This window comes from Phytopseudomonas flavescens (assembly GCF_900100535.1).
In the GTDB taxonomy this organism is placed as follows: Bacteria; Pseudomonadota; Gammaproteobacteria; order Pseudomonadales; family Pseudomonadaceae; genus Aquipseudomonas; species Aquipseudomonas flavescens.
Genome location: NZ_FNDG01000008.1, coordinates 115344 through 173014 on the forward strand (window position 1 = coordinate 115344; position 57671 = coordinate 173014).

51 protein-coding genes (2 of these 51 cut by a window edge) are annotated in these 57671 nt (G+C 63.9%); 13 read left to right on the forward strand and 38 right to left on the reverse strand.

Annotation, left to right across the window (positions count from 1 at the left end; translation table 11 throughout):
* Positions 1–331: the 3' portion of a YkvA family protein gene (locus BLR94_RS12530; RefSeq protein ID WP_084305153.1), read on the forward strand. 59 nt of this gene lie to the left of the window's left edge; the window shows 331 of its 390 coding nt (coding positions 60–390); the start codon falls outside the window, past its left edge; it ends in the stop codon at positions 329–331.
* 356 nt (positions 332–687) lie between these two features.
* Here the strand turns inward: BLR94_RS12530 and BLR94_RS12535 are convergent, their stop codons facing one another.
* From BLR94_RS12535 to bioB, 10 genes are all read right to left on the reverse strand, one after another.
* Positions 688–2466 carry an acyl-CoA dehydrogenase C-terminal domain-containing protein gene (locus tag BLR94_RS12535; protein ID WP_084305155.1) on the reverse strand — a complete coding sequence of 593 codons (1779 nt, stop codon included), beginning with the start codon at positions 2464–2466 and terminating at the stop codon, positions 688–690.
* 106 nt (positions 2467–2572) lie between these two features.
* Complete coding sequence (locus tag BLR94_RS12540; RefSeq protein WP_084305156.1) at positions 2573–3862, reverse strand: GGDEF domain-containing protein; 1290 nt, start codon at positions 3860–3862, stop codon at positions 2573–2575.
* Positions 3863–4043: 181 nt separating this feature from the next.
* Positions 4044–5849 (reverse strand): phenylacyl-CoA dehydrogenase, encoded by a 1806-nt coding sequence (locus BLR94_RS12545; protein WP_084305157.1) that lies wholly within the window; start codon positions 5847–5849, stop codon positions 4044–4046.
* Positions 5850–6010: 161 nt separating this feature from the next.
* Positions 6011–6757: a putative metalloprotease CJM1_0395 family protein gene (locus tag BLR94_RS12550; RefSeq protein ID WP_084305158.1), complete on the reverse strand. Its 747-nt coding sequence runs from the start codon at positions 6755–6757 to the stop codon at positions 6011–6013.
* A gap of 45 nt (positions 6758–6802) precedes the next feature.
* Positions 6803–7069 (reverse strand): hypothetical protein, encoded by a 267-nt coding sequence (locus BLR94_RS12555; RefSeq protein WP_084305160.1) that lies wholly within the window; start codon positions 7067–7069, stop codon positions 6803–6805.
* Positions 7070–7160: 91 nt separating this feature from the next.
* The gene (gene bioD, locus BLR94_RS12560) at positions 7161–7844 is read right to left on the reverse strand and encodes a dethiobiotin synthase (protein WP_084305162.1); all 684 of its coding nucleotides are present in this window, start codon (positions 7842–7844) and stop codon (positions 7161–7163) included.
* Positions 7841–8632: a malonyl-ACP O-methyltransferase BioC gene (gene bioC / locus BLR94_RS12565; protein ID WP_084305164.1), complete on the reverse strand. Its 792-nt coding sequence runs from the start codon at positions 8630–8632 to the stop codon at positions 7841–7843. The genes bioD and bioC overlap by 4 nt, the downstream gene beginning before the upstream one ends.
* The gene (locus BLR94_RS12570; protein WP_084305166.1) at positions 8616–9332 is read right to left on the reverse strand and encodes an alpha/beta fold hydrolase; all 717 of its coding nucleotides are present in this window, start codon (positions 9330–9332) and stop codon (positions 8616–8618) included. Before BLR94_RS12570 ends, bioC begins: the two co-directional genes overlap by 17 nt.
* On the reverse strand, positions 9332–10504 hold the full coding sequence (bioF, locus tag BLR94_RS12575; RefSeq protein ID WP_084305168.1) for an 8-amino-7-oxononanoate synthase: 1173 nt from the start codon (positions 10502–10504) through the stop codon (positions 9332–9334). The genes BLR94_RS12570 and bioF overlap by 1 nt, the downstream gene beginning before the upstream one ends.
* Positions 10505–10589: 85 nt before the next feature.
* On the reverse strand, positions 10590–11645 hold the full coding sequence (gene bioB / locus BLR94_RS12580; RefSeq protein WP_084305170.1) for a biotin synthase BioB: 1056 nt from the start codon (positions 11643–11645) through the stop codon (positions 10590–10592).
* A gap of 82 nt (positions 11646–11727) precedes the next feature.
* Here bioB and BLR94_RS12585 point away from each other — a divergent pair, with 82 nt between their 5' ends.
* The 7 genes from BLR94_RS12585 (at position 11728) to BLR94_RS12615 (ending at position 19477) form a co-directional block, all read left to right on the forward strand.
* Entirely contained in the window at positions 11728–12465 is a 738-nt protein-coding gene (locus tag BLR94_RS12585) for a ComF family protein (RefSeq protein WP_084305172.1), read from the forward strand.
* Positions 12466–12523: 58 nt separating this feature from the next.
* Complete coding sequence (locus BLR94_RS12590; protein WP_084305368.1) at positions 12524–13288, forward strand: TOBE domain-containing protein; 765 nt, start codon at positions 12524–12526, stop codon at positions 13286–13288.
* A 68-nt stretch (positions 13289–13356) separates the two neighbouring features.
* Complete coding sequence (locus BLR94_RS12595; protein ID WP_084305174.1) at positions 13357–14331, forward strand: serine/threonine protein kinase; 975 nt, start codon at positions 13357–13359, stop codon at positions 14329–14331.
* An 87-nt stretch (positions 14332–14418) separates the two neighbouring features.
* Positions 14419–15303 (forward strand): EamA family transporter RarD, encoded by an 885-nt coding sequence (gene rarD, locus BLR94_RS12600; protein ID WP_084305176.1) that lies wholly within the window; start codon positions 14419–14421, stop codon positions 15301–15303.
* A gap of 163 nt (positions 15304–15466) precedes the next feature.
* Positions 15467–15988: an RNA polymerase sigma factor gene (locus tag BLR94_RS12605; RefSeq protein WP_084305178.1), complete on the forward strand. Its 522-nt coding sequence runs from the start codon at positions 15467–15469 to the stop codon at positions 15986–15988.
* On the forward strand, positions 15985–16956 hold the full coding sequence (locus tag BLR94_RS12610) for a FecR domain-containing protein (RefSeq protein ID WP_084305180.1): 972 nt from the start codon (positions 15985–15987) through the stop codon (positions 16954–16956). Before BLR94_RS12605 ends, BLR94_RS12610 begins: the two co-directional genes overlap by 4 nt.
* 88 nt (positions 16957–17044) lie before the next feature.
* Complete coding sequence (locus tag BLR94_RS12615) at positions 17045–19477, forward strand: TonB-dependent siderophore receptor (RefSeq protein WP_084305181.1); 2433 nt, start codon at positions 17045–17047, stop codon at positions 19475–19477.
* A 60-nt stretch (positions 19478–19537) separates the two neighbouring features.
* Here BLR94_RS12615 and BLR94_RS12620 read toward each other — a convergent pair whose 3' ends face one another.
* Together BLR94_RS12620 and BLR94_RS12625 are read right to left on the reverse strand one after the other, a co-directional pair.
* Positions 19538–20056 carry a glycine cleavage system transcriptional repressor gene (locus BLR94_RS12620; RefSeq protein WP_084305183.1) on the reverse strand — a complete coding sequence of 173 codons (519 nt, stop codon included), beginning with the start codon at positions 20054–20056 and terminating at the stop codon, positions 19538–19540.
* 25 nt (positions 20057–20081) lie between these two features.
* Positions 20082–20528: a GNAT family N-acetyltransferase gene (locus tag BLR94_RS12625; RefSeq protein ID WP_084305185.1), complete on the reverse strand. Its 447-nt coding sequence runs from the start codon at positions 20526–20528 to the stop codon at positions 20082–20084.
* Between the two features lie 307 nt (positions 20529–20835).
* On the opposite strand from BLR94_RS12625, the gene BLR94_RS12630 reads away from it, so the two are divergent.
* Positions 20836–23013 carry a malate synthase G gene (locus BLR94_RS12630; protein WP_084305187.1) on the forward strand — a complete coding sequence of 726 codons (2178 nt, stop codon included), beginning with the start codon at positions 20836–20838 and terminating at the stop codon, positions 23011–23013.
* Between the two features lie 143 nt (positions 23014–23156).
* On the opposite strand, the gene BLR94_RS12635 is transcribed toward BLR94_RS12630, so the two are convergent.
* Positions 23157–24200, reverse strand: a complete 1044-nt coding sequence (locus BLR94_RS12635; RefSeq protein ID WP_084305189.1) for an acyltransferase family protein — start codon at positions 24198–24200, stop codon at positions 23157–23159.
* Positions 24201–24289: 89 nt separating this feature from the next.
* Positions 24290–25330, reverse strand: a complete 1041-nt coding sequence (locus BLR94_RS12640) for a glycoside hydrolase family 5 protein (RefSeq protein WP_084305191.1) — start codon at positions 25328–25330, stop codon at positions 24290–24292.
* A 237-nt stretch (positions 25331–25567) separates the two neighbouring features.
* On the opposite strand from BLR94_RS12640, the gene BLR94_RS12645 reads away from it, so the two are divergent.
* Together BLR94_RS12645 and BLR94_RS12650 are read left to right on the forward strand one after the other, a co-directional pair.
* The gene (locus BLR94_RS12645; protein ID WP_084305192.1) at positions 25568–27499 is read left to right on the forward strand and encodes a putative nucleotidyltransferase substrate binding domain-containing protein; all 1932 of its coding nucleotides are present in this window, start codon (positions 25568–25570) and stop codon (positions 27497–27499) included.
* Positions 27496–28203: a 3'-5' exonuclease gene (locus BLR94_RS12650; RefSeq protein WP_084305193.1), complete on the forward strand. Its 708-nt coding sequence runs from the start codon at positions 27496–27498 to the stop codon at positions 28201–28203. Before BLR94_RS12645 ends, BLR94_RS12650 begins: the two co-directional genes overlap by 4 nt.
* Before the next feature lie 4 nt (positions 28204–28207).
* Here the strand turns inward: BLR94_RS12650 and BLR94_RS12655 are convergent, their stop codons facing one another.
* Both BLR94_RS12655 and BLR94_RS12660 read right to left on the reverse strand, forming a co-directional pair.
* On the reverse strand, positions 28208–29668 hold the full coding sequence (locus tag BLR94_RS12655) for a sulfatase family protein (protein WP_084305194.1): 1461 nt from the start codon (positions 29666–29668) through the stop codon (positions 28208–28210).
* 84 nt (positions 29669–29752) lie between these two features.
* A complete protein-coding gene (locus BLR94_RS12660; protein WP_084305196.1) occupies positions 29753–31969 on the reverse strand; it encodes a TonB-dependent receptor in 2217 nt (738 codons plus the stop codon).
* 191 nt (positions 31970–32160) lie between these two features.
* Between BLR94_RS12660 and BLR94_RS12665 the strand changes: the two genes are divergently transcribed.
* Positions 32161–33129, forward strand: a complete 969-nt coding sequence (locus tag BLR94_RS12665; protein WP_084305198.1) for a LysR family transcriptional regulator — start codon at positions 32161–32163, stop codon at positions 33127–33129.
* A 33-nt stretch (positions 33130–33162) separates the two neighbouring features.
* On the opposite strand, the gene BLR94_RS12670 is transcribed toward BLR94_RS12665, so the two are convergent.
* From BLR94_RS12670 to pip, 14 genes are all read right to left on the reverse strand, one after another.
* Positions 33163–34224: an ABC transporter substrate-binding protein gene (locus tag BLR94_RS12670; RefSeq protein ID WP_084305200.1), complete on the reverse strand. Its 1062-nt coding sequence runs from the start codon at positions 34222–34224 to the stop codon at positions 33163–33165.
* Between the two features lie 107 nt (positions 34225–34331).
* The gene (gene trhP, locus BLR94_RS12675; RefSeq protein WP_084305202.1) at positions 34332–35642 is read right to left on the reverse strand and encodes a prephenate-dependent tRNA uridine(34) hydroxylase TrhP; all 1311 of its coding nucleotides are present in this window, start codon (positions 35640–35642) and stop codon (positions 34332–34334) included.
* Positions 35643–35845: 203 nt separating this feature from the next.
* Positions 35846–36148, reverse strand: coding sequence for a hypothetical protein (locus tag BLR94_RS12680; protein ID WP_084305204.1), 303 nt, complete (start codon positions 36146–36148; stop codon positions 35846–35848).
* A gap of 45 nt (positions 36149–36193) precedes the next feature.
* Positions 36194–37546: a cell envelope integrity protein CreD gene (creD, locus tag BLR94_RS12685; RefSeq protein WP_084305206.1), complete on the reverse strand. Its 1353-nt coding sequence runs from the start codon at positions 37544–37546 to the stop codon at positions 36194–36196.
* 171 nt (positions 37547–37717) lie between these two features.
* The gene (locus BLR94_RS12690) at positions 37718–38155 is read right to left on the reverse strand and encodes a CBS domain-containing protein (RefSeq protein ID WP_084305208.1); all 438 of its coding nucleotides are present in this window, start codon (positions 38153–38155) and stop codon (positions 37718–37720) included.
* A gap of 120 nt (positions 38156–38275) precedes the next feature.
* Entirely contained in the window at positions 38276–39697 is a 1422-nt protein-coding gene (gene creC, locus BLR94_RS12695) for a two-component system sensor histidine kinase CreC (protein WP_084305209.1), read from the reverse strand.
* A 30-nt stretch (positions 39698–39727) separates the two neighbouring features.
* The gene (gene creB, locus BLR94_RS12700) at positions 39728–40405 is read right to left on the reverse strand and encodes a two-component system response regulator CreB (protein ID WP_084305370.1); all 678 of its coding nucleotides are present in this window, start codon (positions 40403–40405) and stop codon (positions 39728–39730) included.
* A gap of 757 nt (positions 40406–41162) precedes the next feature.
* A complete protein-coding gene (locus BLR94_RS12705; protein ID WP_084305210.1) occupies positions 41163–43193 on the reverse strand; it encodes a methyl-accepting chemotaxis protein in 2031 nt (676 codons plus the stop codon).
* Positions 43194–43300: 107 nt separating this feature from the next.
* Positions 43301–43801, reverse strand: a complete 501-nt coding sequence (rloA2, locus tag BLR94_RS12710) for a retropepsin-like aspartic peptidase RloA2 (RefSeq protein WP_084305212.1) — start codon at positions 43799–43801, stop codon at positions 43301–43303.
* A gap of 257 nt (positions 43802–44058) precedes the next feature.
* Positions 44059–44793: an amino acid ABC transporter ATP-binding protein gene (locus tag BLR94_RS12715; RefSeq protein WP_084305214.1), complete on the reverse strand. Its 735-nt coding sequence runs from the start codon at positions 44791–44793 to the stop codon at positions 44059–44061.
* On the reverse strand, positions 44786–45748 hold the full coding sequence (locus tag BLR94_RS12720; protein ID WP_084305216.1) for an amino acid ABC transporter permease: 963 nt from the start codon (positions 45746–45748) through the stop codon (positions 44786–44788). Before BLR94_RS12720 ends, BLR94_RS12715 begins: the two co-directional genes overlap by 8 nt.
* 84 nt (positions 45749–45832) lie before the next feature.
* Positions 45833–46624, reverse strand: coding sequence for a transporter substrate-binding domain-containing protein (locus tag BLR94_RS12725; protein ID WP_084305218.1), 792 nt, complete (start codon positions 46622–46624; stop codon positions 45833–45835).
* A 205-nt stretch (positions 46625–46829) separates the two neighbouring features.
* On the reverse strand, positions 46830–47267 hold the full coding sequence (dtd, locus tag BLR94_RS12730) for a D-aminoacyl-tRNA deacylase (RefSeq protein WP_084305220.1): 438 nt from the start codon (positions 47265–47267) through the stop codon (positions 46830–46832).
* Complete coding sequence (gene pip / locus BLR94_RS12735; protein ID WP_084305222.1) at positions 47264–48235, reverse strand: prolyl aminopeptidase; 972 nt, start codon at positions 48233–48235, stop codon at positions 47264–47266. Before pip ends, dtd begins: the two co-directional genes overlap by 4 nt.
* A gap of 102 nt (positions 48236–48337) precedes the next feature.
* Here pip and BLR94_RS12740 point away from each other — a divergent pair, with 102 nt between their 5' ends.
* Complete coding sequence (locus BLR94_RS12740; RefSeq protein ID WP_084305372.1) at positions 48338–48769, forward strand: hypothetical protein; 432 nt, start codon at positions 48338–48340, stop codon at positions 48767–48769.
* 228 nt (positions 48770–48997) lie between these two features.
* Here the strand turns inward: BLR94_RS12740 and hutG are convergent, their stop codons facing one another.
* The 8 genes from hutG to BLR94_RS12780 form a co-directional block, all read right to left on the reverse strand.
* Complete coding sequence (gene hutG, locus BLR94_RS12745; protein ID WP_084305224.1) at positions 48998–49801, reverse strand: N-formylglutamate deformylase; 804 nt, start codon at positions 49799–49801, stop codon at positions 48998–49000.
* Positions 49802–49812: 11 nt separating this feature from the next.
* A complete protein-coding gene (gene hutI / locus BLR94_RS12750) occupies positions 49813–51018 on the reverse strand; it encodes an imidazolonepropionase (protein WP_084305226.1) in 1206 nt (401 codons plus the stop codon).
* A 24-nt stretch (positions 51019–51042) separates the two neighbouring features.
* Positions 51043–52581 (reverse strand): histidine ammonia-lyase, encoded by a 1539-nt coding sequence (gene hutH / locus BLR94_RS12755; protein WP_090423705.1) that lies wholly within the window; start codon positions 52579–52581, stop codon positions 51043–51045.
* Between the two features lie 30 nt (positions 52582–52611).
* Positions 52612–54135: an HAL/PAL/TAL family ammonia-lyase gene (locus tag BLR94_RS12760; RefSeq protein ID WP_084305376.1), complete on the reverse strand. Its 1524-nt coding sequence runs from the start codon at positions 54133–54135 to the stop codon at positions 52612–52614.
* Between the two features lie 35 nt (positions 54136–54170).
* Positions 54171–55001, reverse strand: coding sequence for a quaternary amine ABC transporter ATP-binding protein (locus BLR94_RS12765; protein WP_084305228.1), 831 nt, complete (start codon positions 54999–55001; stop codon positions 54171–54173).
* Complete coding sequence (locus BLR94_RS12770) at positions 54998–55849, reverse strand: ABC transporter permease (RefSeq protein ID WP_084305229.1); 852 nt, start codon at positions 55847–55849, stop codon at positions 54998–55000. The genes BLR94_RS12765 and BLR94_RS12770 overlap by 4 nt, the downstream gene beginning before the upstream one ends.
* Before the next feature lie 69 nt (positions 55850–55918).
* Positions 55919–56875 (reverse strand): ABC transporter substrate-binding protein, encoded by a 957-nt coding sequence (locus tag BLR94_RS12775; RefSeq protein WP_084305231.1) that lies wholly within the window; start codon positions 56873–56875, stop codon positions 55919–55921.
* Between the two features lie 69 nt (positions 56876–56944).
* A protein-coding gene (locus tag BLR94_RS12780) for a purine-cytosine permease family protein (RefSeq protein WP_084305233.1) crosses the window boundary here: on the reverse strand, positions 56945–57671 show its 3' portion. Its footprint extends 719 nt past the window's final position; 727 of the gene's 1446 nt are visible here — the last part of the coding sequence; its start codon lies beyond the right edge, outside the window; the stop codon is at positions 56945–56947.

Genomic DNA, 57671 nt, shown 5'->3' on the forward strand with positions numbered 1-57671 from the left:
CCTGCTCTGGCTCTGCTGCCGTCAGCCAGACATGCCCTGGCCAGCCAAGCTGCTGGGCATCGCCGTGGTGCTGTATGCCGTCAGCCCGGTGGACCTGATCCCGGATTTCATTCCGGTGCTCGGCCTGCTCGACGACTTGCTGCTGTTGCCGCTGGGCATCGCTCTGGCCGTGCGCCTGACGCCTGCCGAGTTGATCCAGCGTTGTCGCCCGCAAGCCGAACGCCTGGCCGACACGCGCATCGGCGGGCGTGGTCGCTGGGTGGCGGCGGCAAGCATCGTGGCGCTCTGGGTGCTGCTCGCAGCACTGGTCTGGCGCGGGCTTCGGGGATGACAACGATCAGATGAAGAGCAGGGCCGGCGCCTCGGCAGGCGGGCTGGCAGTTGGACGATAAGTAAGGCATTGGCAGCGGCCATGAAACACGTCATCGGGTGTGACTGACTTTATTCGCCCCAAAAAGAAAACCCCGCCGAGGCGGGGTTTTTCAGTCTGTATCCTGACATCCTTGATCAGCGCGCCATCCTGGCAGCGTCCCACGTATCCCTGTCTGCTTCATTGCGCTTCCTGCGCTAAGTCCTTGAAGTAAAGATTACGCTTCGCCTGCAAATGCCAATAGTGGCTAAAGGCAGAACTGCGTGTAAGCATTGGCCTACACGCTGAAGGCCAACGACAGCGCGGACCACACCCCGTCAGAACTGCTCGGCATCGAGCAGGTACAGGCTTTCGCTGCCAGCGCTCACCGACGCACTCAGGGAATGGATGCGTGGCAGCAGGCGAGCGAAGTAGAAACGCGCGGTGCCCAGCTTGCTGGCGTAGAAATCCTCCTGCCCTTCCTTACCCAGTGCCGCCTTGGCCATCATTGCCCACATGTAGGCGTAGGCGGTGTAACCGAACAGGTGCAGGTACTCCACCGAGGCCGCGCCGATCTCGTTGGGGTTGCTCCGTGCGCGCTCGAGCAGTGCCGTGGTTTGCGCCTCCAGGATGGCGACCGCAGCCAGCAGCGGCTCGCTGAACTCGGCAGGCGGAGCATCCGCAGCGCTGGCGAAGCCACGGATCTCATCGGTGAAATGCCGGGAGAAGGCGCCACCACTGCCAACCACCTTGCGACCGACCAGATCCAGCGCCTGGATACCATTGGTGCCTTCGTAGATCTGCGTGATGCGGCAGTCGCGAACCAGTTGCTCCTGGCCCCACTCCCGCACGTAGCCATGCCCACCGAACACCTGCTGGCCGTGAAGGGTGGTTTCCAGGCCGAGATCGGTCAGGAACGCCTTGGCTACCGGAGTCAGCAGCGCCACCAGTTCTTCGGCGCGCTGGCGGGTGATCGGATCTTCGCTGAACTTGGCGGTGTCGAGCTGCATCGCGACATAACTGGAAAAAGCGCGCCCGCCCTCGTTGAGCGCCTTCATGGTCAGCAACATACGGCGCACGTCCGGATGGACGATGATCGGGTCGGCCGCCTTGTCCTTGGCCACGGCACCAGTTGGCGCACGGCTCTGGATACGCTCGCGGGCATATTCGATGGCGCTCTGGTAGGAACGCTCACCGGTCGACAGCCCCTGGATGCCGACCCCCAGTCGCTCGTAATTCATCATGGTGAACATGGCGGCCAGGCCGCGGTTCGGCGCGTCGATGATGTAACCGGTGGCACCATCGAAGTTCATTACACAGGTGCTCGATGCCTTGATGCCCATCTTGTGCTCGATGGAGCCACAGGACAGCGCATTGCGCTCGCCCAGCGAGCCATCGGCATTGACCAGGAACTTGGGCACCAGAAACAGCGAAATGCCCTTGGGCCCGGCCGGTGCATCGGGCAGCTTGGCCAGTACCAGGTGAATGATGTTCTCGGTCAGGTCGTGTTCGCCACCGGTGATGAAGATCTTGGTGCCGCTGACGGTGTAGCTGCCATCGGCCCGAGGCTCGGCCTTGGTACGGATGATGCCCAGGTCGGTGCCGGCATGGGGTTCGGTCAGGCACATGGAACCGGCCCAGACGCCGGCATACAGGTTCGGCAGATAAGCCTGCTTCAGCTCTTCGCTGGCGTGCGCGTTGATCGACAGGCAGGCCCCGGCAGTCAGCATCGGATACAGGCCGAAAGACAAGCTGGACGCGTTGACCATTTCCTCGACCTGGGCGGAAATCACCTTGGGCATGCCCATGCCGCCGAACCGGGGATCACCGCCCACGCCGACCCAGCCGCCCTCGGCGTACGCCTTGTAAGCATCGATAAAGCCGGCTGGCGTGGTGACCACGCCGTCGGCCCAGGAGCAGCCCTCTTCATCGCTGGCGCGATTGAGTGGGGCGATCAGGCCCGCGGTGATCTTGCCGGCCTCCTCGAGGATCGCATTGGCGGTGTCCTCATCGACGACCTCCGCCAGGGCAGGCAATTGCGCCCACAGTTTGGAGACCTGGAGGACCTCGTTGAGCACGAAGCGCATGTCACGCAGGGGAGCTTTGTAATCGGCCATGGGAAGTCCTCGGTAGCACGTTCAGAAGCCGAGTCTAGCCCAACAACTTTTCAGACACATAGGGTCGTGTCGTGACCGGTCAGCCACTGATCGATCACACAGACAATCAGCCGCGCTCGGCCTTCAACTTGACTGCGCCGCGCCGCTGAACCTGACTGCTCACGCAATTGCGCCCTGCGCTCTTGGCACCATAGAGGGCTTTGTCGGCAGCCTTGAGAACCTCCTCCACACTGCGCTGCTCCTCGCCACGCTGAGCCACCCCGATACTCACCGTCACGGAGACATGGGTGGCGGCGGAACCCCGGCGGCGCTGACGCCCCAACTGGTCATCGCTCGGGCGCTGCTGGCCATCGCGCAACTGAATCCGGTAGCGCTCGACGGTCTGGCGTATCGCTTCCAGATGCGGCAGGCACTGTTCGATGGTCTTGCCGGGAAACACCAGGGTGAATTCCTCTCCGCCATAGCGGTAGACCTTGCCACCGCCGCCGACCCTGCGCAGCTGACTGGCGACCACACGCAGCACCTGATCACCGACATCATGACCGTGGGTATCGTTGAATTTCTTGAAGTGGTCGACATCTGCCATGGCGAGTACGTAACTGCGCCCCAAGCGCTGCAGTCGCTCGTTAAGCGCACGCCGACCCGGCAACCCGGTGAGCTCGTCTCGGAAGGCCATCTGGTAGGCCTCGTGCGCCACACCGACAACGATCATCAGCATCACCACGCTGGACATCACCTGCAGCGCGTGAGGCTGGATGAAGGTATTGGGCAGCATCCACAACAGGGCGATCACGCCGACGCACTGCACCGCATGTACCGGGCGTGGCGTGCGCAGGTACTGCGCCAGCAGTGCGACGATGACCAGCAGGAACAGCGGATAGGCCAGTTGCACGAGGCTCATCCACTCGGCGTGCAGGGCGGGCCAGCGGATCACCGACAACCACTGCTCGAGCGCCTGCGGATAGCGTCGCGCAAGCGCCGCGGCCACGGCACAAACTGCCAGCAGCACCGCAAGGCGGGCGACCAGATCCTGGATCAGGTGGGTGCGCTCGCGCCACAGGGCGAACAACCCGTAGAGCGTGGGCAGCAACAGGCTGCAGAGGTGAAAGACCAGCGCCGCGTCGTCACGTACCTGACCGAAGGTTCGGTAATGGTCGGCCTGTTCGTCGAGCACGAAATACCCCAGGTAGAGCACCAGCAGCAGGAACAGCTCGCGCTGCCGGCCATAGACCATGCAGAACGTGCCACCCAGCAGCAGCAACAGGGTCGGCAAGACATTGAAAAGTGACGTGAAGAAGTCGGTCAGATTCGGCAAGGTCGCGGCCAGCAATCCGCCACCGAGCAGCAGCAACGCTGGCAGGAAGTGTCCCAAGCGCAAGGCGGTTAGGCGCGACAAGACGAGCTCCGCAATGACCAGAAAGAGACTGGCATTCTGCCTGTATTTGGTCAGCTACGCACGAGATCCGAGCATCTCACCACTGCAGGTCGTGCCGCAGTACCTCAGCCGATACCAGCCCGGAAGACAGACATAAAAAACCGCGACCCACTGGGCCGCGGTTCTTGCAACGCATGGGCAATCAGTAACCCAGGGCGAAATCTTCCTCGTTCATGTCCATCAGGCTGCTTGCGCCAGACAGCATGCTCGCGACGTGGGTGCGGGTCCGCGGCAGGATGCGCGCGTAGTAGAACTGTGCGGTCTGCAGCTTGGCCTTGTAGAAGGCCTGGTCACCCTCGCCCGAAGCGATCTTCTCGGCGGCGACACGCGCCATGTCGGCCCAGAAGTAAGCCAGACAGGCGTAGCCGGAGTACATCAGGTAGTCCACCGAGGCGGCACCGACTTCCTCACGATCCTTCATGGCAGCCATGCCGATCTTCAGGGTCAGTTCACCCCACTCCTTGTTCAACTTGGCCAGCGGCTCGACGAACGCCCTGATGGCTTCGCTGCCTTCGTTGGCCTGGCAGAACTTGTGGACGATCTTGGTGAAGCCCTTGAGCGCTTCACCCTGGGTCATCAGCACCTTGCGACCGAGCAGGTCGAGGGCCTGAACGCCGGTGGTGCCTTCGTACATCATCGAGATCCGGCAATCACGCAGGTTCTGCTCCATGCCCCACTCGCTGATGAAGCCGTGGCCACCGTAGATCTGCATGCCGTGGGAGGCCGATTCAAACCCCACCTCGGTCATGAACGCCTTGGCGATCGGAGTCAGGAAGGCCATCAGGCCATCCGCAGCTTTCTTCTGCTCCTCATCCTGACTGTGCTTGAGGATATCCACCTGCTTGGCGGTGAAGTAGACCATCGCCCGGTTGCCCTCGGCGAAGGCCTTCATGGTCAGCAGCATGCGGCGCACATCGGGATGCACGATGATCGGGTCGGCCGCTTTTTCCGGCGCTTTCGGGCCAGTCAGCGAACGCATCTGCAGGCGATCACGGGCGTACTTGATACCCCCCTGGAAGCCGAGCTCGGCATGCGCCAGGCCCTGCAGAGCAGTGCCCAGGCGGGCAGTGTTCATGAAGGTGAACATGCAGTTCAGGCCCTTGTTGGGCGGGCCGATCAAAAAACCGGTGGCGGCATCGAAGTTCATCACGCAGGTGGCGTTGCCGTGAATGCCCATCTTGTGCTCGAGGGAGCCACAGCTCACGCCGTTGCGCTCGCCGATGCCACCTTCGGCGCTGGGCAGGAACTTCGGCACGATGAACAGGGAAATCCCTTTGGTACCAGCCGGCGCATCCGGCAGGCGAGCCAGCACGATGTGCACGATGTTATCGGCCATGTCGTGCTCACCGGCCGAGATGAAGATCTTGGTGCCGGAGATTTTGTAGGAACCGTCCGCCTGAGGTTCGGCACGGGTACGCAGCATGCCCAGGTCGGTGCCGCAGTGGGCTTCGGTCAGACACATGGTACCGGTCCATTCGCCGGACACCAGCTTGGTCAGGTAGGTGTGCTGCTGTTCGGGCGTGCCGTGCGCGGAAATGGTATTCATCGCGCCATGGGACAGGCCCGGGTACATGCCCCACGACCAGTTGGCAGTGCCGACCATCTCGCTGACTGCCAGGCCAAGCGACTCCGGCAGGCCCTGGCCGCCATGCTCGAGGTCATGGGCCAGGCTCGGCCAACCGCCTTCGACGAACTGCTTGTAGGCTTCCTTGAAGCCTGTCGGCGTCTTCACGCCGGACTCGCTCCAGGTGCAGCCTTCGGTATCGCCCACGCGATTCAGCGGAGAGAGCACCTGCTCGCAGAACTTGGCACCTTCCTCGAGGATGGCATCGACCATGTCTGGCGTGGCGTCCTGGCAGCCGGGCAGGCTCTGGTAATGCGCTTCATAGCCGAGCAGTTCGTCACGAACGAAACGGATATCACGCAAGGGGGCCTTGTATTCAGGCATAGCGGGTACCTCTGCGGGTGGTCTCTTATGTTTGGGATGACCGATGGGCGGTCGTTTGCAGAATGGTCATACAGGTGCGGTCAGTTGCCATGCAGCAACTCAAACGCATGTTTGAAACATACGTTTACGCCCATTTGCTGTCAAGGCCCGCCGCGGGCTGCTCAGACGCGCAGGTCGAGCAGCCCGGAAGGCTTATGATCGGCTGCAGAAGCCGCGTAAAGGCTGATGGCAACGGATCCCGGGCGGGCCTCAGGATCGGCGGACGTGACCGACGGGTCGTCGCTTTCCTTGCCCGCTTCGTCGGCGGGCGTCTGCTTGCCTTCGGCTTCGCTGCGCTGCAACGCGGCAAGCTCGGTACGGGCCACCGCCATCTGCGCCTGAGCCTGGCTGGCGACACTGCGATCCTGGGCCGACGGTTCGGCGGGCGCCAGCGCAGCCCGGATCACGATCTGCATCTTGCTCAGCGTCGCCTGCGGATCGTTGGCAACCGCACCAACGTCAATGCTCACCTCCCCCGAGGATGCATAGCGCTTGCCGTCCGGCCCTCGGGTGTAGGAATAGGTGGGCGCCCCGGCATGCACGCCACCGACCGCGGCGTGGGCCTGTTCGTGGGTACGCACCTCACGATCACGGTTGGCCAGTTCGGCGATCTCGAGCTGCATTACCTGCTCCTCGCGCGTGGTGCGAGGCTGCTCGCCGGGCTTGCCGGAGCTGGAGGCGTCTTCTGGCTGATCCTGCTCTTCCTGCGCCGTCGCAGTCTTTGCAGAGTCGGCTTCGGCAGCGGGCGCCACGGGAGCGAAAGCGGCCCGGGCAAGGTCGGGGGAACTGGCGGACTCGACAGGGCGCGGCACGCTGAGCAGCGCCGGCATCATGGAATGGTAGGAGGAGGAGAAGCCAGCAAGCTGCATGTCGTACTCCGTCCTGGAGTCGAGCGCCCGGCTGGGCGCTGCGATTTAGGCGGTAACGTCGATCAAGGTGCCCAGCACCTTGTCCGCGGTTGCCACGACCCGGGCGCCCGCCTGGGCTTCGTACTGACCGACGCGCATCTCGACCATGCTGTCGGCTATGTCCGAGCGGGCAGCGGACGGCTCATTGGCCTGGGCACGCTCGGCTGTCACCGGCGCACTGGCGATGTCACCGGCAGCCTGCTCGACGCGACGCTGACCGGACTGAATGGTATTGACGCCAGCGGTGAATGCGCTGGTGGATGAAATCTGCATGGACGTCTCCTGCTGCAGGAACTGCGTGACGTGTATTTAAGCAGAAGCCGCTTAAAAAACGTACAACCAAAAAACTAGGATATACCCACTGCTATAGCAGCAATCGCGATAAATCCAGGTACCGGGCCACCTGCTCCGGCGAGGCCGATGAGAGATGCGGCACCTGGCCGATGCAAGGCGCCGAAAGGCGTTGGCTCAGGGTCTCGAGATTGTCAGACAGCCGTGCCGTATGCGGATCGACGACATTGGCCACCCATCCCGCCAGTGGCACCCCGTCTCGCCGAATCGCCTCGGCGCTCAGCACCGCGTGGTTGATGCAACCCAGGCGCACACCCACCACCAGGATGACCGGAAGCGCCAGTACGCCAGCCAGATCGGACAAAGTGGCCGTACCGGTCAGGGGCACGCGCCAGCCCCCTGCCCCTTCGACCAGGGTGAAGTCAGCCCCCTTGTCGAGAATCGTCCGAACCGCTGCCTGCAACTGCGAGACCTCGAGCAGCACCCCCTCGTCGCGGGCGGCCAGATGCGGCGCGATGGCCGCCGCGAAGGCCCTGGGGTTCACCTCTTCGTAGCGCAGCGGCAGGCTGCACTGGGCGAGCAGTGCCAGGGCATCATCGTTGCGCAGCCCTTCGGCGGTGAGCTGACAGCCGGAGGCCACCGGCTTGGCCGCCGCCGTCGACAGCCCGGCGGCACGGGCCGCATGCAACAGGCCGGCAGCGATGGTGGTCTTGCCGATCTCGGTGTCGGTACCCGTGACGAAATAAGCTGCACTCATGAGCGAAATTCCTTTTGCAGCACGCCATAGACGACCTGGTAGGTGCAAGGCAGACCCTCCGGCTGGCGCTGCTGCTCGTAGGCATCGGCGAGCGCACGCAGACGGGCACGCCCCGTCAGCCCAGCCGGGCGACCGGCATTCAGGTTGTGGGCACCCAGTGCCTTGAGGCCGTGGGTGAGGCTGCGCAGATCCGGGTAGTGGAGGCGGTGCGCCTGAAGCTGCAAGCCCTGCACCTGCAGGCCGCTGGCGGCGCACAGCGCCTGATAGTCTTCGATACGGCGAAAGCGGTTGACGTGCACGAAGCCGTCCACGGTCTGCCAGCTGTCACGCAATTCCTGCAAGGTACCGACGCACAGGCTGCTGAACGCCAGCACGCCGCCCGGTCGCAAGACCCTGCGTGCCTCGCCGAGCACGGCCTGGAAGTCGGCGCACCACTGCAAGGCCAGGCTCGAGAAAATCAGATCACAGCTCTGGTCGCGCAACGGCAACTGTTCGGCGTCTCCGGCCAGGTAGTTGTGTGCACGGCCTTGCTGCCGGGCGTGGTGCAACATGCCTTCGGCGATGTCCAGCGAGAGCCCCTGGGCGAGGGGAAACCATTCGGTCAGTACCCGGCTGAAGTGGCCGGTACCACAACCAAGGTCGAGCCAGCGCCCCGGTTGGGTGGACGACGGCAGGCGCCACAGCAATCGGCGGCCCACATCGCGCTGCAATTCGGCAACGCTGTCATAACTGCCAGCGGCCCTGGAAAAGGAAGCCGCCACACGGCGCTTGTCAGGCCGCTCGTCCACGCTGCGCCTCCATGAACCCGAGCAGCAGGGCGGCTACTTGCCCGGGGCGCTCCATCACCACGGCATGGCTCGCGCCTTCGACACTGCGCACCGCGGCTGCCGGCTGCACGGCCTGAACGGCGGCTGCGGCCCCGGCCGGCACCAACGCATCGGCGCTGGCGAACAGGTGTAGCTGCGGCCCCTCGAACTGCGACAGCGCGGAGCGGGTATCGAGCGTTGCGAGCAGGTCGAGCCCAGCCAGAGAGTCGCCGCCTGCCTGTGCCAGCAACGTGCGGGACAGCCCCCGGGCATCGGTAGCGCCCTGGCTGCACAGCATAGCGAAGCGCTTGAGGGTTGCCGTCGGGTGCTGCCGGTATGAAGAGTAAAACGCCTCGAAGGTGCTCACCGGCATCGCGGCAGGCCAGTCATCGCGGGTAACGAAGGAGGCATTGCTCGCCAGTGTCAGCAAGCCGGGACAATCCGTAGCACGCCGCGCGGCCAGCAGGCAGGCGAGCATACCGCCCAGGGACCAGCCCCCCAGCCAGGCGCCACGGGGCAGGCGCTCGTCCAGCCGGTCGAGACACCATTCCAGTTGCCCATGCTCGAGCAATGGTAGCGGCTCGATATCGACCTGCAGCCCGGGACCGAGCGCATCGACCAGCGGCTGCAGCGGTGCACAGCCAAGTCCCCAGCCGGGCAGCAGGATCAGCCGTTCGACCATCACCGCGGTGCTCCTGGCAAATGCGCCCGGCAATCGGCGAGAGCCTGCAGCAGGCGATCGACGTGGGCGAGTTCATGGGCGGCAGACAGGGTGACCCGCAGCCGTGCACTGCCAGCCGGCACGGTGGGCGGGCGAATCGCGGTGACCAGAAGGCCGTGCTCGCGCAGCGCCTGAGACAAGGCGACGGCGCGGCCACTGTCGCCGATCAGGATCGGCTGGATCGGCGTGTCACTGTCCATCAGTCGCAGGCCTATGCTCGCGGCGCCCTCGCGGAAGCGGCGGATCAGCGTGGCCAGGTGCTCGCGCCGCCAGTGCTCGCTGCGCAGCAGCTCGAGACTCTTCAGGGTGGCACAGGCCAACGCCGGCGGCTGGCTGGTGGTGTAGATGTACGGCCGCGCGAACTGCACCAGCGCCTCGATCAGGTCGTCGCTGCCGGCGACGAAGGCGCCGGCGGTGCCGAACGCCTTGCCAAGGGTGCCGACCAGTACCGGCACGTCGCGCAGGCCGAGGCCGAAATGCTCGACCACACCGCCGCCCGTTTCGCCCAGGGTGCCGAAACCATGGGCGTCATCGACCATCAGCCAGGCATCCTTGCGACGGGCCTCGGCGCACAATGCAGGCAAATCCGCCACGTCGCCGTCCATGCTGAACACACCGTCGCAGACCACCAGGGTATTGCCCTCGGCCTTGTCCAGGCGCGTGGCGAGGCTGCCGCTGTCGTTATGCAGGTAGCGCGAGAAGCGCGCGCCGCTGAGCAGGCCGGCATCCAGCAACGAGGCATGGTTGAGGCGATCTTCGAGCACCGTGTCGCCCTTGCCGACCAGGGCCGTGACGGTCCCCAGGTTGGCCATGTAGCCCGTGGAGAACAGCAGCGCACGAGGCCGCCCGGTGAAGTCGGCCAAGGCCTCCTCCAATTCATGGTGCGGCGTGCTGTGGCCGATCACCAGATGCGAAGCACCACCACCGACGCCCCAGCGTCGTGCGCCGGCGCGCCAGGCCTCGACCACCAGCGGGTGGTTGGCCAGGCCGAGGTAGTCGTTTGAACAGAACGCCAGCAACGGGCGGCCGTCCACCTCCACCAGCGGCCCTTGCGGGCTGCCCAGCAAGGGCCGCTGGCGATAGAGATCGGCGGCACGACGCTCGGCCAGGCGAGCGGCAAGATCGAAAGGCATGTAAAAGCTCCAGGCTGCAAGCCACAAGCTGCAAGCGGCGCAACCATCCAGATCGCACCGCGGCGCTTGTCACTTGTGGCTGTTCTCAGACCGCGGCGTCGTAGAACAGCCGGGAATCGCGCTGTTCGACCAATGCCTGCTCGATGGCGGCCTGATGCACCTCGTCGGCGTGCTCTTCGCGCGCTTCCGGCTGGATGCCGAGGCGTGCGAACAGTTGCATGTCCTTGTCGGCCTGGGGGTTGGCGGTGGTCAGCAGTTTTTCACCGTAGAAAATCGAGTTGGCGCCGGCGAAGAATGCCAGGGCCTGCATTTGCTCGTTCATCGCCTCTCGGCCGGCGGAGAGACGCACATGGGATTTCGGCATCATGATGCGCGCCACCGCCAGCATGCGGATGAAGTCGAAGGGATCGACATCTTCCTCGTTGGCCAATGGCGTGCCCTCGACCTTGACCAGCATGTTGATCGGCACCGACTCCGGGTGCTCCGGCAGGTTGGCCAGCTGGATCAGCAGGCCGGCGCGGTCATCCAGCGACTCGCCCATGCCGAGGATGCCGCCGGAGCAGATCTTCATGCCGGCGTCACGCACGTAAGCCAGGGTCTGCAGGCGCTCGCTGTAGGTACGGGTGGTGATGATGCTGCCGTAGAACTCTGGCGAGGTGTCGAGGTTGTGGTTGTAGTAGTCAAGGCCCGCTTCGGCCAGGGCAGCGGTCTGCTCCTTGTCGAGCTTGCCCAGGGTCATGCAGGTTTCCAGGCCCAGGGCCTTGACGCCTTCGACCATCTTCAGCACGTAGGGCATGTCCTTGGCGGACGGGTGCTTCCAGGCCGCGCCCATGCAGAAGCGGGTCGAGCCGATGGCCTTGGCCTCGGCGGCGGCCTCCAGCACCTTCTGCACTTCCATGAGTTTCTGCTTGTCCAGGCCGGTGTTGTAGTGACCGGACTGCGGACAGTATTTGCAGTCCTCCGGGCAGGCACCGGTCTTGATCGACAGCAGCGTCGAGACCTGCACGCGGTTGGCGTCGAAGTGCGCACGGTGCACGCTCTGGGCGTGGAACAGCAGGTCGTTGAACGGTTGTTCGAACAGTGCCCGGACGTCAGCCAGGCTCCAATCGTGACGCAGGGTGGCAGCGGTACTAGCGCTCATGGGGGCGAGTCCTTATCTACAGGCGGCCTGCTACAGTCGAAGCAGACCCAACACGGATGTGCGGCATAGTTAAGGAAGCGCCATGCACTGTCAACCACGCAACTTAACTAGAGTTTACAACTGGTTAAAAATAAAACAGACCTGCCTGCTCTGCGATGAGGCCGTTAACAGGCGCCTGCCACTTTGTACGCAGTGCGACGACGAGCTTCCATGGCTCGGTCCGCAGTGCCAGGTCTGCGCGCTGCCCCTTGCCGTCGACGGGCTTGTCTGCGGCAATTGCCTGAAACGCCCTCCGGCGTTCGGCAAGGTCGAGGCGCCGTGGCGCTATGAATTCCCGATCGATGCGCTGATCAACCGCTTCAAGCATCAGGCTCGCTGGCCCATCGGCCGGCTGCTTGGCGACCTGCTCGCTCGCCATCTGGCGCACGGCTTCAGCGAAGGGCTGCCCCGGCCAGAAGTGTTGCTGCCCGTGCCGCTTTCATCCAGACGCCAGCGCCAGCGCGGCTTCAACCAGGCACAGATGCTGGCCCAGGTGGTCGGGCAGGCGCTGCAGATTCGCCAGCGCAGCGACTGGCTGGAGCGCATTGGCGACACCCCGGCCCAGCAGCGGCTCGATGCGGCCGCCCGCCGCCGCAACCTGCGCGGCGCCTTTCGGGTACGGCCCGGGGCGCAGGTAACGGCGCGGCACGTGGCCCTGGTCGATGACGTACTGACCACGGGGGCCACGGCGCAGGAACTCGCCCGCCTGCTGATCCGCGCCGGCGCGAGCCGCGTGGATGTCTATTGCCTGGCCCGCACGCCCGCGCCGGGCGATCATTGACGACGGGCTGGGACGTCGCGCACAGTGGCCGGCCGCCGTGCTTACCGCTGCCCAGCCCATGACCACCCTCTCGCTGCTTGCCCAACACGTGACCCGCCGTCCACAACGCATCGCCCTGCTCGAACAGATTGCCGCGCAGGGCTCGATCACCCGCGCGGCCAAAGCCGCAGGCATGAGCTACAAGGCGGCCTGGGACGCCATCGATGAGCTGAACAATCTGGCCGATCAACCGCTCGTCGCACGCAGCGTGGGCGGCAAGGGCGGTGGCGGCGCACGCCTGACGCCGGTCGGTGAACGCCTGCTGCAGTTGCACCAACGTCTGCAGGCGATACAGGCCGAGGTGTTGCAGGCCGTCGAAAACGATGTCGACCTGCACGTGCTCGGTCGCCTGATGCTGCGTACCAGCGCACGTAACCAGCTCAGCGGGCGGGTACGGACGATCCAGCCCCAAGGCGGCAACGACCTGATCGAGATCGAGCTGCCCGGCGGCTCGCTGATCCAGGCGCAGATCACCCGCAGCAGCACCGCGCACTTGCAACTGCAGCCCGGGGCGCCCCTGATGGTGCTGATCAAGGCCGGCTGGCTGCAGCTCAGCCAGCCAGGCCAGGCTGCTGATCCGACGCTCAACGCGTTGCTGGGGACGATCGAGCGGATTCTGCCCGAGGCCGATGGCCCCGGCGAAGTGCGCATCGCCCTGCCCAACGGGCAAACGCTGTGTGCCCTGGCCTGTGCCGAACAGCTCGACAGGCAGGGGCTGATGGCAGGTAGCCCGGTACGCGCCCAGTTCGCCGCCAGCCAGGTGCTGCTGGGCACGCAGGTCTGACGTTCGAATAGTCGCCGTGGCGTGCGTCCCCAGGCGTTACACTCTGCGGCCAACCGACGGAGCCGCCCATGTCCCACCCTTTCGCAGCCCTCACCCCTGACCTGGTACTGGATGCCGTCGAGAGCCTTGGCTATCTCAGCGACGCCCGCGTGCTGGCGTTGAACAGCTACGAGAACCGCGTCTATCAGGTCGGCATCGAGGGGGAAACCCCGCTGATCGCCAAGTTCTACCGGCCGGGTCGCTGGAGCGATGCGGCGATCCGCGAAGAACATACCTTCAGCGCTGAGCTGGCCGACTGCGATGTGCCCGTGGTGGCGCCATTGCAACGCGATGGCGAAACCCTGTTCGCGCACGCCGGTTTTCGCTTCTCGCTGTTTCCGCGCCGTGGCGGACGTGCACCCGAGCCCGGCAACCTCGATCAGCTGTATCGACTCGGGCAACTGCTCGGGCGCCTGCATGCGGTCGGTTCGCTGCGCCCGTTCGAGCACCGCGAATCCTTGCGGGTCGACAACTTCGGCCATGCCTCCCTGGCGACCTTGCTGGAGGGCAACTTCGTGCCGCGCAGCCTGCTGCCCGCCTACGAGTCGGTGGCCCGCGATCTGCTCAAGCGCCTGGATCAACTGTTCGCGCAAAACCCCGTGCAGGCGATCCGCCTGCACGGCGACTGCCATCCGGGCAACCTGCTGTGCCGCGACGAGACCTTTCACATGGTCGACCTGGATGACTGCCGCATGGGCCCTGCCATCCAGGACCTGTGGATGATGCTGGCCGGCGAACGCCACGAGCGGCTCGGCCAGATCGCCGAGCTGGTCGACGGCTATCAGGAATTCCACGACTTCAACCCCCGCGAGCTACCGCTGATCGAGGGCCTGCGCTCCCTGCGGCTGATGCACTACAGCGCCTGGCTGGCGCGGCGCTGGGACGATCCGGCCTTTCCACAGAGCTTCCCCTGGTTCGGCAGCGAACGCTACTGGGGCGAGCAGATCCTGATGTTGCGCGAACAGCTCTCGGCGCTGGATGAAGAGCCGCTGAAACTGTTTTGAACCGTCACTGCGGGCGATAAAAACTGAACGCACGGACAACTCCCGCACTAGAATGATGCGTTCCTCCCCACCTCCACGAGAACTTGCATGGCCACCGCAGACCTGCGCCGCGGCTACATCCTGGGCCTCTCGGCCTATGTCATCTGGGGCCTGTTCCCGCTCTATTTCAAGGCGATCCAGGCGGTTCCGCCGGTGGAAATCATCGTCCATCGGGCGCTCTGGTCTGCCGTGTTCGGCGCGCTGTTGCTGCTGGTCTGGAAGCACCCGGGCTGGCTGCGTGAGCTGCTCGCCCACCCCAGGCGCTTCGCGGTACTGGCCATCAGTGGCTCGCTGATCGCCGGCAACTGGCTGGTCTACGTATGGGCGGTGAACAACGGGCGCATGCTCGAGGCCAGCCTGGGTTATTACATCAACCCGCTGGTCAACGTACTGCTCGGCATGCTGATCCTCGGTGAGCGACTGCGCCGCCTGCAGTGGATCGCCGTTGGCCTGGCCGCAACCGGCGTCGCCCAGCAACTGTGGCAAGTCGGCAGTTTGCCCTGGGTGTCGCTGGCGCTGGCGCTGAGCTTCGCCACCTACGGACTGATTCGCAAGAAGGCGCCTGTCGCCGCGCTGCCCGGGCTGGTGGTGGAAACCTGGCTGTTACTGCCGCTGGCCATCGGCTGGATTCTTCTACACCCCACGGCGGTGAGCAGCCAAGCGGCATTCTGGACCACTAGCGAAGCGTTGTGGCTGATGGCGGCCGGCCCCGTCACGCTGATTCCGCTGGTGTGCTTCAACGCCGCGGCGCGCCACCTGCCCTACACCACCCTGGGCTTCCTGCAATACGTCGCACCGACCCTGGTACTGCTGCTGGCGGTATTCGTTTTCGATGAGCATTTCGACCCAGGCAAGCTGGTGGCCTTCCTGTTCATCTGGGCAGGCCTGGCGGTCTACAGCATCGATGCCTGGCTGACCCTGCGCAAGCCCTAGCAACGGCTGATGGAGGCAGGCATTCGCTGCGCGGATGCCTGCCGCCGTCGACCGATGAGCGCCCCCTAAAAATCCGACCACCAGCGATTGCAGGGCGTAGTTGCATCCTGCAATCATATGCGAATAGTTATCGCTTTATTTCTCCTTATTCGCGGAGTGACGTGTGTCGGTCGGGGAATCCACGCATCAGCAACTGACGGGACAGCTTTATCGCGATCACCGCGACTGGCTGCTCGGCTGGCTGCGCAAAAGCCTGAGTTGCCCCCAGCGCGCCGAGGACCTCAGCCAGGACACCTTCGTCCGGGTACTCGGCAAGCCCGACCTGCAGCAGCTGCGCGAACCTCGCGCCCTGCTCGGCACCATCGCCCGTGGTCTGCTGATCGACCATTTCCGCCGCAACGCCGTTGAACGCGCGTACCTGGAGGAACTGAGCCGCACCCCTGAAACCCTGTACGTCAGCCCGGAAGAACAGGCGCTGGTACTCGAAGCGCTGCGCGAGATAGACCGCTTGCTCGGCACGCTGTCGCTCAAGGCGCGCAGCGCCTTCCTCTACAACCGCCTGGACGGCCTTGGCCATGCCGAGATCGCGGAGCGCCTTGGCGTGTCGGTTCCACGAGTACGCCAGTACCTCGCCCAGGCGGTACGACAGTGTTACATCGCGCTGTACGGAGAACCCACGGCATGATCGCCGCCTCTGCGCCGGTCAGCAATCGGGTACTGGAGGCGGCCATCGATTGGCAGCTGTGTCTCGATTCGGGCAGGACCAGCGAACGGGAAAAGATGGAGTTCCAGCGCTGGCTGGCCAACGACCCCGAACATGTACGCGCCTGGAAACAGCTGACAGGGCTGGATCAACAACTCGCCGTCGCGGCGGCCCCCGCCGCACGCAATGCACTGCTGCGGCGCCCGGCAACCAGCCGCAGGCGCAACGCGGGCGGATTGCTCGGCCTGTTGCTGGTCGGCGTGCTGGGCCTTGGCCTGCTCCACCAACAGCGCCCCCTGGGCGATTGGCTGGCCGATGAGATGACGGCTGCCGGCGAACAGCGGGAACTGCAGCTGGCGGATCGTAGCCGGCTACGCCTGAACAGCCGCAGCGCCCTGGATATCGACTTGAACTCCAAAGAGCGTCGACTGTTCCTGCGCAGTGGCGAGATTCTCGTGGAAACCGCCCATGGCGACCCACGCCCGTTCCTGGTCGAGACGGCGCATGGCACCTTGCGCGCCCTGGGCACCCGCTTTCTGGTGCGCGAAACAGGCCAGGGCACTCAACTGATCGTGCTGCAGTCGGCCGTGGCCGCACAGCCGCGTTACGCCACGGGCGAGCGGATCATCCAGCAGGGTGAGCAGGTGTCGATGAGCAGCGGCGCCCTGGGCGCCAGCCTACCCGCGCCGCCCGCCGCGGACGCCTGGATGCACGGCATGCTAGTGGTGGAGAACGTCCGCCTGGCCGACCTGCTGGAGCAACTGGGCGACTACCAGAACGGCCACCTGGGTGTCGACGACGCTATCGCCGACCTGCGCATCAGCGGCAGCTTCCCGCTGCGCGACCTGGATCTGGCATTGGCCGCACTTCCGGCAAGCTTGCCGGTGGAGGTGAAACGCTACACCGATTGGTGGATCAGGATCGTGCCGCAGGCGCCAAGCTCGCAGTAAGCCTATTTTTCACGGCGGCCCTATCACTTTCTGCATCTGCTTCGGCATTAGGAAATCGAGACTCATTTCCTACCAGGAGCTGCCCGCGATGTCGATGTTCAGCCGTACCCCGTTCCGCCCGAGCATGCTGGTCGCCGCCATGGCGTTGGCCAGCCTGCCGATGTTCAGCCAGGCCCAGTCAGCCGAATCCGCCGTGCGCACCTATCAGTTGCCTGCGGCTCCGCTGGCCAGTTCACTCAGCCAGATCGCCGGCCAGGCCGGGGTGGTGCTGAGCATCGAGCCGAGCCTGACCGCAGGCAAGACCGCCCAGCCGGTACAAGGGCAGTTCGACACCGCCAGCGCCCTGCGCCAGGCACTCTCCGGTACCGGTCTGATGCTGGTGCCGGGCACGGCGGGTACCTACAGCGTGCAGCCGGTGACGGACAGCGCCGCGCTGGCCTTGCCGGAAACCAGCATCAGCGCCAACAGCAACGGCGAAAGCGCATGGGGCCCGACCACGGGCTACCTGGCATCCCGCACGGCGGCTGGTACCAAGACGGATACCGCGATCCTCGAAGCACCACGTTCCATCTCCGTGGCGACACGTGAGCAGATGCAGGACCGCAAGGTGCAGAATCTGGATGACGCCGTCCGCTACATGCCCGGCGTGATCGCCAGCAGCTATGGCAGTGACAGCCGTGCGGAGTGGATGAAAATCCGTGGTTTCGAACCGATCCAGGTACTCGACGGCTTGCCACTGCCAAAGGGCACCTACGTGATGCCCAAGCTGGAAACCTGGAACCTGGAGCGCGTCGCCGTGCTGCGTGGCCCGGCCTCCTCGGTATACGGCCAAACGCCTCCCGGCGGCCTGCTGGATATGGTCAGCCGGCGCCCGGAGGATGTCAGCAGCAATGAGGTGCAACTGCAGGTCGGCACCTTCCAGCACAAGCAGATCAGCTTCGACAGTACCGGCCGCGTGGATGATGACGGTCGTTTCCTGTATCGCATCGGTGGGGTAGTACGCGACAGCGGTACCGCCATCGAGCATATCGACGACCAGCGTTATAACCTGGCCCCCAGCCTGACCTGGAATATATCCGATGACACCAAGCTGACCTTTCTCAGCCAGTTCAATCGCGACGATACCGGCACCACCAGCCAGTTCCTCCCGCTGCAGGGCACCAAGCTGGCGACCCCGGCCGGCAAGGTGGACTACCACAAGAACCTGGGCGACCCGAACTGGGAGTTCTACGACAAGACCTACTACGCCCTGGGCTATGCCTTCGAGCATCGCATCAACGATGCATGGCAGTTCCGTCAAAACCTGCGCTACACGAAGAGCGACCTGGAATTCCAGAGCATCACGGCGGGTGGCTTCGCAACCGCGGTGGCAGATGACGGCACGCTATCGCGTGGTGCCAATGTGGTTAATGAGGATATCAGCCAGTTTGCGGTCGACAATAACCTGCAGGCCGATTTCGACACTGGCGCACTGAAACACACCCTGCTGCTCGGTCTGGATTACCAATGGGTCAATACCAATTACCAATGGTTGTTCGGTTCGGCTCCAGCCAGCAACATCATTACTCCGATATACGGCCAGGACTTCAGCAACGTGTCCTATACCGCTTTCCAGGATTACAACCAGAAACGCCACGGCACAGGCCTCTATATCCAAGATCAGATCGCCCTTGATAAGTGGCGCCTGACCCTGGGCGGACGCCAGGACTGGTTAAGTACCGACACCACGTTCTATAACGCCGGCAATGCCGAAGACAGCCGTCGCGACAGTGCGTTCAGTGGCAATGCCGCGTTGAGTTACGTGTTTGACTCCGGATTTACGCCTTATGTGTCCTACGCCGAATCGTTCCAGGCAGAAGCCGGAGGCAGCGGCGGTCGCACCTTCCGTCCCAGCACCGGCAAGCAGTATGAACTGGGCATCAAGTACCAGCCGCCGGGCAGCGACATGCTGTTCACTGCTGCCGCCTATGACCTGAAGCGGCAGAACATCATCACCACCAGTACAGCCGGCGCCACCGAGCCTGTTCGAGAAGTTCAAGTTCGCGGCCTGGAACTGGAAGCGGTGGGCAACGTCAACGACAACCTGAAAATCACGGCTGCCTATACCTACGCGAACAGCAAGATGACGAAAGTCGGCGACCCACGGGACAAGAACAGAGCCTTGCCCCTGACGCCGGAGAACCAGGCATCAGTCTGGGCTGACTACACATGGAATAACGGCGCACTGGACGGCTTTGGTGTTGGTTTCGGGGCGCGCTATATCGGGGAAACCAACAACATTGCCGTAGGCAGCATGGGCTTCGTACGTGATGCATCGGACGGTCATACACGCTCCTACACTGTCTACGACGCCGCGCTACGCTACGATCTGGGCAAATTCAACAGTACACTTGAAGGTGCCAGTGTTGCACTGAATGCCAAGAACCTGTTCGACAAGGAATACCTGTCGACCTGCGATGGCTTCTACTGCTACTACGGCGACCCACGCAGCGTGATCGCCAGTGTCGACTACAAGTGGTGATCAGTTAGCCGTGCAACGACAAGGCCGCCCAGTGGGCGGCCTTGTCGTTTGGTGATGCCACTAGCCTTCCATCCGCAACTTCAATTCCACCATCAGATCGTCCGCCAGAGTTTCCAGGGATGCCTGCAACGTGTTCAACGGCAGGCCTTCAGGAACCGCCAGGATGGCTTCGGCGTGGAACAAGGGCTCACCACTCATCGGCGCCGGGGTGACCTCGGTGACCAGGCTTTCCAGGTTGACGCCGTTATCCGCCAGCAGCCGGGTGATATCACGCACGATACCTGGACGGTCATTGCCCAGTAGATCCAGATGGATCGACTTCCAGGTGCAATCCGGCTCGGCACCAGCCGAGGCGAGCTGCACGCGAATGCCCTGGGCGCCCAGCTCGTTCAGTGCGTCCATCAGCGCCCCATGGGACGCAACGGGGACCTCCACACGCAGGATACCCGCGAACTGCCCCGCCATCCGCGACATGCGGCTTTCCAGCCAGTTACCGTCATGCCTGGCCACGCACTGGGCGACACGCTCGACCAGGCCCGGTTGATCCTGGGCGATAACGGTCAGTATCAGATGATCCATGTTGGCTTCCTCTTGCAATGGCGGCTCAGCTCAGATCGAGCCAGTAGGTGTGAAAGACCGCATCGCGAACATAGCCGAGGCGCTCGTACAGCGACTGCGCGGCCAGGTTGCTGTTTGCCGTTTCCAGCTGCAGGCCACAGCCGCCATTGGCCCGCACGTGCAGCCTGGCAGCGTCCAGCAGCCGCTCGCCCACTCCCTGGCGACGCGTGCACTCATCGACGAACAGGTCACTGAGCAACCAGCTCGGTTTCAGCGCCAGCGACGCGAACAGGGGATAGAGTTGCACGAAGCCCTGCGCATTGCCCGACGTGTCACGGGACAGCAACAACGTCGAATCGCCTCGTTGCAGGCGCGCCGCCAGAAACGCCCGTATTTCTGCCACGCTCTTGTCCACCCGATAAAAATCCAGATAGGCCGCGAACAAAGGCACCAGGTCATCGAGATCGGCAAGGGTAGCGACGCTGATCGGCATGATCGACTCCTCGAAACTGATCTGCAGTATAGGTCGCGGCATTGCCACCGCCCTGGAGGATGTACGACCAAGGTCGTGGTGAACATTTCCGGACTGTTTTTCCCGATTCGTTCATGTAGTATCCAAAAATACCCACTACATAAATCAACCCCAGTCCTGCTGGTTGTGGAAAACCCCGCTCACGAAGCATCTCCAGACACGCCACATCGATGCCGGTAGCCGTCTACAACGGCCCTGACAATGGCCTGCCTGCGTAGCATCGAGGGTTCCATCGATACAGTGGCTAAGCGAAGCAGAGAGGCGAGAGATGACAGAGCGTATTCAAGTCGGTGGCCTGCAGGTCGCCAAGGTGCTGTTCGATTTCATCAACCACGAAGCCATTCCCGGCAGCGGCATCGACGCCGATGCGTTCTGGGCCGGTGCCGATGCCGTATTCCGCGACCTGGCACCAGAGAACCGCGCCCTGCTCGACCAGCGCGACCGGTTGCAGGCGCAGATCGACGGCTGGCACCGCGAGCGCGCCGGCAAGCCTCACGACCCGGAGGCCTACAAGGCCTTCCTAGAGCAGATCGGCTACCTGCTGCCGCAGCCGGATCAGGTGCAGGCCAGCACCGAAAACGTCGATGAGGAAATCGCCCGACTTGCCGGCCCGCAATTGGTGGTGCCGGTGATGAATGCACGCTTCGCCCTCAACGCCTCCAATGCGCGCTGGGGCTCACTGTACGATGCGCTGTACGGTACCGACGCGATCAGTGAGGAAGGCGGCGCCGAAAAGGGCAAGGCCTATAACCGGGTGCGTGGCGACAAGGTCATCGCCCTGGCCCGCGCCTTCCTCGACGAGAGCGCGCCACTGGCCACCGGCTCCCATGCCGATGCCACCGGCTATCGCATCGAGGGCAACACGTTGCTGGTCAGCCTTGCCGGTGGCGAAATCAGTGGGTTGCGAGAGGCCGACCAGTTGGTCGGCTTCCAGGGCGAGGCCAGTGCGCCGATCGCCATCCTGCTGCGCCATAACGGCCTGCACGTCGAGATCCAGATCGACCCGGACAGTCCGGTCGGCAGCACCGATGCGGCAGGCGTGAAAGACCTGCTGATGGAATCCGCGCTGACCACCATCATGGACTGCGAAGACTCGGTGGCCGCCGTCGATGCCGACGACAAGACCCTGGTCTACCGCAACTGGCTGGGCCTGATGAAGGGCGACCTCAGCGAACAGGTCAGCAAGGGCGGCAGTACCTTCACGCGCACCATGAACCCGGATCGCGTCTATACGCGCCCGAACGGCGGCGAGCTGACCCTGCACGGGCGCAGCCTGCTGTTCGTGCGCAACGTCGGCCACCTGATGACCAATCCGGCGGTACTCGACGTGGCGGGCAACGAACTGCCCGAGGGCATTCTCGATGCGCTGTGCACCGGCCTCGCCGCGCTGCACGACCTCAATGGCAACAACAGCCGCGCCAACACCCGCACCGGCTCGGTGTACATCGTCAAACCGAAGATGCACGGACCCGAGGAAGTGGCGTTCACCAGCGAGCTGTTCGGCCGCGTCGAACAAGTACTGGGCCTGCCGCGCAATACCCTGAAGGTCGGCATCATGGACGAGGAGCGCCGTACCACCGTCAACCTCAAGGCCTGCATCGCCGCCGCCAGCGAACGCGTGGTGTTCATCAACACCGGCTTCCTCGACCGCACCGGCGACGAAATCCACACCTCCATGGAAGCCGGCGCCGTGGTGCGCAAGGCGGCCATGAAAAGCGAGAAGTGGATCGGCGCCTACGAGAACAACAATGTCGACGTCGGCCTGGCCACCGGCCTGCAGGGCCGCGCGCAGATCGGCAAGGGCATGTGGGCCATGCCCGACCTGATGGCCGCCATGCTCGAGCAGAAGATCGGCCACCCTCTGGCCGGCGCCAACACCGCCTGGGTCCCCTCGCCGACCGCCGCCACCCTGCACGCCCTGCACTACCACAAGGTCGATGTGTTCGCCCGTCAGGCCGAACTGGCCAAACGCACGCCGGCCTCACTGCAAGACATCCTCAGCATTCCCCTGGCGCCGAATACCGACTGGAGTGCCGAGGAAATCCGCAACGAGCTGGACAACAACGCCCAGAGTATCCTCGGCTACGTGGTGCGCTGGATCGACCAGGGCGTGGGTTGCTCCAAGGTGCCGGACATTCATGACATCGGCCTGATGGAAGACCGCGCCACCCTGCGTATCTCCAGCCAGTTGCTGGCCAACTGGCTGCGCCATGGCGTGGTCAGTGCGGAGCAGGTGCTGGAGAGCTTCAGGCGCATGGCCCCGGTGGTCGATCGACAGAATGCGGGCGACCCGCTGTACCGGCCGATGGCAACGGATCTGGACGGCAATATCGCCTTCCAGGCTGCCCTGGAACTGGTACTCGAAGGTGCCCGGCAACCCAACGGGTATACCGAACCGGTGCTGCACCGCCGCCGCCGCGAGCTGAAGGCCAGCCTGGCGCGCTGAGCGTCAACGCAAAAGAAGAAAACCGCCGAAAGGCGGTTTTCTTTTGGGCGGGATCAAACATCGACCCTGGGTATCGCTGCGCTCAACCACAGGCGACGGGTCGCGGTTGTAGCCTGGCGTTGAGCGCAGCGATACCCAGGTTTTCATCTTGCCGGCTGCGCCGCCAGCCGACGTTGCTGCCAACGATAGGCGGAGAAACGCTTCGGTGCCTCGTACAGCCAGTTGATACCCAGCGCCTGGAGAATCTTCGCTGCGATGATCGGCAGCACCACGCCCGCCAGGCAGCCGGCGACGATATGCAGGGTGTCGTCTTTGATACCCAGGAACTTGCTCAGAATCACCCGCATGCCACTGCCGGCGAGGATATGCATGAGGAAAATCGGCATCGACAACGCGCCCAGGGTCAGTACCCAGCCCAGCGGGCGGCGCGCCAGCACCATGCACAGGCTGACACTGAACAGGATGCCAATGAAGGCCACTACCAGCGAGGCCGCACCGCGATCCGTATAAACGAGGCCGAGCGGGCCATGGAACAGATACTGCGCCACGACGAAAGCCAGGCCGCTGCCCAGCGCGAATGCCGAAGCACGTGGTTCGATGCTGTCTCTGACCTGGTTGAACCAGACCCCAAGGGCGAAGAACACGAAATTCTGCGCCAGGAACACCAGCGCGGCGACCCGCGGCGTCCAGGTTTGCAACAGGTAGAACAGCGCACTGAGTACCAGCAGCGGCAGGAAAGCCCGGGTGGAGAAACTGCGATAGAGCAGGATCGCCAGGCAGAACGCGGCGAACAGCGCATACAGGAACCAGAACTGCGCCCGTGGCGACCACAGCAGCGCCAGCACCTCGCCCATGCCGACACCACCATTGGTGTAGCGCGCCAGTACCACTTCGATGCTGCCCTGCAACAGCGACCAGAGCACGAAGGGGTAGAAAATGGTATCGATCTTGTTGCAGAACAAACCGCCGCTGCCGCGATTGTTCAGCGAATGCCAGAAGAACAGCCCGGACAGGAAGAAGAACAGCGGCATGTGGAAGGTGTAGATGACGCTGTCCACCAGCCAGTGGAAATCCACGTTCTCGGTGATGATGCCGCCGTTGAGCAAGCCACGCACCACATGGCCATAGACCACCAGCAGGATGCCGATGGCCTTGGCGTAATCCACCCAGAGATTGCGGTTCGTCATGTGAGCGTCCTTGGAGCTGAGAGGCGTATCGCGGAAGGGACAGCGACGTGCGAACACGTCGCCGGACAGATCAGAGCGTCGGCCGGCGCTCAGGTTCCCGGACCGATGCTGGTGCAGTTACCGCCGCCCAGGTACTTCTGCAACACCGCCCACTGGGGTCGGTCGACGCCCTTGATCGGTTCGATCGACAGCTTGTGCTTGCCCCACGACGGGCCGGCTGCCCAGTAGGTGAACGGGATGCAATGCTTCTGCAGGTAGGCGAGGGTCTCGTCCAGCGCCTGCAGGCCGCTTTCATCGTCGGCAGGGACGCCGAACTCGCCGATATGGCCTTTCTTGTTGTGCTCGATCAGCCAGTTGACGAAGGGCTGAATGCGCTTGACGCCGATCTGTGGATCCAGGTTGGGCGCCAGTGCCTGCTTGTAGCTGCCACTGCTGTCAGGGTCGATATACATGTGTGCGGAATAGACCAGGTTGTTCGCCGGGTCCTTCAGATTGAGCAGCTCATCGTTGAGTTTCGGCCACTGGGTCGCCGAGGAATATTGCGCGCCCTCGACGTACACCGCGTTCTTCGAATCGTACTTGCGCACCCCGTCGATGCCGGCCTGGGCCACTTCCGGCCAGAACTTGTTGGCCGCCCCATAGGGCTCGTTCATCAGGTCATAGGAATACACCGCGGGATTATTGCCCCAGCGCGCGGCGATACGCTCCATGAGGTTCTTGTAGGCGGAGATCGGCACATCGTCGCTGCCGATCACCTTGTCGTAGTAACGCCCGTAGTTGTGCACGTCGAGCATCACCTCGATGCCGCTCTGGTGCGCTTCGGTCAGGGTCTTGTCGATCAGCTTGGCGTAGCTCTCGTCGAACTCGCCATTGGCCTCCGGTTGCAGGCGTTCCCACTGGATGGAGAAGCGTACCCAACTGATGCCCTTCTGCTGCCACTTGACGTAGTAGCCCGGTGGCGGGAAGAAGAAGTTGGTGCCGTGCTTGCCGGGAATGTGCGAGCTGGCGAATGCTGCGCCAGCCACGTTGATGCCGATCAGTTCGATGGGCTTCTGCTGCGCGCTGACACTGCATGCCAGCACGGCACCGAGCCCGAGGGCCACGGCGCGGCCAAGAAGGTTGCCGTTCATTTTGCCTCTCCTCTGTCTGCGCCAGTGAACCAAGCGCTACGGATTAAAAAAACATCTCAGACAAACAGGACGCCAAATGGTCGCAGAGGTTCACGACAGGCCGCGCTAATCTCGCGACAATCGGCCGGTTTCGCGGCGGGCCGCGCGGCCAGGCAAAGCGGCCTAGACTTACGTCCTATGTCGATGCCCGGCGCAGACCGCCACCATGTGGCCACGAGAACACAGGGAAAACGCGTGATGAAAGCAACGGGCGACTTCGTCCAGGCGGGAAAGACCGCGGTGCAGCAGAACATCCATGGCACCATGGAGTTTCTGCACAAGTTTCCGCCCTTCAACCAGATGGACACCGCCCACCTCGCCTACCTGGTCGAACACTGTCAGCTGCGTTTCTACGGCGAGGGCGACACCATCATCCACCCCGACGATGGCCCGGTGCAGCACCTGCACATCGTCAAGCAGGGCCGGGTACACGGCCAGCGTCCGCACTCCGCACGGCGCGGCACGGAAACCACCTTCGAGATCACCAGCGGCGAGTGCTTCCCCATGGCCGCGCTGATCGGCGAGCGCGCCACGCGCACCGCTCACCTGGCCGCCGGAGACACCTTCTGCCTGCTGCTCGACAAGGCCGCCTTCGCCCGCCTGTTCGCGCAATCCACGCCGTTGCGCGATTTCGCCCTGCGCGGCGTCAGCAGCCTGCTCGATCAGGTCAACCAGCAGGTGCAGATGCGCGCGGTGGAAACCCTCGGCTCGCAGTACTCGCTGGATACCCGCCTGGGCGAGCTGGCCATGCGCCAGCCGATTTCCTGCGCCCCGCACACGCCGCTGCGCGATGCCGTGCGGCTGATGCACGAACAGCAGGTCGGCAGCATCGTCATCGTCGATCCCGGCCTGCGCCCACAGGGCATCTTCACCCTGCGTGACCTGCGCCGCGCAGTGGCGGACGGCAGCTCGCTGGAACAGCCGATCGACAGCCTGATGACCCAGGCGCCGTTCCACCTGCCGCCGAGCGCCAGCGCCTTCGACGCGGCCATCGCCATGACCGAACGGCACATCGCCCACGTCTGCCTGGTGGAACAGGGCAAGCTGTGCGGCGTGGTTTCCGAACGCGACCTGTTTTCCCTGCAGCGCGTCGACCTGGTGCACCTGGCCCGCACCATTCGCCACGCCGGCCGGGTGGACACCCTGGAGGCGCTGCGAGAAGACATACGCCAGCTGGTCGACCGCATGCTCGCCCACGGTGCCAGCGCCAGCCAGATCACCCATATCGTCACCCTGCTCAACGACCATACCGTGTGCCGGGTGATCGAACTGACCCTCGAAGACCTGGGCGACCCCGGCGTGTCGTTCAGTTGGCTGTGCTTCGGCAGCGAGGGGCGGCGCGAGCAGACCCTGCATACCGATCAGGACAATGGCATTCTCTTCGAGGCCACGGACGGCGCGGAAGCGGCGGCGATTCGCGGTCGCCTGTTGCCGCTGGCCATGGAGATCAATCAACGCCTGGCACGCTGCGGCTTCAGCCTGTGCAAGGGCGACATCATGGCGGGCAACCCGCAGTTGTGCCTGTCGCGCCAGGAATGGTCGAAACGCTTTGCCGGTTTCATTCGCGAGGCCTCGCCGGAGAACCTGCTGGCCTCGACCATCTACTTCGACCTGCGCACCGTGTGGGGCGACGCCTGCGGTTGCGAAACGCTGCGCGACGAGCTGCTCGGGCAGGTCGCCGATAACCGCCTGTTCCAGCGCATGATGGCCGAGAACGCCCTGCGCCAGCGGCCACCCGTTGGGCGCTTCCGGGATTTCCTGGTGGCCCGTCGCGGCGCCGAGAAGGACACCCTGGACCTCAAGGCCCAGGGCCTGACGCCTTTCGTCGACGGCGCCCGCCTGCTGGCCCTGGCCCATGGCGTCAAGGCCTGCAATACCCAGCAGCGCCTGCGCGAACTGATCGACCACGGGGTCATCGATCCGCTGGATGGTGCGGCCTATGAAGAGGCCTATCACTTCATCCAGCAGACGCGACTGCAACAGCACCAGCTGCAGGCGCGCCAGTCCCAGCCGTATTCCAACCGCCTCGACCCGGACAGCCTCAACCACCTGGACCGGCGCATCCTTCGTGAATCCTTTCGCCAGGCCCAGCGCCTGCAAAGCAGCCTGACGCTACGCTACCAGTTATGAACGCACTCACCTGGCTGACCCGCCGCCACACGACCCTGCCCCCTGAACAGCAACGCCGTCGCGATGCGCTACCTGCCCCAGCCGGGCCAGATGAAACACCGCTAGCGCAGCAACGCCTGGTGGTGCTCGACCTGGAAACCAGCGGGCTGGACATGAAGCGCGACCAGGTGCTGTCGATCGGTGCGGTGGTCATCGACAACGGTGCCATCCAGCTTGGCCAGCAATTCGAATGCACCCTGCACCGCGACGATCACCGGGTCAGCGCCAGCGTGCTGATCCACGGCCTGGCACCCAGTGCCATCGCCGCCGGCATCGAGCCGGGTGAAGCGCTGCTGGCATTCATGGAGTTTCTCGGCGACAGCCCGCTGCTGGCCTTCCACGCCGGTTTCGACCAGCGCATGCTCGCCCGCGCCCTGAAGGACACCCTCAACCTGCGCCTGCGCCATGCCTTCTTCGACGTTGCCGAACTGGCCCCCCTGCTCTGCCCCCAGGCAGAAATCCGCAATGGCGGGCTGGACGACTGGACGAAACATTTCGACCTGCAGGTGCAGCAACGCCACCACGCCAGCGCCGACGCCCTGGTTACCGCCGAACTGGCGCTGATCCTGTTCAGCCGCGCCCGCAAGCAGCAGGTCGACAGCCTCAAGGCCCTGCAACAGTGCTTGAAGAGCTGGCGCCAGCGTCAGCAGGGACCATCCTGGTGAACGCTCAGGCCTGGGCTGGGCGCCACTGACCAGGCCGCGGCAGATCGATCTCCACGAAGCGCGCCGGTCTCGGCCCCTCGATCACGTCGGCGGTGTCGAGCAGCCAGCGCAACAACCGCTGTTGCAACGCCTGTTCGACATCGCCGTGTGAACCACCGGCCAGGTTGACCAGTTCGTGGGGGTCGCTGGGCCGGTGGTAAAGCTCGGCGGGCTCGTAGAGCCGCCAGACATAGGTCCACTCCCGGTTGCGCAAGGCCACCACCTTGCCGACCAGCTCCGGCCGATCATGTTGCAACTGCGCCTTCTGGTCATAGGGGAAGGTCGCACGCTCGAACAGCTCGGCCTCCTCGACGCGAAAGCCGCCTTCGCTGAATACCTCCAGCCGGTGCTCGGCTGCGGGCTCACGCAAACAGCGTTCGAAGGAACGCCCGTAGTGCTGGTGGGCAGGGCTGATGCCAGCCAGGTGCAGCAAGGTTGGGAACAAGTCGATCAGTTCGATCAACGCAGCGCTTTTCGCCCCCTGGGCGACATCCGGTCCGGCGACGATCAGGGGGGTTCTGACCAGGCATTCGTTGACCCCGGCCGGCCATTTTTCCACCGCCCCGTAGTCGCCCAGGTATTCGCCATGGTCGGAGAAGAACGCAGTGAACAGCTCCCCCTCTCCCCCACTGCGCGCCACCGCCTGCTGCAAGCGGCCGACGTGCATGTCGAGACGCGAGATCATGCCGTAGTAGACCGCACGGATTTCCTGCCAGTCGCGATCCTGCAGGCGATCCCAGCCATGCCGGCGGATCAGTTCGGCGAAGAAGCCGGGCTGGGCTCCACGCGCCTGCCGAGGCAGCTCGATGCCGCTTCGTGGGTACATGGAAAACCAGGGCTCCTCAACCTGGAAAGGTGGATGCGGGAAGATCAACGGCACATACAGCAGCCACGGCTCGCGCGGCGGCGCCTGCAGCCAGCGCTCCGCGCTGCGGATCACCGCTTCGTCGAAATCGATGACATCCGGCTCGCGGCTACCCAGATAGTGCGCCCTGGGCAGAGGCCCCTCGTCGCTGGGTGGGTGGTTGGCGAAGAAGTCGCGAAAGTCCAGCAGCGCCGGGTCGGCAAAGCCATGTTCGTGCAGCGCGAGTTCCGCCGCACCGGCGCCGAAGGTATCGCCGCGGCTGCCGGCATGCACCACGTGATAGCCGGCCTCCTTGAAGCTCTGCAAGAAGTTCGCTTCGTCGGGCTGTAGCAGATGCTGCAAGGTACGGTGGCCGCGCACATGGGGATAGCGCCCGGTGATGAAGGAGACCCGCGAGGGTGAGCAGACGCTGTGCTGGGTGAACGCCTCGCTGAAACGTACGCCACCGGCCGCCAGGCGATCCAGGTTGGGCGTACGCACCGGGGTGCTGGCAAAGCCCGGCAGGCAGTCGGCACGCAATTGATCGGCAACGATGACGAGGAAATTGGGACGCGAAGTCATTGCAGCAATCCTGAAGACAGAAGAAGGAAGCGCCGGGCGCTGTCGGGTAGAGCGTCCGCTGGCCCTGCCTGCGGATACCGTGGGTCAGAAATCCTTGCGCGCCTGGATACCGACGTAGCGTTCGTCGTCGCGCGGCACCCAGCGCCTTACGTTGCTGGTGCTGTCGATGATGTAGGGCGTATAGGACTTGTCCGCCAGGTTCTTGGCCAGCAGTGCCACGCGCCAGCCCTGGTTGTAGTCGGCCAGGGCCACGCTGGCGTTCCAGATGCCGTAGGCACCCTGGACGGTATCGGGGTTCTGGTCGAGGCTGAACTGCACCTCGCTCTGCCAGTTGTAATCACTGCTCAGCTCCAGATCCAGGCCGTTGCCCAGGGGGATGCCGTAGTCGGCGCGCACATAGGTCTTCCAGTCCGGCGTGAAGGGCAGCGGCTCGCCGTCGATGTTGCAGCTGGCGGCTGCCGCCGGCGGGCACTGGAAGCGGTCGATGCGGGCATGGGTGTAGGCCACGGAGCCGGAGAAACGCAATTGCCGGGTCGCCTGCCAGGCGCTGTCCAGCTCGACGCCCTGGGTGCGCACCGAGCCGGCGTTGATCAGGCGGGTCACCGGCGAGCCGGCGATCTGGTCGTAGAAGTTGGCCTGGTAGTCGTCGTAGTCACTGCGAAACAGCGCCAGGTTAGCGGTCAGGCGCTGGCCGGGGCCGGCGTACTTGAGGCCGATCTCGTAGGAGTTGGAGGTTTCCGGGTCCAGCGGCTCGATATCCGCCTCGTACATCTGGAAGTAGACGTTGTACGCCGGGCCCTTGTAGCCGCGCGAGTAGGTGGCGTAGCCGGTCAGGTGCTCGCTGAAGTCGTGCTGCAGGCCCAGGCGGCCGGATATGCCGTTGTCGCTGTGCGAGCCGGACGAGGCGTAGGACGGGCGGATCGATGGCACCGAGGTGGCCGAGGTGGAGATCCGCCAGTGATCGTATTCGACCTCGTCATGGGTGGCCCGCAGGCCGACGATCAGCCGCCAGTCATCGCGGAGATTCAGGGTGCCCTCGCCAAACAGCGCATAGCTGTCGTTGCTCGCGCTGAATTCGCCATGGCCCAGGGTGTCGCCGTAGCCCGGCGCCAGGGAGCGACGCTGGTAGGCCTCGTCGGAGTTGCCGTGGAACAGGTAGAGTCCGGTGACATATTCGAGAAAGCGGCCGGATGGCGATGCCAGGCGCAGCTCCTGGCTGAACTGGTCGAAATCGACCTGGCCGTAGTCATGGATGGCCCGCACCGGCAGCGCAGCCAGGGCGTCCTGATCCTGGTGCTGGGTGTTGTCCCAACCGCGCCAGGCGCTGATCGAGGTCAGGGTGTGCTGGCCGAGGCGCCAGTCGACCTGGGCGGACAGGCCCTTGTGGGTGTCCTCGGCATAGGTCTTGTAGTCGTTCTGCACCTGGCGGTTGCGCGCGCCGGCGACGGCCGGGGCGAAGCTGCCGGCGAAAGCGCTACTGGCCCACGATGGTACGCCGTTGGGCGTGCTGTCCTCGCCCTCCAGGTAGTCGCCGATCAGCGTGAGGCGCAGCGTCTCGTTCGGGGTGAAGTACAGCTTGCCGCGCACGCCCTGGCGGTCGTAGCCATTGACCGTCCGGCCATCGTGGACATTGCGCACATTGCCGTCGTAGCGGCCCCACAGGGTGCTCAGTGAACCCTTCAGGGTTTCGCTGAGTCGCCCGCCGATGCCGAAGCGCAGGCGGTTCTCGTTGCCCTTGCCGTAGAACCCGTAATCGACGAACCCCTGGGTCTCGTCGGGCGCCTCGCGGCTGATCACGTTGAGCACGCCGGCCGAGGCATTGCGACCGAACAGCGTGCCCTGGGGCCCGCGCAGCACTTCGATGCGCTCGACATCCATCAGGTCCAGGGTGGACTGCCCCGGCCGCCCGTACACCACCCCATCGACCACCGTGGCCACACTGGGCTCGACGCCCGGGGACGTGGAGATGGTGCCGACCCCGCGTACGAACAGCGAAGAATCCTTGCTCGACGCGGTGGCACGGTAGTTGAGACTGGGCACCTGCTGCACCAGGCCGGCGATGTTGTTGCGGTTGTCACGTTCCAGTTGTTCGCCATCGACCACCGACACCGCCACGGGTACCTTTTGTAAAGAGGCTTCACGGCGGGTGGCGGTGACCGTGACGGTTTTCAATGCCGTGGCGCCAGCCTGCGGCACCGGGGTGCTCGACTCGGCGGCGGAGGCAGCGCTGGAACTGGCGAGGACGGCGAGTGCCAGCCAGGAGAGGCGATGGGATGGGGCAAGGGCACGATGGCTTGGCATGGGTGGTTCCCAGCCCCGCGTTTGCCGCGGGGCCCTGGCAGATGGATAAGGTTATAGAAAATGGTTCTTACGCCGGAAATCCCGTAGCCCGTAATCTCGGCATGGGTTCTCATGCCGGAAAGTTTTAACAAATGGCATGCACTGCTGAAAAATTCATTAAACGCATCGTTCCATGACTTGAAGGTCTGCTGATGGATTTACGTCAACTCAGGCATTTCGTAGCCCTGGCCAAGCACCTCAATTTCACCCGTGCGGCACAGGAGTCGTGCATCACCCAATCGGCCTTCAGCCGCAGCATTCAGGGTCTGGAGCACGAATTGGGCGTGCCTCTGGTCGAGCGCAACAACCGAGGCACGTTGCTCACCGCCAAGGGCGAGGCGCTGCGCGCACGCGCCCACCAGCTGCTGGAAGCCGCCGACAACCTGCGTGACGATCTGGTGCTGCAACCGCCGCAGGCCGAGCACCAAGTGCTGAGTTTCGGCACCGGGGTACTGCCCACTGCCCGTCTGCTGCCACAGGCCATTGCACGGTTCGTACAGCGCTATCCGCAGGTCAAGATCGACATGCGTTGCCAGTGGCTCCACGATCTGCTTGCGATGCTCGACGATGGGCAGATCAGCTTTCTGGTCGCGGATCTTCGCCACATCGACATCGGTACCCGGCACCTGGTACGCCCTTTGCGCTTTCGCCATTTCGGCCTGTTCTGCCGGGAAGGCCATCCGTTGCTGCGACGCGCCCGGGTCGCTTTCGACGACTTGGCCGACCATCCCCTGATCGGCTCGGCCCTGCCCTACGAGATCCACCACATGCTGCTCAGCCGACTGAGCCGCGGCGCGCTGCCGCTCAACCTGGAATGCCTGTTCATCGACATGCTGCCGACGATCATCGGTGAGTCCGATGCCATAGGCATCGCCCCGCTGGAAGTGCTCGATCCCTTGCTCGCCAGCGGAAACTTCCAGCGCCTGCAATGCCACGACGAGCCGGATCAGATGCGCGACGGCGGTGCCTGCCTGGGTCTGGTGCAGTTGCATGCGGCGGTGCTGCCGGCACCGGCCCAGTATCTGGCCGACGCCATCCTGCACGACGAGGCGCAGCGCCAGCAACGACAAGCGGTGGCCCACCGCGGCATCTCCAGCCTGGAACCCGGCGCCCTGTCATAGCGCTGAGCGGCGAGGCTGGGGTCTGTCGACGTTTCAGCGCGCGGCGCCGCTGCCGTCGTAGTCCGGCCACAGGCCTTGCAGGCGCTGGCGCTCGATCGCCGACTCGACGAACGCCGGAGCGAACCACGCCTGTACTGCGAACGGCTTGCGGATCAGGCGCAATTGCGCGGCCTGTTCGATGCTGCTGGCGAAACTGTCCTGCAGGAACCGATCCAGGCGTGGGGAGAAACGAAAACGCGGATCGCTGTCGCCCATTTCCTCAGTCAGTAGCCAGAGCGGCATACCGCTCTTCTGCGCCTGGGCGGCCAGGTACGCGGGCAGCGCCTCGGGCTGCGACACCTTGGCCAACTCGGCAACCAGGACGTCGATCAGGCGCTGCGTCACCTCGGGATAACGCTGGATGAAAGCGGCGTCGGCAACCAGTCCACCCTGGGTGGTCGCCTGCGGCCCGAGGGCCAGCGTGCTCAGTGGAATATCGAGACCCTGCTCACGCAGCCGCAACAGGTAGAGGTTCGACCAGGTGGCGTCGATATGCCCGGCCGCCAACGCAGCGCGGGCGGCACTCCAGTCAAGGTTGACTACCTTGAGGTCGCGCTCGCTCAGGCCGGCGCCATGCAGCAAGCGATCGAAGGACAGCTGGTCGGCGGTACCGCGGTAGATGGCCACGCGCTTGCCCTTGAGGTCGGCGACCTCGCGGATACCGGCCTGTGGTGTGGCGGCAAGAAACAGATTGCTGCCCCGCTGGCCCAGCAGCAGGCGGGTATCGAGACCCTGGGCACGACCGATGATCGCGGGCAGGTCGCCGAGCAGCGCGAAGTCCAGTTGGCGGTTGGCCAGAGCCTCGTTGATGGCGGGACCGGCGCCCTTGAAGAAATGCCACTCGACCTCGATACCGTCGGCAGCGAAGGCCTTTTCCAACAGTCGATGGTGCTGGACGTCGCCAAGCGGTCCGGTGGCGACAGGCTTATCGCCCGGGCTCAGATCGGGCAAGCCGATGCGTACCGCCTGGGGTGCTTCGCGAGCCCAGGCCGGGTGGCTGGCGAAAGGCAGCATGGCCACCATCAGTACAACGAAATATCCACGCAAGGTCTTCATCGTCTCTGCCCATGAAGGAGTCGAAGGCGCATTGCGCAAGAACGCGGTCGACAACACCAACGCTTTCGCCGCATGCCGCCATGTCCTCCCTGCATGGGCGGTTCGCCTCAGAGCAGATCGCGCATCAACAAGGCGTACTGCAGTTCCACCCCGGCCGGCACCGGCAGGTACACGACGTGGCCATCGCCGGGCGCCACGCCGATCGATTCAGCGGCGCGGCTTTGCAAATGTTCCAGGGTAAAACGCAGGTTACCTTTGGGCGTCATCAGCTCCAGGCCATCGCCCACGGCGAAGCGGTTCTTCACCCGCACTTCGGCCAGTTCGCCACGGCGCTCGCCGGTCAGTTCACCGACGAATTGCTGGCGCTCGGAGAGCGAGCTGCCGTGCTGGTAGTTCTGGTACTCGTCGTGCACATGGCGGCGCAGGAAGCCCTCGGTGTAACCGCGGTGGGCCAGCGACTCCAGGCTGTCCATCAGGCCACGGTCGAAGGGCCGGCCGGCCACCGCGTCGTCGATGGCCTGGCGATACACCTGGGCGGTACGGGCACAGTAGTAATGGGACTTGGTGCGCCCTTCGATCTTCAGCGAGTGCACGCCCATCTTCAGCAGGTGCTCGACGTGCTGCACGGCGCGCAGATCCCGCGAGTTCATGATGTAGGTGCCGTGCTCGTCTTCGAAGATGGGCATCTGCTGCTCGCCATCCTCGAGCAGGAACACCTGCTCGCTCGGCGCGCCGATCCCCAGGGTCGGCTCCACCTGGCGAACGATCTCGCCCAGCTCGTTCTCGCTTGCCGCTTTCATGTCGTACTGCCAGCGGCAGGCATTGGTGCAGGCGCCCTGGTTGGGGTCACGGCGATTGAGGTAGCCCGACAGCAGGCAACGCCCGGAGTAAGCCATGCACAGCGCGCCATGGACGAACACTTCCAGCTCCATGTCCGGTACCTGGGCACGGATTTCCTCGATCTCCGCCAGGGACAATTCCCGCGAGAGGATCACCCGCGTCAGCCCCTGCCCCTGCCAGAACGCCACACTCGCCCAGTTCACCGCGTTGGCCTGCACCGACAGGTGGATGGGCATCCGTGGGTAACGACCGCGCACCAGCATGATCAGGCCGGGGTCGGACATGATCAGTGCGTCGGGTGCCATGTCGATCACCGGCTGCAGGTCGTCCAGAAAGGTCTTCAACTTGGCATTGTGCGGCGCGATGTTGACCACCACGTAGAAACGCTTGCCCAGGGCGTGTGCCTCGCGGATGCCCTGGGCCAGATGGGCATGGTCGAACTCGTTGTTGCGAACCCGCAGGCTGTAGCGTGGCTGCCCGGCATATACCGCATCGGCGCCGTAGGCGAAGGCGTAGCGCATGTTTTTCAGGCTGCCGGCCGGGGACAGCAGTTCGGGACGAAACACGGAGCTGGGCATGACGGCACGGACTCACAAAAAACAGGGCCGGCAATTCTGCAGAGCTCGGCCACCGCGCCCATTGATCTGTGTCTATGACGGCGTTCTCGTGGTCGGCCTCGGCGACCGCCGGCCATCCGGCCAGGGGGTGGCAAACAACAAGGCGATGCAGCGCGCCAGTCGCCGCCCCTGGCTACGCTCCTCACGCAACCCGACGCGCCCACTCATCGCCGGTACCACAGGCGGAAGAAGCCCAGTGCGAACAGCAGGCCGATCTGCATCATGGCCACGCACAGTTGCAGAAACGACTGCACGGCGCTGTTCGCCGTCGCATCGTTCACGCCAGTCAAGGCATTCCAGAAAGGCTCGGGCAATAGCTGCAGGCCAAGCTGGGCGAAAGGCCAGCCGCTGAGCATCAGCAGCTCGATCCAGTCGAAGCGGCCGACGAACATCATGGCGATCAGCAGCATGCCGGCGATGCACAGGCCAAGGACGAAGCAGGCGGAAAATTGCAGTAACAGGCGCATGGCAGTCTCCAGAGGGCGTGCGACCCGCACGCCCCGGCAAGGTAATCAGGGGGTCATCTGGGTTTCGCCGGTGGCCGGGCGGCCCACGCCGTACCAGTCGAGCTTGCGGGTCAGCACCATCACACTGCCCAGCACGCCGAACACCAGCAGCGAGCCCATCAGCAGGGCGTAGTCTTCGGCACCGAGCAGGCCGTAGAGCAGCCCGTACAAGGCGGCCAGCAACACGCCGAACGCAGCGCCTCGCGACCAGCTGTGCAGCACGCTGCTGACGTAGAAGGTGTTCAGCGCCACGCAGCCCAGGGCGGACAATGCATAGGCGCTGGCGAACCCCAGGTGCTCGGAGAGCGACAGCAACAGCAGGTAGAACAGCGCCAGCGACAGGCCCACCAGGGCGTACTGCACCGGGTGCACGGCCAGGCGCTTGAGCACCTCGAAGAGAAAGAACACCGCGAAGGTCAGGGTGACGAACAGCAGCGCGTACTTGATCGCCCGGTCGGCCTTGAGGTACTGGTCCACCGGCTCGATGAAGCTCACCCCGAACGTCCTGCTCTGCATGGCCGAGCAGGAGCCGCTGACGCAACTGCTCAACGCCTCCTGCATGTCGGTGGCGAAGAAGCTGGTCTGCCATTTGGCGGTGAAGCCCTGCTCGGTCACGTCGCGCTGGCTCGGCAGGAATTCACCGACGAAGCTCGGGTGCGGCCAGTCCGAACGCAGGGTGACCTGGCTTTCGCGGCCGACCGGGGTGATGCTCAGTTGCTCGGTGCCCTGCAGCTTCAGGTCGAAGGCGAAGGTATAGACCTGATCCTCGCGGGTGTCAGGCGCTGGCAGCACAACGTGCACGCCGCTGCCGAAGCGTTCGTCGCCGCTGCCCGGCTCGACGCTCAGGCTGGCGCCGTTGAGCTGCAGCCTGAGGTCATTGCCGATGCCGCGTACATCGCTGATGCCGACGGCGATGAAGGGCGCCTCGAAACGGTAGGCGTCGACGTCGCCGATACCGTAGTTGGCCGGCACCCGGAATTCGCCGCCGACCTTGCTATCGCTGTGGTAGAGGCGCGCCTGGTAGATACCGCGGTAACGCAGCTCGGTGCGCACGTCGCCATCGAGGGTGAAGCGCTCGGGCAGGAAGTACAGGCGGCCCTGTTCGGTGGACTCCTCCAGATGACGCTCGTCGCTGTCCTTGCGGGTTTTCCAGACAAGCACTCTCTTGCGGTACGGCACCACCAGAACAGGCCCGGTGATCTGCTGGGCATAACTGGAGCTGCGGGCAATATCGCGCAGTACGTCGTCGCGGGCACCTTGGCGCTCGCCGACCAGGCCATCGATCAGCAACAGGGGAATCATCAACAACAGAATCAACAGGGCGATGGTGCCCAGTTTCAACATCAGGCTTCGGTTCATGGCACAGCGCTCCGTGCGGTTGGGATGCACGCAGTCTGGCCACGCCCCGTGAAGGCAGCGTGGAGTAGAGATGGAGAATCTGTGGTCGTTGTGCGGGCAGCCAGGCGCCTGGCGCCGGCGCTGCGCCGTCAGGACACCCGGTTCGGCGCAGGCCGCTCTCGACGCTGAGCATCACTCGCCGCGGATGTACTGTTCCAGGTGCTGGATCAGGTGTTCCTGGGCACTGATGATGTCTTTCACCAGGTCTCCGATCGACAGCAGGCCGACCAACTGGCCATCGTCCACCACCGGGAGGTGGCGAAGACGACCGCTGGTCATCAGTTCCATGCAGCGTCGGCTGTCTTCCCCGCTGGTCACGGTGATCACCTTGCCGGTCATGATGTCACTGACCTTGAGGTTGGCCGGCGACCGCTCCTGCACGGCCACCTTGCGCACATAGTCGCGCTCGCTGACGATGCCGGCCAGACGCTCGCCCTCGAGCACCACCAGGGCGCCGATGCCCTTTTCGGCCATCAGTTTCACCGCCGCGAAGACACTGCTGTCGGGCGTGACGCTGTATACGTTGGAAATCGGCTTGCTCTTCAGCACTTCGGCCACGGTCTTTTTCATGCGCGTTCTTCCTGTCCCGGTCGATTGGCGATCCGTTTCAGGATAGCCAACGCACACGCATCCGTACGCCGTGCGTCCCGGAGGGTCGTTGACGGCTTCTTAGCGGTCGTTAACGCAGGTTCAACGCACGAAGCACAGGCTCACTTCCACACCATCGGCACGGTTGGCGATGCTCAGGGTCGCGCCATGCAGATCGACCACTTCCTGCACGAAATTGAGCCCCAGGCCGGTGCTCTTGCGCCCGGTGGCCGGACGCGCCAGGGAGTAGAAGCGCTCGGTCAGGCGCGCTAGCGCGTAATCCGGGATCGCCGGCCCCTGGTTGAACAGGCGCAGTCGCAGATGCTTATCGTCGCTCTCGGTGGCAAAGCGGATCAGCCCGCCCGGCGGCGTGAAGTCCAGTGCATTGTCGAGCAGGTTGGCCAACGCCTGGCGTAGCAGGAACCGTTCACCAGGCACCGTGTGGCTGGCCGCCACGCGGTTGTCCACCTGCACACCGCTGCGCTCGATACGCGCCACCTGCGCCTGGACCAGGCTGTCGACCAATGGCTGCAGCGCCACCGCCACTCGTTCTTCCAGGCCCCGGCGCTGTTCGACCTGGGCCAGATGCAGCAGGCGTTCGACGAGGTTCTGCAAGCGCTCGCCCTGCTCCGCGATATTGGCCACGAAGCGCTGTTGCTGGGCCGCGGGCATAGGGGTCTCCAACAGCTCGGCAGCCCCACGGATCGCCGCCAGGGGGCTTTTCAATTCATGGGTGAGGGTATGCACGTAGCGCTCGACGTAGGCCTTGCCCTCCAGCTCGGTGCGCATGCGCTCCACCGCCTGGGCCAGTTGCCCGAGCTCACCGCCACGCACCCTGGGCAACGCGGCCCGCTGCCCCTCGCTGACCGCCTGTGCATAACGGGTCAGGCGACGCAACGAGCCGCTCAACCACCAACTGAGCAGCCCGCCGACCAGCAGGCCGAGGCCGATCAGCCCGGCCCCCAGCCAGCCAAGGCGTCGCTGCGAACGTTCGATGTAGGGCTGCAGGGTGCGATTGGGCTTGGCCACCGATACCACGCCGAGGATCCGCCCGCCATCGACGATGGGCGCCGCCACGTACATCACCGAAGAGTCGGGATCGTTGGGATCTTCACGGGTCGAGCGCACCCCGTAGCGGCCATGCAGGGTCAGGTAGACATCGTTCCAGCGCGAATAGTCCTGGCCCACCGCCAGGCCGCTGGAGTCCAGCAACACGATGCCCTGGTCGTCGGTGACGTAGATGCGATGGTTGACCTGGTTCTTCGCCACCCCCCAGATCTGCGCCTGAGGCTGGCGCCGTCCGTAGGCCTTGAGCAGTTCAGGCAATCGCCCCTGGGTCAGTTGGCCGGACTTGACGTCTTCACGGAGAACCTCGGCCAGCAGGTGCGCGGTGTCGACCAGGGTTTCCTCGGTGGACTGCCGCACCCCAGGGCGGATTTCATCCATCACCGTGCTCAGCACGAACCAGCCGGACAAGCCGACGAACAGGAAATACACCAGGAAAATACGTACCCCTAGCGGCATCAGCGAACTCCCCGCAAGGCGCCCATCGGCCTACTCCAGCTTGAGGCTGTAGCCCAGGCCACGATGCGTCTGAATCGGCTCGGCCTGGGGCGCGACCTGGCGCAGTTTGGCGCGCAGGCTCTTGATATGGCTGTCGATATTGCGCTCGTAGCCGGCATCCACTGCGACACCCAGTGCATCGAGCAATTGCTCGCGGCTGAATACGCGCTCCGGCTGCGCGAGCAGGCATTGCAGCAGCTGGAATTCCAGACGGGTAAGGCTCAAGCGCTGGCCATGGTAGTCGATACGCACCCGCTCGCTGTCGATGCGGAACGGCCCATCGACAGGCCTGGCGGCACCCTCACGAGGGCCGACACGCTTGAGGATGGCTTTGACACGGGCCGCCACTTCACGGGGGCTGAAAGGTTTTACCACGTAGTCATCGGCGCCTATTTCCAGGCCCACCACGCGGTCGATCTCGTCGCTGCGCGCGGTGAGGAACATCACCGGCACCTCGGAAAAACGCCGCAGCCGCTTGCAGGTTTCGAAGCCGCTGATGTCCGGCAGCCCGACGTCCAGGATCACCAGATCGAAGGTTTCACGTTCCAGCAGCGCCAGCGCGTCGCCGGCAAGGGTCGCCCAACGGGTGGCGAAGCCCTCGGCTTGCAGGGCATACACCAGGGTATCGGCAATCGCGGCTTCATCTTCGACGATAAGGACAGTCGCCATGCTGGCACCCTTGCGGCACTTGGGCTGCGGAGCCTGCGCGTGCAGGCGCTTCTCGTCAATAGCCAGCAGCCTCGCACGGCTATGCACAAAAGGGGTGGATCAGTCTGTGGATAAGCTTGGCATGAAGCGCTATGGCCCTCGAAAAATGGGCGCTGCAGCCATGCGGTCATTATTTGAGCAATCACTTACCCACAGATTGAAATCACCCAAACCCCTGTAATAAAACAAGTTTAGTCAATAGATAACAGCATCTTTCGCGGCCTGTATCGGTGCACAATTTGCGTGGATGAAGTTGTGGATAATCCTTGTATGGAGACCGCCACGTCGCGTAAAACCTGGCTTGCAAGGCATCGTACATTTTATGACCATCTTCGCCAGCCCCTGAAAAAGGTTGCAAATCCGCCATTTCCGCTGGCGGTGGTTGAGCAGATGGCCAATCGCCCCATAACGCTATACACAGTTATGGTGGAGTAATCTGTGGATAAGCTCGGGATGACAGGCAGCCAAGCGGGTGAGCCGCGGCCTGCAGAGCACTGTACAGTTTTCGAACAGGTTTACCGAAAGACCTTCAAGCCGCTGTATTTACTTGACTTTAGCGGCTCGGGAAGGTGCGGAAACGCCACTTGGCCGGGTTATTCGCTATACACAGTTATCGTGGAAGAACCTGTGGACAACCCTGGGAATAGTCGCTGCAGGCCATGCTACCCATGGCCTGCAAGCAAGCGTTCATTTTCTGAGCGATGCTGCCGAGCCGCCCTCAATCGACCCGGAAACGCCCGGTGTTCTGCGCCAGGGTCTCGCTGCCGCGACGCAGTTGTTCACTGGCGTCACTGACCATGCGCGCGCCGTCGAGCAATGCACGGGCGGCCTGGTCGACCTGCTGGATATTGTGGCTGACCTCATCGGCGGTGGCGGCCTGCTGCTCGGCGGCGGTGGCGATCTGCGCCAGACGATCGCTGACCCGTTGCACCGACTCGACGATGCCATCGAGATCCGCACTCATCGCCAGCACGTTGTCCACATCGCCTTCGGCCTGCTGCATGGCTTGTTCCATCTCGGCCACAGACTGGCCGACCACCTTGTGCAGATCGCCTACCGTCTGGGCGATTTCGGCCGTGGAATTCTGGGTACGTTGCGACAGTGAGCGCACCTCGTCGGCGACCACCGCAAAACCGCGACCTTGCTCGCCCGCGCGTGCCGCCTCGATGGCGGCGTTGAGCGCCAGCAGGTTGGTCTGTTCGGCGATCCCCTTGATCACGTCGACCACACGGGTGATCTGCTCGGTCTGCTTGCGCAACTGCTGCAGGGTCGACGCACTGCCCGCCAGGCGGCCGCTGAGTTCGCGCATGCTGGCACTGGTGTGGGCACTGCGCTGGTTGCTCTGGACGGCGATCTCACGGGTCTGGCCGGCCTCCCGGGCGGCCTGTTCGCAGCTCTGTGCCACGCTCTGGGCAGTAGCGGCCATCTGCGTGGCCGCCGTGGCGATCTGGCTCATCTGCGCCTGTTGCCGCTCGACCGCTGCCAGCGAACTGCTGGCCTGGCTCCCCAGACCCTGGACCGTCTGGTCGAGATGCTGCCCTTCGCGGCCAACGCCCTGCATCGAGTCGCGCACACGGGCCACGGCACCGTTCAACGCCGTGGAGATCGCCGCCAGGTCGTCAGCCCCGTGGACCTGCACGCATACCCGCAGGTCACCGTCGCACAGGCCTTCGGCGGCCTGGATGATGCCGGCGGTACCACGACGGATGGAGGCGTTGAGGCACAGCAGCAAGTACAGCGCCAGCAGGGTCAGCGCGGCGAAGATCAGCACGGTGCGCAGCATGCCTTGCTCGGCCTGGTTCCGGTAATCGCCAAGGCTGGCATTGAACTGCTCGAATACCGCCTGGCGCAGCGTCAGCAATTGCGCCTCCAGGCTCTGCACCTGCTGCACGAACTGCGCAGGCTGCAGCACCATGGGGCTGGCCTCGAACATATCGCGGTCGATCTCGGCGAGGAACTGCTGCAGGCCCTGCTCGGCCTGCGCGAAGGGCTGCTGCAAACGCAGCATGGCAGGCGCAGAGCTACGCTCCAAAGCAGTGCGCGCCTTGATTATCTGTGCACCAGATTGCTCCAGCGAACGGCGCAGGTCACGCACCAGCACGCGGTTCTGCAGGGTGAAATGCTGCGCCACCAGCGAACCGTAGCCCTGGCTGGCGAAACTGCCGAGGTTTTCTGCCAGGCGCGGCAGGGTGAAGGTCAGTTGCTCCATCATCAGGTAGGTATCGAGATAGGGATCCAGTATCAGGCTACTGTCCGTGGCCACCAGCTCGCGCAGCACCACCAGCTGCGAAAGGGTGTTCTGGTAACGCTCCAGGGCATCGAGCAGCGCCATTTTACCCAGCACGGCCAGATCCAGTTCCCCCACCGACGTTCGCAACGCGTCCAGCTGGCGCCTGGTTTCCTCACTCGGGGAGTTCAGTGCCAGCTGCCCGGCAGCCGCTGCAAGCGCATCACCGAGCTTGCTGCCGCGTTCGCGCAACAGGCCTTCGGCCGCCTTGTCGTTACCCTTCCAGCGGGCCAGCAGGAAGCGCTGCTCGAGCAGTTCCTGCTCCACGGCCCCCAGGGCATTGATCCCCTGCATGCCGTCAAGCTCGCGGTTCAGTGTCCCGATACGCTCGAGATTACCGCTCAGAATCACCCAGAGCGCATAGCCCAGGGGAATGATGAACAGCACGAACAGCAACTGGAACTTGCGGGTGAAACTGATGCGCTCCAGCACACGCACACCCGGTTTGAGCAATCCCCACATACCGCACCTCGAAACAGGCGCCACAGGCACACAACGCTGTGGCAATGTGCCATTTCGAGGCAAGAATCACGCCTGAGTGAACGAATGCCGACAATGCGCCCGGCCGTTCAGCAACGAGGCTGTTCGGCGGTATAACGATGGGCCGGATCGATGGCCGCATCCAGTTTGCGAATGGCGCTCGCGCCGATCAGCAAGGGGTAATCGAAATGGCTGCGATCGGTCAGGTTGACCTCGATGGTACGTTTCTCTTCACCCAGGCAGATGTCCATGGCGACCACCGGCCGCGCGGAATAGGAAGGTTCCTCGGAACGGCCCTCCTCGGCGCGGTTCTTGATTTCGATGACGCGAGCCAGCGGCTTCTCGAAGACCTGATCATTGGCATCGTCGATGGCCAGGCGGAAACGCACCCAGTCTTCGCCATCACGCTGGAATCGTTCGATATCCCGGGCCGATAGCGATGCGCTCATGGCCCCCGTGTCCATCTTGGCCTTGAGGGTCTGGCCGATCTGCGGCAGTTGAATGTATTCGTAGCGACCGTACAGGGTCGGCTGATTGGCCATTGCCGGCAGAGTAACGGCTGCAGCCAGCAAGGCTAGAACGGTTTTCACTCCTGAGCGTCCTTATGCTGAATAGACAGCATTGGGACTGGTTCATGAGGCAATGGTTCTAAAAACCTGCCAAGCAATCATTGCCCAGAACGGCCCCTGAGGAGCCGCAACAGGGCGAAAGCAGCCGTAGGGTGGATGACGCTCTTTTCATCCACCATCGCGCTCGCAGAGCGGTGGACGGATCGGGCCGCGTAGGTGAAGCGTCGTCCACCCTACAAATGACTGCTATCGCCTTTGAAGCGACCTTGGCCGTCGCGCTATAGCACCTGGCGCAGAAATGCCTGGGCGCGGGGATCCTGCGGCTGGGCGAAGAACTGTGCGGGCGGTGCGTCTTCCAGCAGCTTGCCGTGATCGAAGAACAGCACGCGGTCCGCCACTTCACGGGCAAAGCCCATTTCGTGGGTGACGCAGACCATGGTCATGCCCTCGACGGCCAGTTGCTTCATCACGTCGAGCACTTCGCCGACCATTTCCGGGTCGAGGGCCGAAGTGGGCTCGTCGAACAGCATCACCTTGGGATCCATGCACAGGGCCCGGGCGATGGCCACACGCTGCTGCTGGCCGCCGGACAGCCGCGACGGAAACTCGCCCGCCTTCTGGCCGATACCAACCTTGTCCAGCAGCGCACGGGCCTTGGCCTCGCGCTCGGCCTTGCCACGCTTGCGTACCACTTTCTGGGCCAGACAGAGGTTTTCCAGTACGGTCATGTGCGGGAACAGGTTGAAGTGCTGGAACACCATGCCGACTTCCCGGCGGTAGGCGTTGATATCGGTTTTCGGGTTGGCCAGGTCGAGGCCGTCGATGCTCACCGACCCGTCGTCCAGCTCTTCCAGGCCGTTGAGGCAGCGCAGGAAGGTCGACTTGCCGGAGCCGGACGGGCCGATCACCACCAGCACTTCGCCCCGCGCCACCCGAGTGGTCACACCGTCGACGGCGCGAACCTGCTGGCCCCGGGCGTCGAATACCTTGATCAGATCACGGACTTCAATCACTTTGCGCGAGCCTCCGTTCCAGGCGATTGGCGATCTGCGACAACGGCAGGTTGATCAACAGGTAGAGCGCGGCCACGCAGAACCAGATCTCGAACGTGGAGAACGAGGTGGTGATGGCTTCGCGGCCGCTCTTGGTCAGTTCGGTGATGGCGATCACCGAGACCAGCGAGGTGTCCTTGACCAGGCTGATGAACTGCCCGGCCAGTGGTGGCAGCACACGCTTGAAGGCCTGCGGCAGAATCACGTGGCGCATCGATTGCGCCGCACTCAACCCCAGGGAGCGGGCCGCTTCGCCCTGGCCGCGAACGATGGATTGCACACCGGCACGCACGATCTCCCCCACGTAGGCGCCGGTGAACAGCGCCAGCGCCGCCACCCCGGCGAATTCGCGAGACAGGTTGAGTACCGTGCCGATGAAGAAATAGAAAATGAAAATCTGCACCAGCAGCGGTGTGCCGCGTACCAGCTCGACATAGACCGTCGACAGATGACGCAGCGTCGGGTTGGCCGAGAGCCGGCACAGGCCGGTGACCAGCCCGATCAGCAGGCCAGATACGCCCGCCGCCACGGATATCCACAGCGTCGTCCAGAGCCCCCAGAGCAGCGGTCCGGCAGCCCAGTGACGATTGACGCCGACGACATCGCCCTCGGCCACGTCGTCACCCTCGCTGAACTGCAGGCTATCGCTTGCCACGCTGAGTTGCTGCTGCTCACCGCTTTCGCCAAGCAGCGTGACCAGCGCCTCGCCACCTTGCCGGCTGACGCTCTCGACACGGCTGTAGTCAGCCGCCCGCTGCGCCTCCTCCGCGTGGTAGGCGAAGTACTGGGGAACGCGATTCCAGCGCCACTCATAGGAAATCAGCGAGGTGGAATACCAGATCAGCAAGGCGCCCACGACCAGGATCAGACCGGTCAGCAGGTGCCAGGGCCACTGGGCTTTCTTCTGTTTAGCCACGGCGAGTGTCTACCCATTGAGTTGCAAACATGACAGCGCGCGGACGAGCCGCGCGCTGGGTGCAGCGGAACAGAGCCGTAGGCCCTATTCCATATCCTTGAGCCAGTTGGTGCTCTTGAACCACTTGGCATGGATGCGATCGTAGGTGCCATCTTCGCGGATCTGGTGCAGCCAGTTATTGATCCAGTTGATGCTGTCGTAGTCGCCCTTCTTCAGGCCGAAGGCCAGGGGCTCGAAGGTGAATGGCTGGTCGAGGAACACCAGCTTGCCGGCGCCAGCCTTGTTCACCGCGACGACGTTGTAAGGCGCGTCGTAGATGAAGGCATCGGCCTTGCCGTTGACCACGTCCATCACCGCTTCCTGCTCGTTGTCGAAGCCGCTGTACTTGGCCTGGGCGATCAGCTTCTTGGCGACCATCTCACCGGTGGTACCGATCTTCGAGGTGATGCGGTAGTCGGCGCTGTTCAGATCCTTGTAGCTCTTCACCTTGTCCGCCAGCTCCTTGCGGATCAGCAGGGTCTGGCCGACCACGATGAAGGGCTCGGAGAAGTTGATGCGCAGGTTGCGCTCCTGCGTCAGGGTCATGCCCGAGCCGATCATGTCGAACTTGTCGGTCAGCAGTGCAGGGATGATGCCGTCATACGAGGTGGACACCAGTTCCAGCTTGACGTCCATGGCCTTGGCCATGGCCTTGAGCAGGTCGACTTCGAAGCCGATGATCTCGCCACGCTTGTCGGTCATTTCGAAGGGCATGTAGGTCGGGTCCATACCCACGCGCAGGGTTCCGCGCTTGACCGCGTCATCGATGACGCCAGCCTGGGCAAGGCCCGCGAAGGCACAGACGGATAACAGCAGTGAGGCGACCAGCTTTTTCATTCTTGCTCCTGAAGGGCAGACAGTCGTAAGCGCCCGGAATAGGTCACGCACCGTGGTGGTGCAGGCGACAGGCCATGGGGAAAGGCGGCGCGGCATGCTAACCGTGATCGCCGTAGATAGCGAGATATCAACGCCAGATCAGCGACAAACAGTACCAGCCAGCGGGGAACGGCAAGGCAAGAAGCAGGCCAGGAGACGCGCCGGCTCAGGTTTCCAGCAGCAGGGTCACCGGGCCATCGTTGATCAGGTGCACCTGCATGTGCGCGCCGAAGCGTCCGCAGGCGACCTGAGGATGCTGCGCCCGGGCCTGCTCGAACAGATGCCCGAACAGCGCCTCGCCCTGGGCAGGTGGCGCGGCGCTGGAGAAGCCCGGGCGCAGTCCGCTGCGGGTATCGGCAGCCAGGGTGAACTGCGAAACCAGCAGCAGACCGCCACCGACCTCCTTGAGCGACAGGTTCATCTTGCCCGCCTCGTCGCTGAACACCCGGTAATTGAGCAACTTGTGCAGCAGCCTGGCGCAACTGGCCTCGCTGTCCTGCGGCTCGATGCCAACCAGCACCAGCAGGCCCTGCTCGATGGCACCGACGGTCTCTCCGGCGACGTCGACCCTGGCACTGGCGACGCGCTGCAGCAGTGCCTTCATGCTTCGTCGGGTGCCAGGTCGAGCAGGCGATGGGCGATCTCGTCGGCGGCGCGTACCAGCGCATCGGCGATGCCGGGCTCGGCGGCCGCGTGGCCCGCCTCGCGGATGATCTGCAGTTCGCTGTTGGGCCATGCCTGGTGCAGCGCCCAGGCATTGTCCAGCGGGCAGATCACGTCGTAGCGGCCATGCACGATGATGCCCGGCAGGTGGGCGATCTTCGGCATGTCACGCAGCAGTTGATCGGGCTCGAGGAAGGCATCGTTGACGAAATAGTGGCATTCGATGCGGGCGATCGACAGCGCACGCAGGCTTTCTGCGAAACGATCGACCACCTGCGGGTTGGGCCGCAGCGTGGCGGTGCGCCCTTCCCAGCACGACCAGGCCTTGGCCGCGTGCATCTGGGCGATCTGGTCGGCGCCGGTCAGGCGTTTGTGGAACGCCCGCATCAGGTCGCCGTGCTCCTCGGCGGGAATCGGCGCCAAGTAATCCTGCCAGTAATCCGGGAACAGCCGGCTGGCGCCCTCCTGGTAGAACCATTTGAACTCCTGCGGCCGGCACAGGAAGATGCCGCGCAGGATCAGCGCCTGCACCCGATCCGGGTGGGCCTGGGCATAGGCCAGCGACAGGGTCGAGCCCCAGGAACCGCCGAACAGCACCCATTTGTCGATGCCCAGGTGCTCGCGGATCCGTTCCATGTCGGCGACCAGATCCCAGGTGGTGTTGTTCTCCAGGCTGGCGTGGGGCGTGGAGCGGCCACAGCCGCGCTGATCGAAAGTGACGATGCGATACAGGTTGGGGTCGAAGTAACGGCGGCTCGCCGAATCGCAACCGGCGCCAGGGCCGCCATGCACGAACAGCACCGGCAGACCATCCGCCGAGCCGCTCTCATCGACATAGAGAACGTGCGGGGCATCCACCGCCAGCTCGTGACGGGCGTACGGTTTGATCTCCGGATACAGCGTCTGCATGGTGCGCTCCTGAGGAAGATTTGAGGTAGGCTCGGGCCGCCCGCACGTGGAACGGGCTGTTGCGCTCGTCCAGGCATCATAACCATGAAAAAGGAATTCAGCATGTCGATCGGGAAATTTGCCCTGCCCCTGCTGTTCGCCATCCTGTTGACGGGGTGCCGCACGGACGATGACCCGCAGGCGACGCTCGAAACGGCCGTGCAGCAGCTGCAGGACAATCTCGAGGCGAAGAAGACCGCTGCCGTGCTCGACCAACTGCACGGCGAATTCCTCGCCCAGCAGGTCAATGATCGAGATTGGGCGAAACGCACCATGACGCTGCTGTTTCTGCGCCACAACAACATCAAGGTACTCGCCCTGAGCAAGAACAGCCGCATCGACACCACCTACCGCGACAAGGGTTACACCGACGCGCAGGTGGCGCTGGTCGGTGCCGAGGGCCTGATTCCCGACAGCGCACGGCATTTCAGCGTGAAACTCGAATGGTGGCAGGACGACGGCGAATGGAAGCTGGCAAGGCTGGAGTGGGATTGAGGCGTCGGTGACGAACGTACTGGCGAATAGCAGGGTGGGTGGAGGCGCACTCGGTATGCCGATCACTCTCGATGCAGGGCGCCATAACCCACCACCGGTGCACCACCCGATACCGCCTGATGGGTTACGCAGCGCCCACGACTGGATTGCCTGCCCCTTCATTGCTCGGCGCTGCTCACCCGTCCTACGCGTCCAGCCGAACCACAGAACGATGACGGTTCAACGGATTCAGGCCGGGTAACCCTCCTTTCCCCACGCCAGCACCCCTTCCAGCAATTGCTTGAGCACCACCCGCGTCGGCTCGGCCAGGTCCGGGCGATAGCGGAACGGCTCAACCTCTTCCATGTAAGTGCTCTGGCACAACTCCAGTTGCACGGCGTGAATATCCTGCGCCGGGTCACCATAATGCCGGGTGATGTGGCCACCCTTGAAGCGCCCGTTGAGTACATGGGTGTACTGAGGATGCCTGGCGCAGATGGCCTCCAACTGGCTGGCCAGCTCTGGATCACAGGCGGCGCCGTTGAAGGTGCCGAGATTGAAGTCCGGCAACTTGCCGTCGAACAGGTGCGGGATCACCGAGCGGATCGAGTGCGCATCGAACAGCAAGGCATAACCAAACTCGGCCTTGAGGCGCGCCAGCTCCTCCTGCAGGGTTCGGTGATACGGACCCCAGATTTTTTGCAGGTAGGTCACGCGCTCTTCTTCAGACGGCTCATGTCCTTCACGGAACAACGGCACGCCGTCGAACAGGGTAGCCGGATACAGGCCGGTGGTGGCACCGACGTACAGCGGCTTGTCGTCCGATGGCCGGTTCAGGTCGATGACAAACCGCGAATACTCGCCCGACAGGGTGCTGGCGCCCAGTTCTTCGGCAAAGTCATACAGCTCGGGGATGTGCCAGTCGGTGTCCGGCAGGCTTCGTGCCTCGGGGATCAACCCGGCGTCCACCGCAGGCGTCAGGCGCAGGCCGGCGTGGGGCATGCTGATCAGCAGCGGCGTGCGGCCTTGTTTGAAGTTCAGAACCTTATCCACAACAACACTCCTCAGACGGTGACGTCGACGCCATGGCGCACGACGCGTTTATCCAGTTCGCCGCCCAGCCAGTAGGCCAGGTCGGCGGGGCGATCAATCTGCCAGGCGACAAAATCCGCGACCTTGCCCACTTCCAGCGAGCCATGGGTCGCGCCCATGCCCAGCGCGGTGGCCGCGTGTTGGGTGGCGCCGGCCAAGGCTTCTTCCGGGGTCATGCGGAACAGCGTGCAGGCCATGTTCAGCATCAGGCGCACCGACAACGCCGGCGAGGTGCCGGGGTTGAGGTCGCTGGCGATGGCGATCTTCACGCCGTGTTTGCGCAGCGCGTCCATCGGCGGCAACTGGGTTTCGCGCAAAAAGTAGAACGCGCCCGGCAGCAACACCGCGACCGTGCCGGAGGCGGCCATGGCGATCGCATCTTCTTCGGTCATGAACTCCAGATGGTCAGCCGACAATGCGTGGTAACGCGCAGCCAGGCTGGCGCCATGCAAGGAGGAAAGCTGCTCGGCATGCAGCTTCACCGGCAGGCCGAGTTGCTGCGCGACAATGAACACGCGCTCCACCTGCTCCGGGGAAAACGCCAGGTATTCGCAGAACGCATCCACCGCATCCACCAGACCTTCCGCCGCCAGGGCTGGCAGCATCTCGTTGCAGATGTGCTCGATGTAAGCGTCGGCACGATCCTTGTACTCCGGCGGCAGCGCGTGGGCCGCCAGGCAGGTGGCGCGCACGCTGACCGGCAGCGCTTCGCCGAGGCGCCGGGCCACGCGTAACATCTTGCGCTCGTTGGCCAGGTCCAGGCCGTAGCCGGACTTGATCTCCACCGTGGTCACGCCGTCGCGCAGCAGACTGCGCAGGCGCTTGTGGGCGCTGTCGAACAATTCATCTTCCGTGGCGGCACGGGTGGCGCGCACGGTGCTGGCAATACCGCCTCCCTTGGCGGCGATTTCGGCGTAGCTCACGCCTTCGAGGCGCTGCTCGAATTCGCCGCTGCGATTGCCACCGAACACCGTGTGGGTGTGGCAGTCGATCAGCCCGGGGGTCACCCACGCGCCGTGCAAGTCATGCACCTGGGCGTAATCCGCCGTCGGCACCTGGCTGCGGGGGCCGATCCATTCGATGAGCGAACCCGCGGTGACCATGGCGACATCCTCGATGATCGAGTATTTGCCGTGGGCCATGGTTGCGACATGGCAGTGTTGCCAGAGGGTTTTCATCCACAGTCCTCGTCTGGTGGGCGGTTAGAGACTAGGCAGCAGCTTCGCGGTAATCAGCGCGCTCAGGCACCGCGAAGCCAGCAACTCGGTGGCCGCATGAATGTCTGGCGCAAAGAACCGGTCCAGCTCATAGAACGACACCTCGCTGCGAAGCAGCGCCCTCGCCTGCTCCAGTTTCGGCGACGTATTCAGGCCGTTGCGCAGATCCAGCCCCTGGGCGGCAGCCAGCCACTCGACCGCGAGAATGCCGCGGGTGTTCTCGGCCATTTCCCACAGGCGCTTGCCGGCAGCCGGGGCCATCGATACGTGGTCTTCCTGGTTGGCCGAGGTCGGCAGGCTGTCGACACTGTGCGGGTGGGCCAACGCCTTGTTCTCGCTGGCCAGTGCCGCCGCCGTCACCTGGGCAATCATGAAACCGGAGTTGACCCCGCCATTGCCCACCAGGAACGGCGGCAATTGCGACATGTGCTTGTCCATCATCAGCGAGATGCGGCGTTCGCTCAGCGAGCCGATTTCAGCGATGGCCAGCGCCATGTTATCCGCGGCCATCGCCACCGGTTCGGCGTGGAAGTTGCCGCCGGAGATCACCTCGCCTTCGGTGGCAAACACCAGCGGGTTATCCGACACGGCGTTGGCTTCCACCACCAGCACTTCAGCCGCCTGGCGGAACTGGGTCAGGCAGGCGCCCATGACTTGTGGTTGGCAACGCAGGGAGTACGGGTCTTGCACCTTGTCGCAGTTCTGATGCGACTGCGAGACCTGGCTGCTTTCGCCCAACAGGTCACGGTAGGCCGCCGCCGCATCGATCTGCCCACGCTGGCCGCGCGCCGCATGAATGCGCGCGTCGAACGGCGAGCGCGAGCCCAGCACGGCTTCCACGGTCAGCGCGCCGCAAGCCAGGGCGCCGGCGAACAAATCTTCGCCCTCGAACAGGCCGCGCAGGGCATACGCGGTTGACACCTGGGTGCCATTGAGCAGCGCCAGGCCTTCTTTGGCGGCAAGAGTCAGCGGGGTCAGGCCGGCGACTTTCAGCGCTTCGGGGGCTTCCAGCCATTCGCCCTTGTAGCGCGCCTTGCCTTCGCCGAGCAGCACCAGCGACATATGCGCCAAGGGTGCCAAGTCGCCGGATGCACCGACCGAGCCTTTGAGCGGAATGTGCGGGTAGACCTCGGCGTTGATCAGTGCGATCAGCGCGTCGATCACCTGGCGACGAATCCCGGAGAACCCACGGCTCAGGCTGTTGACCTTGAGTACCATGACCAGACGCACCAGCGCATCGCTGATCGGCTCACCGACGCCGGCGGCGTGGGACAGCACCAGGGAACGCTGCAGGTTTTCCAGGTCTTCGCTGGCGATACGGGTCGAGGCCAGCAGGCCGAAACCGGTGTTGATGCCGTAGGCGGTGCGATTCTCGGCGAGAATCTGCTCCACGCAGGCCACGCTGGCTTCGATCTGCGCCGTGGCACCGTCATCCAGGGTGAGGGTTACCGGCTGCTGGTAGATGGCCCGCAGCTGGGCAAGGCTCAGTTGGCCTGGAATCAGATTTAGCGCAGTCACATTCATGCTCCTTTGAATTGTTCTTCTGAATAAGTGTTAGTGCAAATTGGGAAAAGTTTGGTGCAGCAAGGCGGTGTCTTTGAGCAGTGCGGCAGCGCTCGCGATGTCCGGCGCCAGCCAGCGGTCCTGCTCATAGGCCGGGACCACTTCACGCAACAGGCGCCAGGCGCTATCGGTGCCTGCGCCGAAGCGCCGGTCCTTGAGAAACTCGAAGGCCTGGGCCGCCAGCAGGTACTCGATGGCGAGAATCTGGGTCACGTTGGCCAACAGCTGATGCAGCTTGAGCGCGGCATTGGTGCCCATGCTCAGGTGATCTTCCTGCAGGCCCGAGGTGACGAAATTGTCGAGCACCGCCGGTTGCGCCAACTGGCGGTTTTGCCCGCACAGCGAGGCGGCGACGTACTGCACGATCATCATCCCGGAGTTGACCCCGGGGTTGCTGACCAGGAACGCCGGCAAGCCGCTGACGTGCGGGTTGATCAGACGGTCGAGGCGGCGCTCGGCCACCGAGCCGATTTCGGCCATGGCAATCGCCAGCATGTCCGCCGCCAACGCCACTGACTGCCCGTGCGGGTTGGCCTGGGACACCACGCGGTAGTTGTCCGGGGTGCCGAGTACCAGCGGGTTGTCGGTGGCGCTGTTGAGTTCGGTCTCGATCTGGCGAGTGGCATGCTCCACCTGGTCGCGTGCTGCGCCGTGGATCTGCGGGATCGAGCGGATGCTCAGCGCATCCTGGGTGCGAATGCCTTTGCTGCTGGCGATCACTTCACTGCCATCGAGCAAGGCGCGCAGGTTGATACCCACGTGCTGCATGCCGGGGTGCGGCTTGAGGGCGATGATGGCTTCGTCGAACGCGTCGATCTGGCCACGCTGGGCCTCGAAACTCATGGCGCCGATCACGTCGGCCCATTGCAGCAAATGGTGCGCATCGGCCAGGGCCAGGCAGCTCAGGCCGGTCATGCACGGCGTGCCGTTGACCAGGCACAGGCCGTCCTTGGCACCGAGTACCACCGGCTGCAAACCTTCTGCGCTCAGGGCCTGTTGTGCGGGGACGATCTGGCCACGGTAGCTCACGTGGCCGACACCCAGCAGGGCCACACCGACGTGCGCCATATGGGTCAGATAACCCACCGAACCCTGGGACGGCACCTGCGGCGTAATGCCGTGGTTGAGCAGCGCCAGCAGCGCCTCGACCACCTGACGATGAATGCCGGATCTGCCGTGGCTGTAATTGATGATGGCCGCGCAGATGATCGCCCGAACCTGCTCGTCGGCCAGTACCACACCAACGCCACAAGCATGGCTGAGCAAGGTGTTGCTCGACAACCGGCTCAGTTGTTCGTCCTCGAGCGAGACGTTGCACAGCGCGCCCAGCCCGGTATTGACGCCATAGGCGCGCTCACCACTGGCGACGATGCGCTGCACGATGGCCTGGGCATTGTCGATGCACGCCCAGGCCTGGCCCGAGAGTTCAAGCACCGCGCCGTGGCGGGCGACGGCGACCACGTCCTGCCAGCGCATTGGGGCGTCGGCGATGACGACTTTTTCAGCCTGGGACAGCGTTCGTCTCTCGAACTTGATCGTTGCACCGCTCATCACACCACCGCCGCCCGACGTTGCACGAAACGGTCGACATACTCGTCAGCCGGCGAATGCAGAATCTCTTTTGGCGTGCCGACCTGGATCAGACGGCCATCCTTGAGGATGGCGATTCGGTTGCCGATGCGCACCGCCTCGTCGAGATCATGGGTGATGAACACGATGGTCTTGTGCAGCGTTTTCTGCAGTTCCAGCAACTGATCCTGCATCTCGGCGCGGATCAGTGGGTCGAGGGCGCTGAAGGCTTCGTCCATCAGGATGATGTCGGTGTCGGCCGCCAAGGCGCGGGCCAGGCCCACCCGCTGGCGCATACCGCCGGAGAGCTGGTGCGGGTATTTGTTTTCGTAGCCCTTGAGGCCCACGGTTTCGATCCAATGCAGGGCGCGTTCGGCGCAGACCTGCTTGGTTTCACCACGCACTTTCAAGCCGTAGGCAACGTTGTCGAGCACGCTCTTGTGCGGCAGCAGGCCGAAGCTCTGGAACACCATGCTGATCTTGTGCCGACGGAATTGGCGCAGAGCTTCCATGTCGAGCTTGAGGATGTCTTCGCCATCCACCAGGATCACCCCGCTGGAGGGATCGATCAGCCGGTTGAAGTGGCGCACCAGGGTCGATTTGCCAGAGCCCGACAGGCCCATGATCACGAAAATCTCACCCGTGCCGATGCTCAGGGACAGGTCGTTGACCCCGACCACACAACCGGTTTCGCTCAACACCTGATCCTTGCTTTTACCCTGGCCGACCATGACCAAGGCATCCTTGGCGCGATGACCGAAAATCTTGAAGACGTTTTTGACTTCGATCTTGCTCACGGTTGCGTCACTCATTTGCTCACCTCATGCCGTGGCCGACCGTATGCCTGGGTAATGCGGTCGAAGACCACCGCGAGAATCACGATCGCCAGACCGGCCTCGAGCCCACGCCCCACGTTGAGGGTCTGGATCCCCACCAACACGTCCTCCCCCAAGCCGCGGGCCCCGATCATCGAGGCGATCACCACCATCGAAAGTGCCATCATGGTGGTCTGGTTGATTCCAGCCATGATGCTCGGCAGGGCCAAGGGCAACTGCACGCCGAACAGTTGCTGCCAGCGGTTGGCACCAAAGGCGTTGATCGCCTCCATGACCTCGCCGTCGACCTGGCGAATCCCCAGGTCGGTGAGACGGATCAGCGGCGGCGCGGCGTAGATCACCGTGGCGAAAATCGCCGGGACCTTACCCAGGCCGAACAGCATCAGCACCGGAATCAGGTACACGAAACTGGGCATGGTCTGCATGATGTCCAGCAGCGGCATCAGCACCGAACGCAGGCGGTTGCTGCGGGCGGAAAGAATCCCCAGGGGAATGCCGACCAGTACCGCGATCAGCGTGGCCACCAGCATCAGCGCCAGGGTCTGCATCAGCTTGTCCCACAGCCCGACCGCGCCCACCAGGAACAGCAGCCCGACAAGCACTGCGGTGGTCATCAGCTTGCGGGTCGAGTGCCAGGCAATGCCGCCGACGATCGCCAGCATCAGCCACCAGGGGGCCGCACGCAGCCCTCCTTCAAGGTTGACGATGGCCCATAGCAAGGTATCGGAAATGTGCCGGAATACATCGCCGTAATGGGTTACCAGCGAGTCGACCCAGCCATTGACCCAGTCGGCGATGGAAAAGGTGAAGCGTTCAGGAAACATAAGCGTCTCTCGAGCAAAAGAGGTGTGGCGCAGCTACCCAAGGCCCTCATGGCCACCGAAAAGTACGCCCTACAAAGCCGCATCGATTTTCTTGGCGGCGTCGTCGCTCACCCATGGGTGCCAGATCTCGGGATGTTCCTTGAGAAAGATCCTGGCCAGCTTCGGCGACTCGATGCGCTCTTTGGTCATCCGGGCGAGATTCTGGTTGAGCAGGTCGATCGGCAGATTGGCCTTTTCCAACACCGCCACCAACTCCGGGGCTTCATCGTGGAAAGTCCTGGACAGGCCGACCTTGATGCTCACGCTTTTATCCACGCCTGGCTTTTCTTCCAGCTTGACCAGATCCACCTGGCCCATCAGCGGGGTTGGCGACCAGTAGTAGAAAAGAATCGGCTCGCCACGCCTGTAGCTCGACAGTACCGCTGCATCCAGAGCGGGGCCGGTACCCGGACGGAAGTTGGTGTAACTGTTCTCCAGGCCATAGCTCTTGAGCATCTCGCTGTTGTCCAGCTCACAGGTCCAGCCAGCCGGGCAGTTGTAGAAACGGCCCTTGGACGGCTCTTCCTGGTCCTTGAACACCGAGGCGTACTTGGCCAGGTCGGCGATGTTTTTCAGGTCCGGTGCCTTGGGTTCCAGCTTGCGCTTGGCGTCACCCTCGATCACATAGCGCGGCACGTACCAGCCTTCGATCGCACCTACCACCGGGGCGCCGACACCGACGACTTTGCCGGCCTTGTTCCAGACTTCGCTGCGGCCAATCCATTCTTCGGCGAAGATTTGGATGTCGTTGCTGCTCAGGGCGTTTTCCATGGTGATGGAGTTACCCGGCAGAGTATCGGTCTGACAGTCGTAACCCTTCTCCAAGACGAACTGCAGCACATCAGTGAGCAACATGCCGCTTTCCCAGTTCAGGCCTGCGAATTTCACCGGCTTGCCGGATTCGCACCAGTCGGCCGCCTGGGCGCCAGCGCAGGCCAGCAAACCTGCAGAGAGCAAGGTGGCTAACAGGGTCTTATGCATTTTCATTGTTTTGACGCTCCCAATCTTGAAATGGATTACGGCAGTCAGTAGGCGTCCCGCCCTGTCCACGTCCCATCAGGCTTGTGCAGCCAGCCCGGTTGTTGTTGGTATGGCGCCCTGCTCTACCGGCAGGATCAGGTGATCGGGCACCGTGCCGTGCCATTTTTTTGCACACAGGAAATACAGCGCGGCCGGCAGCACCAGACCGATGATCCAGGAAATATCCACATCACCCAGCGCGTCCACCAGCGGGCCGGTGTAGAACGTGGTGGAGATGAACGGCAACTGCACCAGCACGCCGAAGACATAGACGCTGATACCCAGCAGGTTCCAGCGCCCGTAGCGGCCGTCCGGGTCGGCCAGCGCCGGCACGTCATAGCGCTCGCGGGTGATGCAGTAGTAGTCCACCAGGTTGATCGCGCTCCAGGGCGTGAAGAACGCCAGCAGGAACAAGATGAAGGACTTGAATGCCCCCAGGAACGAGTGCTGGCCGAGCAACGCGATCAGGGTCGCGGTACCGACGATGGCCAGCACGAACACCAGGCGCTGTACACGCGTGACCTCCAGGCGACCACGAAAGCCGCTGATGATGGTCGCGATGCACATGAAGCTGCCGTAGGAGTTCAGCGTGGAGATAGTCACCTTGCCGAACGCGATGCTGAAATACAGCAGAGCCGCCGTGGCCCCCGTACCGCCCAGGCCCACGATATAGGCCACTTCATGACCGGCAAATTTCCCGTTGGACATCGCAGCGGCAAACACGCCGAGTACCATCGCCACCTGTGCACCCACGACCGAACCT

What these genes read in the sequence shown, in the direction of transcription:
- BLR94_RS12535 (WP_084305155.1), bottom strand. Translation starts at nt 2,466, where the DNA reads ATGGCCGATTACAAAGCTCCCCTGCGTGACATGCGCTTCGTGCTCAAC.
- BLR94_RS12545 (WP_084305157.1), bottom strand. Translation starts at nt 5,849, where the DNA reads ATGCCTGAATACAAGGCCCCCTTGCGTGATATCCGTTTCGTTCGTGAC.
- BLR94_RS12550 (WP_084305158.1), bottom strand. Translation starts at nt 6,757, where the DNA reads ATGCAGCTTGCTGGCTTCTCCTCCTCCTACCATTCCATGATGCCGGCG.
- BLR94_RS12555 (WP_084305160.1), bottom strand. Translation starts at nt 7,069, where the DNA reads ATGCAGATTTCATCCACCAGCGCATTCACCGCTGGCGTCAATACCATT.
- bioD (WP_084305162.1), bottom strand. Translation starts at nt 7,844, where the DNA reads ATGAGTGCAGCTTATTTCGTCACGGGTACCGACACCGAGATCGGCAAG.
- BLR94_RS12570 (WP_084305166.1), bottom strand. Translation starts at nt 9,332, where the DNA reads ATGGTCGAACGGCTGATCCTGCTGCCCGGCTGGGGACTTGGCTGTGCA.
- bioF (WP_084305168.1), bottom strand. Translation starts at nt 10,504, where the DNA reads ATGCCTTTCGATCTTGCCGCTCGCCTGGCCGAGCGTCGTGCCGCCGAT.
- bioB (WP_084305170.1), bottom strand. Translation starts at nt 11,645, where the DNA reads ATGAGCGCTAGTACCGCTGCCACCCTGCGTCACGATTGGAGCCTGGCT.
- BLR94_RS12585 (WP_084305172.1), top strand. Translation starts at nt 11,728, where the DNA reads ATGCACTGTCAACCACGCAACTTAACTAGAGTTTACAACTGGTTAAAA.
- BLR94_RS12590 (WP_084305368.1), top strand. Translation starts at nt 12,524, where the DNA reads ATGACCACCCTCTCGCTGCTTGCCCAACACGTGACCCGCCGTCCACAA.
- BLR94_RS12595 (WP_084305174.1), top strand. Translation starts at nt 13,357, where the DNA reads ATGTCCCACCCTTTCGCAGCCCTCACCCCTGACCTGGTACTGGATGCC.
- rarD (WP_084305176.1), top strand. Translation starts at nt 14,419, where the DNA reads ATGGCCACCGCAGACCTGCGCCGCGGCTACATCCTGGGCCTCTCGGCC.
- BLR94_RS12610 (WP_084305180.1), top strand. Translation starts at nt 15,985, where the DNA reads ATGATCGCCGCCTCTGCGCCGGTCAGCAATCGGGTACTGGAGGCGGCC.
- BLR94_RS12615 (WP_084305181.1), top strand. Translation starts at nt 17,045, where the DNA reads ATGTCGATGTTCAGCCGTACCCCGTTCCGCCCGAGCATGCTGGTCGCC.
- BLR94_RS12620 (WP_084305183.1), bottom strand. Translation starts at nt 20,056, where the DNA reads ATGGATCATCTGATACTGACCGTTATCGCCCAGGATCAACCGGGCCTG.
- BLR94_RS12625 (WP_084305185.1), bottom strand. Translation starts at nt 20,528, where the DNA reads ATGCCGATCAGCGTCGCTACCCTTGCCGATCTCGATGACCTGGTGCCT.
- BLR94_RS12630 (WP_084305187.1), top strand. Translation starts at nt 20,836, where the DNA reads ATGACAGAGCGTATTCAAGTCGGTGGCCTGCAGGTCGCCAAGGTGCTG.
- BLR94_RS12635 (WP_084305189.1), bottom strand. Translation starts at nt 24,200, where the DNA reads ATGACGAACCGCAATCTCTGGGTGGATTACGCCAAGGCCATCGGCATC.
- BLR94_RS12640 (WP_084305191.1), bottom strand. Translation starts at nt 25,330, where the DNA reads ATGAACGGCAACCTTCTTGGCCGCGCCGTGGCCCTCGGGCTCGGTGCC.
- BLR94_RS12645 (WP_084305192.1), top strand. Translation starts at nt 25,568, where the DNA reads ATGAAAGCAACGGGCGACTTCGTCCAGGCGGGAAAGACCGCGGTGCAG.
- BLR94_RS12650 (WP_084305193.1), top strand. Translation starts at nt 27,496, where the DNA reads ATGAACGCACTCACCTGGCTGACCCGCCGCCACACGACCCTGCCCCCT.
- BLR94_RS12655 (WP_084305194.1), bottom strand. Translation starts at nt 29,668, where the DNA reads ATGACTTCGCGTCCCAATTTCCTCGTCATCGTTGCCGATCAATTGCGT.
- BLR94_RS12660 (WP_084305196.1), bottom strand. Translation starts at nt 31,969, where the DNA reads ATGCCAAGCCATCGTGCCCTTGCCCCATCCCATCGCCTCTCCTGGCTG.
- BLR94_RS12665 (WP_084305198.1), top strand. Translation starts at nt 32,161, where the DNA reads ATGGATTTACGTCAACTCAGGCATTTCGTAGCCCTGGCCAAGCACCTC.
- BLR94_RS12670 (WP_084305200.1), bottom strand. Translation starts at nt 34,224, where the DNA reads ATGAAGACCTTGCGTGGATATTTCGTTGTACTGATGGTGGCCATGCTG.
- trhP (WP_084305202.1), bottom strand. Translation starts at nt 35,642, where the DNA reads ATGCCCAGCTCCGTGTTTCGTCCCGAACTGCTGTCCCCGGCCGGCAGC.
- BLR94_RS12680 (WP_084305204.1), bottom strand. Translation starts at nt 36,148, where the DNA reads ATGCGCCTGTTACTGCAATTTTCCGCCTGCTTCGTCCTTGGCCTGTGC.
- creD (WP_084305206.1), bottom strand. Translation starts at nt 37,546, where the DNA reads ATGAACCGAAGCCTGATGTTGAAACTGGGCACCATCGCCCTGTTGATT.
- BLR94_RS12690 (WP_084305208.1), bottom strand. Translation starts at nt 38,155, where the DNA reads ATGAAAAAGACCGTGGCCGAAGTGCTGAAGAGCAAGCCGATTTCCAAC.
- creC (WP_084305209.1), bottom strand. Translation starts at nt 39,697, where the DNA reads ATGCCGCTAGGGGTACGTATTTTCCTGGTGTATTTCCTGTTCGTCGGC.
- creB (WP_084305370.1), bottom strand. Translation starts at nt 40,405, where the DNA reads ATGGCGACTGTCCTTATCGTCGAAGATGAAGCCGCGATTGCCGATACC.
- BLR94_RS12705 (WP_084305210.1), bottom strand. Translation starts at nt 43,193, where the DNA reads ATGTGGGGATTGCTCAAACCGGGTGTGCGTGTGCTGGAGCGCATCAGT.
- BLR94_RS12725 (WP_084305218.1), bottom strand. Translation starts at nt 46,624, where the DNA reads ATGAAAAAGCTGGTCGCCTCACTGCTGTTATCCGTCTGTGCCTTCGCG.
- dtd (WP_084305220.1), bottom strand. Translation starts at nt 47,267, where the DNA reads ATGAAGGCACTGCTGCAGCGCGTCGCCAGTGCCAGGGTCGACGTCGCC.
- pip (WP_084305222.1), bottom strand. Translation starts at nt 48,235, where the DNA reads ATGCAGACGCTGTATCCGGAGATCAAACCGTACGCCCGTCACGAGCTG.
- BLR94_RS12740 (WP_084305372.1), top strand. Translation starts at nt 48,338, where the DNA reads ATGTCGATCGGGAAATTTGCCCTGCCCCTGCTGTTCGCCATCCTGTTG.
- hutI (WP_084305226.1), bottom strand. Translation starts at nt 51,018, where the DNA reads ATGAAAACCCTCTGGCAACACTGCCATGTCGCAACCATGGCCCACGGC.
- hutH (WP_090423705.1), bottom strand. Translation starts at nt 52,581, where the DNA reads ATGAATGTGACTGCGCTAAATCTGATTCCAGGCCAACTGAGCCTTGCC.
- BLR94_RS12765 (WP_084305228.1), bottom strand. Translation starts at nt 55,001, where the DNA reads ATGAGTGACGCAACCGTGAGCAAGATCGAAGTCAAAAACGTCTTCAAG.
- BLR94_RS12770 (WP_084305229.1), bottom strand. Translation starts at nt 55,849, where the DNA reads ATGTTTCCTGAACGCTTCACCTTTTCCATCGCCGACTGGGTCAATGGC.
- BLR94_RS12775 (WP_084305231.1), bottom strand. Translation starts at nt 56,875, where the DNA reads ATGAAAATGCATAAGACCCTGTTAGCCACCTTGCTCTCTGCAGGTTTG.